The sequence below is a fragment of the Agreia bicolorata genome (genome assembly GCF_000938265.1).
Taxonomy (GTDB): Bacteria; Actinomycetota; Actinomycetes; order Actinomycetales; family Microbacteriaceae; genus Agreia; species Agreia bicolorata.
Map to the genome: position 1 here is coordinate 167,807 of NZ_JYFC01000006.1, position 55,908 is coordinate 223,714.

Genomic DNA, 55,908 nt, shown 5'->3' on the forward strand with positions numbered 1-55,908 from the left:
ACTTCACCGATCCGACGGCCGGGCTTCGCGATCATTCGGTCGACGCGGCTATCATCAGACCCCCAGTCGGACTCACCGGCCTCACGTCGCTCGAGTTGATCGCGGAGGCAAGAGTGGCCTGTCTCCCCGAAGGTCACCGCTTGGCGGCTGAAGAGACCGTTACGGTTGCAGACATCCTCGACGAGCCGATCATTGCTGCTCCGAACGCCCCTGGACCCTGGCGCGATTACTGGCTTCTGTCTGACTACCGGAGCGAACCCGCCAATGTCGTCGGCGAAGCGAGTACACGAGATGGCGAGCTTCACCTTGTCGCGCGGGGTGCAGGAATCAGCGTGACGTCCGCCGGGGCTGGTCGCTGGTACTCGCGACCGGGCGTGGTGTTTCGCCCGATCAGGGACATCCCGCCCTGCACAGTCGTCTTGGCCTGGTGGCCCGAATCCACGCCGAGGGTGTCGGATTTGATCGGTATCGCGAAGGACTTCGGCCGCACCGAATCGGTCGCCGGGTTCATCGATTCCTCGGTTCCTCCGACCTTCTGACCGGGCTGACCCCACATTATTCGGCAACACCGAACACCTATTCGTGAGTACGTCATTGTTCGGCAACACTCGTCATGGCTAGGGTCGACCACGACAACACTCGCTGGTTCCTCCCTCCACGACTGATCCCGAAGGATGCTCCCATGAAGCACGACGCACCCTCGCGACTGGGTCGCACGGACATCTCCGTCACCGCGCTGGGCTTTGGAGCAACCGCAATCGGGGGCATGTACAGCCCAGTGCCCGAAGAGCAGGCGATCGCTACGGTCGATGCTGCCTGGAACCACGGAATCCGGTTCTACGATGCCGCTCCGCAATACGGCCGCGGAAAGGGAGAACTCAGACTCGGCCAGGCTCTGGCATCGCGGCCTCGCGACAGCTATGTGCTCTCCAGCAAGGTGGGCCGCCTTCTTCGTCCGGTCGATCCCGAGGGCAACTCCAACAGCCTCGATGAGCCAGAGCTCGCGACGGTCTACGACTACTCCCGCGACGGCGTTCTCCGATCCATCGAGGAGAGCCTCGAGCGGCTCGGCACAGATCACTTGGATATCGTCCACGTGCACGATCCGGACGACTACCTCGACGAAGCCCTCGCGACAGCGTTTCCGACCCTGATCGAGCTCCGTGACCAAGGAGTGGTCAAGGCCATCGGAGCGGGAATGAACCAAACTCGTGCACTCGAGATCATTGCGCGGGAGTCGGACCCTGACGCTCTTCTTGTTGCCGGGCGGTACACGCTCCTCGAGCAGACCGCCCTCGATTCTCTTCTCCCGCTCTGCGAAGAACGAGGCATCGCAGTTATTGCCGGAGGCGTGTTCAATAGCGGACTCCTTGCGAATCCGCACGTGGATGCCCGATACGACTACAATCGCGCACCTGAAAGCATCGTCAGCCGTGCCCTGGAGTTGGCTGCCGTTTGCGAGAGGCATGGCGTACCGCTGAAGGCCGCGGCCCTCCAATTCCCGAAGGCCCACCCAAGCGTCGCCGCTGTTCTCACGGGATCCCGCTCGCCCGAAGAGATGACCGAAAACATCGAGCTCTTCGATCTGGTCATTCCCTCCGACCTCTGGGCGGAACTCAAGGATGCGGGCCTGCTCAGGCAGACGGCCCCCGTTCCCGCAACGGGCCAAGCCAACCCGTGAAGATCGACGCTCACCAGCACTTCCTCGACTCCACTCGCTTTCAGTACCCGTGGATCACTGAGCAGATGGGTACGCTGCTCGGGGCACACGGCATCGAACAGCTCGTGCCAGAACTCCAGTCCAATGGAGTCGCGGCCACTGTCGTCGTTCAAACGCTCAGCAGCACCGAGGAGACAATCGAGCTTCTTCGTCTGGCCGAAGAACACGATGTCGTGGCCGGAGTTGTGGGCTGGGTCGATTTGACGGCAAGGGACGTCGGCGCAGCCCTGGATCGACTGCTCGACAGTCCCGGCGGCGAGTTTCTCAAGGGGATTCGCCATGGCGTCGCCGACGAAGCGGATCCGAATTGGATCGCACGGTCCGATGTCTCCAGCGGGTTGGCCGAGGTGAGTCGCCGAGGGCTGACCTTTGACTTGGAGATAGGCGTACGAGAGGCCCATGCTGCAGCCCACGTGGTCGCGAAGCACGCTGATCTCCCCTTCGTAATCGACCATCTAGGCAAGCCGCTTATTGCTCCTGAGGTCGACCCTCGGTGGCTCGACTCGATGCGAGAACTTGCGGCCCTTCCCAACACCACAGCCAAAATATCGGGCCTGGTCACCGAAGCTGACTGGAACAACTGGAAAGCCTCGGACTTCGTGCCCTTCGTTGAGGTGGCCTTCGACCTGTTCGGTGCGCGCCGTCTTATGTTCGGGTCCGACTGGCCTGTCTGCCTCCTGGCCGCGACCTACAGCCAAGTCGCGAGCACGGCGACTCACCTTGTGCAGTCTCTGTCTCGTTTCGAAGAGCAGCAAGTCTTCGAGCGCACTGCCGCGAATTTCTACAAGTTGACACCATCCGACATCGACCAAAAGGACTAGGCAATGACTGATACCAAGACTGTTCAGCAGGACTTCCAAGAACGCGCCAATCGCGTCCTCGCCGGCGGAGTCACAAGCAACACCCGCCTGCTCAACCCGCATCTGATCGTTGAGCGTGGTTCGGGCAGCCGGCTGTTCGACGTCGACGGTCGCGAATACATCGACTTCTTGCTCGGGCAGGGCCCGAACTTCCTTGGCTATGCACCGCCGCGTGTTGTGGCGAAGCTCGCTGAGGCCCAGAAGGACGGCGTCATCTTCGCCGCAACACACCGTCGCGAGGTCGAAGCTGCCGAACGCATTCTGGCCATCTTCCCCTGGGCGGAGACACTTCGCTTCGGCAGCTCGAGCAGCGAGATGGTTCAAGCAGCCCTGCGCATCGCTCGGCAGAACACGGGTCGAAAGTACATCCTTCGATTCCACGGTCACTACCACGGCTGGTTCGACAACATCCAGATCAGGTCGGAGGACGGTAAGGCTGGCGTTGGCAGTCTGGGGCAGGTCCCTGAGGCTCTCGAGCAAGTGATCACCATCAACTGGAACGACACGGAAGAGTTCCTGCGGACTCTGCGCGAACGCGGTCACGAGATCGCGGGAGTGATCATGGAGCCGATAATGCTGAACAGCGGCGCGATCGAGCCTCGCCCCGGGTACCTCGAAGCCGTGCGGCAGGCCTGTTCCGATAACGGCAGCGTTCTCATTTTCGATGAGACCATCAGCGGCTTTCGTCTTGGTCTGAGCGGCGCATCCGGCCGGTTCGGAGTGTCGCCGGACCTTGCCGTGTATGGCAAGGCCATGGCTGCCGGTTGGCCGTGCGCCGCTCTCATTGGCAAGCGTGAGCTTTTCGCCGAGGTGGCAACCGGTCGGCTGACACACGCCGGAACATTCAACGGAAATGTCGTCGCTACTGCCGCCGTCCTCGCCGCTCTCGACGAGCTCGAGAGCGGAGAAGTGTACAAAAAGGTCGAGGCTGTTGGCGGCGAACTGATCGACGGCATCCGTGCGCTCATCGCCAAGTACGACCTGCCCATGCGAGTGCAAGGGCTTCCCATGGCGTTCCACCTGCGTTTTGACAGCTCCGACGATGAGATCACGAGCTATGAACAGATCCAGGCCCTCGAATCCGGCAGATACAGCGACTTCGCTCAGCACCTGATCGAGCTGGGAGTCTGGGTCGCATACCGAGGCATCTGGTACGTTTCCGCAGCCCACACAAGCGAAGACGTGGCGGAGACGCTCGCCCGAATCGAACCGGCGTTCAAGGCTCTGGCAGACAGCTGACACGACCCGACGCGGCGGCTGGAGCCACTTCCTGACTGCAGCCGCCAGGTAGGCGCTTTCTTCCTTCGCGGAATTATTACGGTTACGAAATATTCAAACGTTCCTGTTGGATTCCGTGAGCGAGGCGCTAGCATTACTGCAAACGATTGTTATCCCAAGGAGGCAAAGATGTCAGACACACTCTCGATCGGTTGGATCGGTACAGGTCGAATGGGCTCGCAGCTCGTCTATCGACTGCTGGAAGCCGGCTATGACGTGACCGTGTACAACCGCACGGCGGCCAAAGCGCAGCCTTTGATCGATGCCGGTGCGCGGTTCGCTGCTCGACCCGTGGATCTCGCAGACCGCGACGTGGTGTTCACCATGGTCTCGACGTCAGTCGATCTCGCCGCCGTGACAACCGGGCCTGACGGACTGCTCACCGATCCCGACAAGGCGCCGCGTATTATCGCCGATTCTTCGACGGTTTCCACGACCGCCAGCGAGGTGCTGCGCGCAGCGGCGAGCGAGCGCGGTACGGCTCTGCTGGCCACACCGGTCAGTGGCAACCCGGCTGTGATAGCGGCGGGCAAGTTGACCGTGGCGGCGTCTGGGCCCCGGTGGGTGTTCGATGAGGTCGCCCCTCTTCTTCGTACCTTCGGCCGCGGCGTGACCTACGTCGGCGAGGGCGAGGTCGCCCGACTCGTCAAGATCGCCCATAACGTCTTTCTCGGCGTTGTGACGCAATCGCTTGCAGAGATCACGGTCTTGGCGGAGAAGGGCGGCGTGTCGCGCGAAGCCTTCCTCGAGTTCTTGAACGACTCGGTCATGGGTTCCACTTTCACCCGCTACAAGACTCCGGCGCTCGTGAACCTCGACTTCACGCCGACGTTCACCAACGTCCTTCTCCAGAAGGACTTCGATCTCGGACTCGACGCGGGCCGTGAACTGGGAGTCCCGCTTCCGGTGGCCAGCATCACCCGTGACATCGTGGCCGACGAGGTGGACCGAGGAAATATCGAGCTCGACTTCGCCACACTCCTGCTGACGGTAGCGCGCGGCGCCGGGCTGGAACTCGTCTCAGAGAACGCGAACGTGACCGACGGCCTTACGCCGCAGAACTGAGCGACGGCAGCCCGGAGCAGAGGGATCCACAGTGACTCACACGCACAACCACAACACACGACGATTCGAACGGCCTAGCCAACGGCCCGCAGGGGTGCGGCCGCTGGATGCTCCAGGGCACTCGGGCGTGGACTATGAAAATCGCGTAGATTTCGACCGCCTGCGGGACTACCGTTTGAGCCGGGCGAAGGCGGCCCTCGACGCTAGCGAGTGCGGCGCATTTCTCCTTTTCGACTTCTACAACATCCGTTATACGACTCAGACGTGGATCGGCGGCGCGCTGGGCGACAAGATGATCCGCTACGCGCTGCTCGTGCGCGGACAGGACCCCATTCTGTGGGACTTCGGCTCCGCCGTTAAGCACCACAAGCTGTACTCCGGGTTCGTTCCCGATGATTCCTACCGTCCAGGATTCTTGGGGTTTCGAGGAGCGGTGGCGCCGGAAGGCGGGGCCGGCCTGATGCGTGACGCGGTGTCGGAGATCAAGTCGATCCTGACGTCTCACGGGGTGGCGGGGATGCCCGTTGGTCTCGACATCGTCGAACCGCCATTCCTCTTCGAGCTGGAGCGTCAGGGCATCCGGGTAGCCGATGCCCAGCAGGCCATGCTGGACGCCCGCGTCATCAAGAACATCGATGAGATCACTCTCCTCAACCAGGCCGCCGCGATGGTGGACGGCGTGTACCAGGACATCGTGGACGCGCTCAAGCCAGGGGTCCGGGAGAACGAGATCGTTGCGCTGGCCAACAAGCGGCTCTACGAAAGCGGCAGCGATCAGGTGGAAGCCATCAATGCCATCTCGGGAGAGCGGTGCAACCCGCATCCGCACAATTTCACCGATCGCATTATCCGACCGGGCGACCAGGCCTTTTTCGACATCATCCACTCGTACAACGGTTACCGGACGTGTTACTACCGGACCTTCGGGGTGGGCTGGGCGACGCCCTCTCAGCACGATGCCTACAAGCGCGCGCGGGAGTGGATGGACACCGCTCTGGATGCGATCGCTCCCGGAGTGGGCAGCGATCAGGTCGCGCGGACCCTGCCGAAGGCCCAGGACTTCGGATTCGACAACGAGCTCGCTGCCTTCGGGCTGCAGTTCGCGCACGGGCTGGGGCTGGGGCTGCACGAGCGGCCGATCATCTCGCGACTCAATTCGATGAAGGATCCTGTCGAGATCCGGCCCGGCATGGTGTTCGCGATGGAGACCTACTGTCCTGCGGACGACGGGTCCTCTGCCGCGCGCATCGAGGAGGAGGTCGTGGTGACCGAGTACGGCATCGAGATCCTGACGAAGTTCCCGGCTCAGGACCTCTTCATCGCCAACCCATACTGAGCCGCTCGCGCTGAGCCGCGTGCGGGAGCGCCTACAGAACGCCCTTCATGAGCAGGATGTTCCCCCACGGTCGCGATTCGTCCGTGGCGATCACAACGGTCGCTGTCCGAACCTCTTCGTAGAACGCGTGGCGCTCCCTCCACGCGCAGGCAATGGGGCGCCCCTCGGCATCCGCAGCGGCGGACAGCGCGGCCTGGTGGACCGGCAACGGTCCACCAGCGTCGGCTGGCTGCATGAAGATCATGGGTGTCTCCTCGAAGCGGTCGAGCGGCATGACGGAGAGGACCACGTGAAGCGCCTGGGTCGAATCGAGGCTCCCTAGGTGGTTCACTTCAACTCCGCTGGCATACGCGGGATAATTGCGGTCGACGATCGCTACTCTGTCGCCGTGGCCCATCGTCGCCAGGAGATACAGCAGGCGAGGGTTCAGTTGCGGATCGATGTTTTTCAGCATGGTATTTTTCTTTCTTCGGTTCGGTGGAGCGCCGAGGGCATGGTGGCCTGCCGACCTTCTCCCCATAGGATCGTGACGTGAAACCTGCAACACTGCGCGATGTCGCTGCCGCTGCCGGGGTGCATCCGGGTACCGCGTCTCGCGCGCTCAATTCGGCCACGCAGAACTTGGTCAATCGTGGAACCGTCGCACGCGTCATCAAGGTTGCTGCTGAGCTCGGGTACCAACCCAATCCGATTGCGCGAAGTCTCAAGACGTCGAAGACCGGCACGATCGGCATTGTCATCCCCGACCTCACGAACCCGTTCTTCCCCCCGATCGTCAGGGGTATCGAGAGCATCCTCGAGCCGGCCGGCTATAGCGGGCTCCTCGTCAGTACCGACGGCGATTTGAGCCGTGAGCGCACTCAAGTCGCTGCTCTTCGCGCGCGCCAGGTGGAAGGCTTGATTATCGCCACGGCGTTGCTCGATCACCCGTTGCTGGAGGAGCTGGGCGACATGGGCGTTCTCACGGTCATGGTGAACCGACGTCCACACCTGACCAACGCCCCTTCGGTCATCCCTGATGATGCCGCCGGGATCCGGCTGGCCGTCGAGCACCTGGCGTCGTTGGGGCATCGCCGCATCGCGCATCTCGCTGGACCAGCGAACACCTCCACGGGCGTTGCGCGCGCGCGAGCCTTTCAGGACGCTGTCGCCGATCTCGATCTGGTGAGCGATCCGCGACTGATCGTCACCTGCAAGGCATGGAACGAGGATGCAGGTGCACACGGTCTGCGCGAGCTTCTCGCGACGAGCTCCGACTTCACCGCCGTGGTCGCGGGCAATGACCTGATCGCACTCGGATGCTACGACGTGTTCGCTGAACGAGGGATCGACTGCCCCCGCGAGATCAGCGTCGTCGGAATGAACGACATGCCCTTTCTGGATAAGCTCCGGCCGCCGTTGACCACGGTCGCGGTGCCGCATCGGCAACTGGGCGAGGAGTCGGCACGTCTTATGCTCGATCTTCTGCGAGAGCCGGACCGACCCATCCGCTCGGTGACGCTGCCCGTCTCCTTGGTTGTGCGGGCATCGACCGCAGTGGTGTCCGACATGAACATCGCTGCCCGCGACCGGCATCGCTGAACTCGTTCCTCGGCTACTGCTCTCGGGGCGGCCGCTGCTCACCGTGACGAAGTGTCCGCGCGGGACAGCACGCCGGCGGCCGCCTGTTCGGCAAGGGCGACGGCTCGGGCGACGTCGGCGACGAGAGCGAAGTCACGCTTTTTGAAGGATCCGTTCACGAGGACGTGCTCCACGTTGGAGACATCGGCAGAAAGCACGACCGCTCCGATGGGATCGTTCACGGGTGCGATGTTCACGCCGCGGCCATCGATCACGACGATGTCGGCACGCTTGCCGACAGCGAGTGTACCGATGCGATCCTCCAGACCCACGGTATGTGCTCCGTTGCTCGTCGCCATGGTGAGTACCTCTGCCGCCGTGAGCATGTCCGGGGGAGTGGGGGTGTCTTCTTCCCAGCAGATCGCATTCACCCGGGCACGTTCCGCCGCGAACAGCGCGCGCATCTGCGTGAACATATCGCCCGGCACCGATGTGACGACGTCGACGGACAGGCTCGGACGCAGCCCGAACTCGCGTGCTTTGTGCACGGGCGGCCATCCATGATTCATTTGCATCTCCACCTGCGGGGAGAGCGATAGCGTGCCGCCGGAGTCAGCGACAAGCTTCCACTCTCGGTCAGCGAAGTGGTTCGCGTGGATGTAGGTGATATCCGGGCCGAGAAGCTGGAGCCGCTCGAGGTGTTCGACCATCGCCATGCGTCCGGCCACCCGAGACATGCCGGCATGGAAGGTGATCGGGATTCCCAGGTCTCGCGCGGCGGCCCATTCGGTGCGAACGATCTCGTCTGACGTGAAGCCGGGGCCCCGCGCTGCCAGAGCCATCGTCAGGAGCGCGTCGTTCGACGAGAAATGAGCGTTGTGCAGGCGTCTGATTTCAGCGACGGGCATGGCTGTCGGCTCCGGCGCGAGAGCGCCGGGCAATACATCGTTCGCGGGCCCGTAGGCATACTGTGCCCGGATGCCCGAATCACGCAGGGCCTGGATGGCCGCTTCGGGATGATCGGGGGAGTTGTTGATGTGGGACCAGTCCACCAGCGTCGTGATCCCGGCGTTCAGACACTCGAGTGCCCCAAGTAGGTTTCCGGCGTAGACATCGTCCGCAGTGAAATATGGGGCGTAGTGGTCGAGGACGCGCGCGAAGTATTCGTCGAGCGTGGCATCCGGAGCGCAGTTGCGCAGAAGTGTCTCCCATGTGTGCCTGTGCGTGTCGACAAAGCCCGGCAGTACCAATCGCCCGCTGCAGTCGACGGTCTCCGCGTCGGCGTCGATGGCGGGTGCAATCGCGACGACGATGCCGTCGTCGATGAGCACATCCGAGCGCGTGGAGACGGGGTCGGTCTTGCTCATCGGCAGGACTGTCCCGCCTTTCAGAAGTACTTTCGACACAGTGGTCGTCCCTTCATTCGGAACTTCTCTAGGGCGAGCGCTCGGGTAGAGCGTACGCGTCGTTGGTTCGACGCCCTGAATTGCGCGCGCGTAACGGGCGAAATGCAATCGAGTGCAGTCTCCTGGATCGAGAGCGGGCATGTCAATGGCAGCGCACAATCTGCTTGGCCTCGTTACGTCTATGTAACATCCAGAAAATGGCAATTGACGATAACGGCCAGCGCGGGTAGTTTACGAAAACCACAATCGTTTGTTGTGGTGGTGGAAGGCCTTACAACACCCAGGACGGTTGGCGCCGGAATGGTGACCTCTGGGTTTACTCCACGAGCCTTATGGCGACGTATCCGACGTCGCCTTCGAGCAGAAAAGGACAGGCAATGCCAAGAGATTTTTTACCTCGACGCGTCACTCTGGGGGCGATAGCCGTAGTGGCCGTGGCCGCCCTCCTCGCGGGGTGCTCCAACGGAGCAAAACCTGATCCGAGCTCAACGGCGGGCGGCGCGGGTGGAACGCTGCGCGTGGCTATCAATCAGTCGTTGAGCGACTGGGAGCCGCTGAACACTCCGAACTCTGCGTACACCTCTTTGGTCTACGAAGGACTCATGGGACTCGAGCCCGACGGCGCGACGATCACGCCGGCGCTGGCAACCGAGTGGGTCAACAACCCTCTGGACATCGAGTTCACGTTGCGGGAGGGAGTGCTGTTCCAGGACGGCACCAAGTTCGACGCCGCAGCCGTCGTGAAGAACCTCGAACGGATGCGGGACACCCCCAGCCAATGGCAGAACGCGATGGATTCCGTCAGCGCCATCGAAGCGGTCGATGACACGCACGTCAAGATCACCCTCGATGCACCGTCGCCGAACTTCTTCCCCTCCCTCGCACAGCGCGGCGCGATGATGATCGCCCCGTCGGTCCTCGATGACGGGACGTTCAAAGAGAACCCGGTAGGCACGGGCCCCTGGAAGTACGACAAGGCCGACTCGACGTCGGGCTCGAAGATCGTCGCAACGGCGTTCGACCAATACTGGGATGCCGCCAACCGAGGACCGAACAAGGTGGAGATCACCTACATCGGCGACCCGAATTCACTTCTGAACGCGCTCCGCACCGGAGAGCAGGATGTCGTCTGGACAAACGCCGCGACAACGAAGCAGGCCGATGCTGCCGGCTTCACGACCGAGAACTATCCCGCGTTGACCTTCCAGCTGCTGATGATGGACACCGCGGACACGTTCGCCAACGCCGACGTGCGCAAAGCGATCTGCTACGCGATGAATCCGCAGGACTACATCGACACGCTCTTCGGGGGTGAGGGCGACGTGCTCTCGCAGCACCTGCGACCCAATCAGCCCGGCTACGTCGATTCGCTGAAGGGCTACTCGCACGACGTCGACAAGGCGAAGAAGATCATGAACTCGATCGGCAACCCCAAGGTCGGCTTCACGCTGATCGTGTACTCGGACCTGCTCCCTGTCGCCAACCTGTTCCAGAGCGAGATGGCCGAGATCGGCATCGACGTCAAGGTCGAAGCACCCACCTTCAACCAGTACTTCAGCACGTATCGCAACGGCCAGTACCCGGCCACTATCCTCGCAGAAGGCGCCGACACCGGTCCCTACGACTGGTACCTGTACCACTTCGCAGAGAACGGCGGCGGCAACCCCTACAAGGTGAAGTATCCGGAGATCGACGCGATCGCGCAGAAGGCTCTTAATGCCGCGACCGACGACGAAGCGGACAAAGCCTGGCAGGACATGACTCAGACGGTCAACGATGAGGCGCTCGAGTGCGGATTCTTCACGTACACCGGATTCTGGGCGTACGACAAGAAGACGGTCGACAACATCGTTTCCACTCAGGGCGACGTCGCCGTGTTCCGATACAAGGAGGCGAAGCTCAGGTGACTGACGGCTCGACACGGAAGCGGGGCGGTGCTGATCTCATAGTGGTCAACGCACTGATCACGACACTGGCTGACGACGCGACAACAGCTCCGGAGGTCGAAGCGATCGTCGTTCGTGGGGATCGGATCGTTTTCGCCGGAACCAGCGAAGAAGCCGAGGCCTTCCGGGGCCCGGACACCCGCTGGATCGACGCGGACGGTGCGCGGGTTGTACCCGGGCTCATCGACAGCCACATCCACATGGTGCGCTCCGGCCACTCGTGGAATGGCGAGATCCGGTGGGGTACCCAGTCAAGCCTCAAAGACGCCCTCGCTTCCGTGTCGAGCCGTGCACAGGAACTCCCACCTGGCACTTGGATACAAATTCTGGGGGGATGGCACCCCGATCAGTTCGTGGAAGGGCGCGGACCCTCAGCCGCCGAATTGGATGAGGCGGCGCCCGACCACCCTGTCTTCGTGCAGTGTCTGTACGACTGGGGACTGCTGAATAGTGTCGGTGCGCAGCACGTCGGTCTCACTCCGGATGCGATTGCCGACCTCGATCCCGCCGGTTTCGAATATGACGAGCAAGGAAACTTGACGGGTCGCCTGTGGGGGATGCCCATGCTGAAATGGGCATTCCAGCGCATCCCCAAGCTGTCGATCGAGGAGCAGGTTGCCGGCACGGCCCGCGTCAGCCGGGAGCTGGCACGCGCCGGCCTGACCGGTGTGATCGACGGCGGTGGGGTGACCATGGGGCCGGATGCCTACGAGGCTGTGTACGAGACGTGGCGCCGGGGTGAATTGTCAGTGCGAACGCGTCTGATGCTGCACTCGAGTGGGCCGGGCGCGGAGTTCGACGAGATTGGCAACTTTCTGCGCTACGTGCGCATCGATGCCGGCGACGGCATGCTGCGGGTCAACGGTGGCGGCGAGATCGTGTTGTACCGCTCTCACGACGGCATGACCGAGAGCGCCGACGTCGGTGAGGATGCGGCTGAAGAGCTGTACCGGATCTTCCGGATGTTTGCCCAGAAGCGGTGGACAGTGCACATGCATGCCATCCAGGCCGACACCGCCGACGCCGTGCTCACAGCCTGGGAGCGGGTGTCGGAGGAGTTCCCGGTCCGGGACCTGCGCTGGGCCATCGTGCACGGGGACAACATGGACACCGCTGCAGTGGAGCGACTCGGTCGACTGGGCGCTGGCCTGCTGACCCAAGCGCTCTACTGGTTCCAAGCAGATACGGCGGTGGAGCACTGGAGCGACCCCGCGTCGGAGACGAGCCCTTTCCTCGCGGCGATGAAGCGAGACATCCGAGTCGGCCTCGGGTCTGACGGTCTACGGGCCAACACGTTCGATCCGTTCTCGATCATGTCGTGGTTCGTCACGGGTGTCTCGATCAACGGCTCACGCACACTGTCGCCCGCCCATCGGCTCACTCGCGAAGAGGCCCTGCGCGCCTACACGGTGGATGCCGCGTGGTTCTCCTTCGAAGAAGAGCAGCGAGGACGCCTCCAACCGGGCACGCTGGCGGATTTTGTGGTTCTCAGCGACGACTATTTCACGGTCGCCGAGGACGATATTCGAAAGATCCGGTCTGTCTTGACGGTGCTGGGTGGCCGTGCCACGCACAGCGATCTGGATGGGATCCGCGTCGATCCGCAGCCAAGAGAGGTGACCGTCGACCGTGTATAGCCGAGAGGACTGTCGCCCACTTCACTCCCTTCGAGGCCCCTCGACGGTCTGTCACGATCTGGGAAGGTCAACGTAATGCCTCTAGTCAAACTTGCTCGGGACAGACTGCTTGCCAGTATTCCGACGCTGATCGCGGTATCGCTCATCGTGTTCTTTCTCGCGCGGGCCACATCGATCGACCCCGTCGTGCAGATCCTTGGACAGACGGCGAGCAGTGCCGACCGAGCGCAATTGGCACAGCAGCTCGGGCTCAACGACTCGCTGATCGCGCAGTACTGGCGATGGCTCACCGACGCGGTCCGTGGTGACCTCGGAGAGTCCTTCTTCACTCACCTGAGCGTCAGCACGACCATTATGGAGCGGTTGAGCGTAACGCTGTCCATTGTGGCCGTCGCCACCCTCCTTGCTGTGGTTGTCGGAGTCGGACTGGGAATCGTCGGTGCTACCCGACCCGGCTCGTTCGTCGACAATGTGCTGTCGACGGGCATCATTTCGGGGCTCGCTCTACCCAGCTTCTGGCTGGCTATGCTCTTGGCGCTGTTTTTCGGCGTACAGCTCGGGTGGTTCCCAGCAGTAGGGTTCGTGCCCATAGGGGAGGATTTCGTCGGGTGGCTGCGAACAGTAACGCTCCCCGCGGTTGCGCTTGCGGTCCCGGCCGGGGCCGTGTTCGCCCGTCAGATGAGGTCGTCGCTTATCGAGACCCTCGATAAGGATTACGTCGTCACGCTGCTCGCGCGGGGGGTGAACCCGCGGCGGATACTTTTCTCCTACGCGGTCAAGAACGCGTTGGTGCCGCTGCTGTCGGTTGTCAGCATTCAAGTCGCGATCATGATCGGTGCGAGCTTCGTCGTCGAGACCGTGTTCGGCATCCAAGGTCTCGGAACCTACCTGATAGACGCGATCGTCAAGGGCGACTATCCAGCACTCGAGGGTGCCGCGCTCGCGGTCGGTCTCGTCGTAATCATCGTGAACTTCGTCGTCGACATCGCGTACGGTGTGGCCAATCCGAAAGTGCGTCCTCAATGAGCAATCCAGTACGTCCAACGACACAGGCTGTAGACATCTCGGCAACGAGGGCGAGCGCCGCGCCGCGCCGAACGGTCCACAGAATTCTCTCTAGCCGCAAGGCCGTGATCTCTGGCGCAATCATTCTCGGGCTGATCGTGATCGCGATCGCGGCTCCGTTGATCGCGCCGTATGACCCCTTGGCTCCCGATCCCAGCAATGCGCTTTCCGGGCCGACCGCGGCGCACTGGTTGGGTACTGACGATATCGGTCGCGACACGTTGTCACGACTGATCTACGGCATCCGTACATCCCTCATCGCATCGTTCGAGGCGGTCATCATCGCCGTCGTGCTGGGTGTGGGTCTGGGGCTGCTGATCGGCTACGCGTCCGGCCTGGCGGACCGCATCGGCATGCGTGTTGCCGACGCCTTCCAGGCGCTCCCCCCGATTCTCCTAGCCCTCGTGCTGGCTTCCGTCATCGGCACAGGCCTGGTCAATGCCATGGTGGGAGTCGGAATCATCTTCGCTGTGAGCTTCTTTCGGATCACCCGTGGTGAGGTCCTAGTACAGCGAGAATTGCTCTACGTGAAAGCCGCCCGCGTCGGCGGATTCCGATTGCGCGCGATCCTATTCCGCGAAATCCTCCCCAACATCGCGCCCACGCTGGTTGTTCAGGGCGCAATCGCGCTCGGCATGGCCCTTCTCGTCGAAGCGATGCTGGGATTCTTGGGGGTTGGTCAGGAGACGACGCAGGTGAGCTGGGGCACGATGCTCAACGCCGCCCAGCAATACCAGCTTCTGCAGCCGGTGATGACGATCGCCCCCGGGTTGGCGATCACCGCGGTGGTCCTGCTGTTCAATCTCCTCGGCGACGGAATCAATGAGAGCATCGGCAATGACCGGAACCGGAGCGGACGGGCGAAGGCTTGGTTCGTGCGTTCGGGCGCGCCCTCAACAAGCCGTCCGCCCGCGGTCGTCGAGACGACCGCGGCATCCGATCCGGCGACGCTGGCCGTCAGCAACTTGTCGGTCGTCACGGGCGGAGAAGGTGGTACGGAGCTGGTCAGTGCGGTGTCGTTCGAGGTTCGCCGGGGCGAGACGGTTGCGCTCGTCGGCGAGTCGGGGTGTGGTAAGTCGATGACCGCCAAGGCGCTCATGGGACTTCTTCCTCCCGGTGTAGCGGTGAGCGAAGGCTCCGTGCGCGTCGGCGGCGTCGAATTGGTCGGAGCGGATAGCCGTACCCTCCGCGACGTCCGTGGCAATCGGATCGGGATGATCTTCCAAGACTCGATTTCGTCCCTCTCTCCCGTTCACACGATCGGCCGGCAGCTGTCTGATGCGGTGCGGGCGCACAAGCGGGTCAGCCGCAAGGAGGCGCGTCGGTCGGCCGCCGAGCTGCTCACCCTCGTCGGTGTGCCAAACGCAGAGGCGCGATTGAGCGACTATCCGCACCAATTCTCGGGCGGAATGGCTCAGCGTGTTGGCATCGCCGCGGCGCTGGCGGGCGACCCCGACGTGCTCATTGCCGATGAGCCGACCACGGCCCTGGACGTCACTATTCAGGCGCGTGTACTCGACCTCCTCATGGAATTGCGCGACCGGCTCGGTCTCGCAGTCGTTTTGATCACTCATGATCTGGGTGTGGTCGCCGATTCGGCGGACCGTGTTGCGGTGATGTACGCGGGACAGGTCGTGGAGTACGGCGAGGTCGGCTCTGTCTTCGCACGACCCCAACACCCCTACACCCAAGCCTTGCTGGATGCATCGCCGGGAGTGGGATCCCGCGTCGAAGAGATGGCGACAATCCCCGGGAGCGTCCCGCCCCCTTGGGAGTGGTCAAGCGGCTGTCGCTTCGCCGACCGCTGCGCTTTCGCAAGCCGCGCCTGTTCTACCGCGGTTCCGCTCGTGAACGGTGTGCGCTGCGTGCGCGCCGACGAGCTTCAGCTACGAGGATTGAGAAGGGAAGGGGCAAGCAGTGACAGCACTACTTGAGGTCAATGAACTCACGGTGTCGTACTCGTCTGGGTCGGCGCTGCTGGGGCGGGGGAGGTCGTCGCGTGTGGTCGATGGCGTGTCTTTCGAGGTCGGTGAGTCGACGACGTTCGGCCTGGTTGGCGAGTCTGGGGCTGGCAAATCGACGGTCGGCAATGCGATTCTCGGTCTAGCCCCCATCAGTGCAGGATCGGTGGTCTTCGACGGCGTCGACATCAGTTCGTTCGGTCGCCGGATGCCGCTGTGGTACCGAAAGGCCGTGCAGGTCGTCTTCCAGGACCCGCTCGCCAGTCTCAACCCCCGGATGACCGTCCGTACGAGCCTGCGTCACGTGCTGACGCGTCATTGGCCGAGCCTCAAGCGGGCCGCTGTGGATGCTCGCATAGACGATCTTCTGGACAGGGTGGGACTGCAGCCGCACCACGCAGACCGCTTTCCGCGCCAGCTGTCCGGCGGACAATGCCAGCGGGTGGCCATTGCGCGAGCCATCGCTGTGGAGCCTCGTCTGATCGTCTGCGACGAAGCTGTCAGTGCGCTTGATGTCAGCACACAGGCGCAGGTGATGAATCTTCTCGCCAAGCTCCAACGCGATATGGGAATCAGCTATCTCTTCGTCGCACATGATTTGGAGGTCGTGCGGCACATCAGCAACCACGTCGGCGTTATGTACAAGGGATCGATGGTCGAGTCCGGCCCGGTCGACGAGGTCTACGAGAATCCCTCGCAGGACTACACACGTACGCTCTTGTCGGCGACACTCGTCCCGGACCCTGCCGTGCAGCGGCTGCGCAGGGAGGCGCGCACGGGGCGAGTACACGCGCTCTCGGGTACCGGTGCGGAGCTCACCCCAGAGTTGTGAGACTGGGAGGGCAGGGGTCGGCTACGTCGCCGCGAAGATCTCGGGATGCCGCGACAACTCAAGGCGGCTGCGTCGGATGTGTCGTCGCAGCACATGCTCCGCTTCTTCCTCGTCGCGATGCCGTAGCGCGTTCACGATGAGGTGATGGTCGTGGTGCACGCTCCGGTCGTGTCCGGTGAAGAACTGTCGCGTCGCCTCGCGTCGATAGTGCTGCGTGCGGTTCCACAGTCCCAGCACGGTATTGCTCAGCATGCTCGTGTGGGCGTGCCGCAGCGCCGAGAGGTGAAACTCGCGGTCGAGTCGAAGGAATCGTTCCACGTCGTCCGACAGCTCCATGGCGTCGGCGAGCTGTTGGAGCTCGTCGATGTTGTCGTCGGACATCAGGGGCACGTTCATGCGAAGGAGCAGCGGCTCGAGGTGTTCGCGCACGAGGTAGAGCTCGGTGAGGTCGTCGACGCTGAGTGTTGCCACCCAGGCGCCCGTGTTGGCGACGGATGTGACGAGCCCCTCGGACTCGAGCAGACGCAACGCGTCACGTACCGGTATCCGACTGGCCCGGTACTGTTCCGTCAGTTCGGCGGGTTTGATCCGCTCGCCCGGCTTGTACCTTCCCGCGAGGATGGACTCGCGCAGTGAGGCTGCGATGTTTGCGCCCATCTCGCCGTGGCTCAGCTCCGTCGTCATCATCGTCTCCTCTTAGACCGCCGGATTGGCCGGATGCCAGAGCAGCCGCGGCGCTCCATTCTCGTACGCTTTGCCGCCAGGGAAGCTGACAAGCTCGAACTGCAGCCCCCAGGGAGCGCGAAAGTAGATCCAACGCTGGCCCTCGGCTGCCTGTTTGCTCGCGACGGGCTGCTCGCCCATCACCTCTACCCCTTTACCACGGAGGTAGTCGACGGCCACGTCGAGGTCGTCGACGTAGAAGGCGATGTGGTAGCCGCCGATGTCGCTGTTGCGCGGCTGCTGCTGCTGACCGTCGGCGGCCTCGTAGAGAAACACTTCGAAGTTCGCGCCGTAACCGAGCCGGTAGAAACGTACTGTGCGGACCACCGTTTCGGGGTGCACGCCGAGGTGGCGAAGCATCCAGTCGTCGTCGGCCTGCTTGGCGCCGAGTTCGTAAACCGGCTCGCAGCCGAGTACGTCCACGAGAAATTCGTGCGCCTCGTCGATGTCGGGCACGGTGAAGCCGATGTGGTCGGTGCCGTGATTGCCAGGGATGCCTCGTTGCGTCATGTTGTATATAGTAGCCGCGTACATCGGTCGAATAATGGGTGTTTAGGTGACTAATTTGCTCTGATTGTATGTAATCTGCCCTAGAGTGGGACGGACAGCAGCGGCAGGCGCCGCCAAACGATGGGAAGTGGCGACGATGCCGAAGCGGACCAAGCTCGAGACCGGGGTGGATTGGATCGAGCTCTCAACCACCGACTCCGATTGGCAGGCCGCCGACCCCGACCTGCTCGGCACGATGCTTGCCGAGTTGCATCTCATTCGAGCTTTCGAGGAGACGGTGCTCGAGCTTGCGGGTGAGGGCCTCGTGCACGGGCCGGCGCATTCGAGCATTGGTCAGGAGGGTGGCGCGGTCGGATCGATCGTGGGCCTGCGCTCGAGCGACGGCGTGAACGGCTCGCACCGGGGCCACCATCAGTTCCTCGCGAAGGCACTCACCCATGTCTCGGGCGGTGTGATCGATCCCGCGAACGCGGTCGACGCAGCCACTCAGGAGGTCCTGCAGCGTACCCTCGCCGAGATCCTCGGTCTGGCCCAAGGCTATTGCCGCGGACGGGGAGGTTCGATGCACCTGCAGTGGTTCGAGGCAGGGGCGCTCGGCACGAACGCCATCGTGGGCGGCGGTGCACCGCTGGCCGCGGGCAATGCCTGGGCTCAGAAGCACAGCGCGAGTTCGTCGCGACATGACGAGAGCAGCGATCTCACCATCAACTACTTCGGTGACGGCGCAGCGCAGATCGGCTCGGTGCTCGAGTCGCTCAACCTCGCCGCAGCCTGGAAGCTGCCGGTCGCCTATTTCATCGAAAACAACCTGTACGCCGTGTCGACGCGCGCCGATGAGGTTACGGCTGACACTCGATTCTCGGTGCGCGGCCAGGGCTTCGGAGTGCCCTCCTGGCGTGTTGATGGAATGGACCCCCTTGCCGTGCACCTCGCAACGGAGGAGGCCGCGGCTCTTATGCGCGCGGGCGGGGGGCCCACAGTGATCGAGGCCGAGGTGTATCGGTTCTTTCATCAGAATGGGTCATTCCCTGGCAGCGCATTCGGCTACCGAACGAAGGACGAGGAGGCGGAATGGGGCGCCCGCGACCCGTTGCAGCTCGTCGCCCGCAAGATGGTCGAGCGTGGTCTGATCGACGACGCGGGTGTGGCCGCGCTGCGGGAGGAGGCCCAGCGGGCGATGAAGGATGCCTCGGCCGAGCTCGTTGAGGTCGATCCGGACCGCCCCGGCAAGCGACGCATCAAACCCGGCCTCTGGCCCTCGCCTGACTTCGTCAACGTGGGCGTGCGCGGCGACGCGTCCGAACTGGAGGGACTGCCCAGTGCGCCCGACGCCGACGTAGCGACCCGCCCGATCAAGTTTGTCGACGCCATCGCCCAGCTGATGGACAGGCGCATGGAGCTCGACCCCCGCATCGTGGTGATGGGTGAAGACGTGCACCGCCTCAACGGGGGCACGAACGGAGCCACCAAGGGCCTGGTTCAGAAGTACGGCGAGGGGCGCGTGCTCGGCACGCCGATCAGCGAGAACGCGTTCATGGGTCTTGCCGGGGGGCTCGCGCTCGACGGCCGATACCGGCCCGTGGTCGAGTTCATGTACCCCGACTTCATGTGGGTGGCCGCTGATCAGGTGTTCAACCAGGTGGGCAAGGCGCGACACATGTTCGGGGGCGACAACCCTGTGCCGCTGGTGCTGCGCACCAAAGTCGCGATCGGATCAGGCTACGGCTCGCAGCACCTGATGGACCCGGCCGGCATCTTCGCCACCAGCCCCGGGTGGCGCATAGTCGCCCCGTCGAACGCCGCCGACTACGTGGGTCTGATGAACGCGGCGCTCGCACTCGAGGATCCGGTGCTCGTTATCGAGCACGTCGACCTCTACGGCGTGGCCGATGAGGTTCCCGAAGGTGACCTCGATTACGTCATTCCGCCGGGCAGCGCTGCCGTGCGCCGCGAGGGGTCGGAGGTCACGGTGATCAGTTATCTCTCAATGGTCAAGCACGCGCTGGAAGCGATCGACCTGACCGGCGTCGATGGCGAGCTGATCGATCTGCGCTGGCTCGACCGGGCGTCAATCGACTGGGACACCATCGGTGCGAGCATTCAGAAGACCAACGCGGTGCTGATCGTGGAGCAGGGCGCGCAGGGAACCTCGTACGGGGCCTGGCTGGCCGATGAGATCCAGCGCCGATACTTCGACTGGCTCGATCAGCCGGTCGCGCGGGTCACGGGCGAGGAGGCCTCGCCGAGCATATCGAAGGTGCTCGAGCGGGCGGCGATTGCCCGCACAGAAGAAGTTGTCGCCGGCCTCGAGGCCGTGCGCGCTGGATTCGGAGGCTGAGCCATGGCTGAGATCATCCGAATGCCTGAGGTGCTCGCGGGCACGGCTGAGGCGGCCGTCCAGACGTGGAATGTAGGGATGGGCGACGTTCTTGCGCAGGGAGCGAAGCTCGCCGAGATCGAGACCGAGAAGGCGGTCGTGGAGTACATTGCCGAGACCTCGGGCACGGTGGGGCGCCTCCTCGTGGCCGAGGGGCAGAACGTGGCGGTCGGCGAACCGATCGTGGTGCTGGTCGCGGAAGGCGAGGGGGATGCCGAGATCGACGCGGCCCTTGCTGCGGCTGGGGTGACGGTTTCGCCGGCGCCGGGTGCCGCCGCGACCGCTTCGCCGACTGCGCCAGAAGTGCCGGTGCCAGCGCCCGTCTCGGTGGTGGCCCCTGTCCGGCGATTCGTCAGCCCGCTTGTTCGCCGGCTAGCTCAAGAGAGCGACGTCGATCTCGGCTCGCTCACCGGCTCAGGCCCCCACGGCCGCATCGTGCGCCGCGACCTCGAGAAGTACCTCGAACTGCGCGCCGCCGAACTGTCGCGTTCCGCTCAGGAGGCGGCGATGCCGTCCCCCGCAGCACCACTCGACCCAGTGGTGTCCGCCTCCGGCGACAACGTCGGGTATGTCGACGTGCCGCTCGATCGCATGCGCAAGGCGATCGCGAACCGCCTCACGCTGAGTAAATCGACGGTGCCGCACTTCTACCTCACCGCCGACTGCCGCGTCGACGAGCTACTCGCCCTGCGAGCCCGCGTCAATGAGACGGCTGTGCGTCGGGTATCGGTGAACGATTTTGTGCTGAAGGCCGCCGCCGCCGCCCTCGTCGAGGTGCCGGAAGCGAACTCGATCTGGAACACCGACTCAATTCGCCGCTTCGACCGCGTCGACATCGCCGTGGCCGTCGCCGTCGACGGCGGACTGACGACTCCGGTGCTGCGGGATGTCGCGCGCACCCCGCTCAGCGAAGTGAGCGCCTCGGTCGCCGACCTCGCCGAGCGCGCCCGGGCTGGAAAGCTACGTCAGCACGAGCTTGAGGGCGGCAGCTTTGCGGTGTCGAATCTGGGCATGTACGGAACGGCGTCGTTCAGCGCGATTCTCAACCCGCCGCAGGCTGGCATCCTCGCCGTGGGCGCGGCACAAAAGCGGCCGGTGGTCGATGCAGAGGACGTGCTCTCTGTGGCGACCGTGATGACCGTGACGCTCTCCGCCGATCACCGGGTGCTCGATGGCGCCGTGGCCGCGCAGTGGCTCGCGGCCTTCCAGCGCCGTATCGAGAACCCCCTCTCGATCCTGATATGAGCAGTATCCCCGAGCGAAAGAAGACACACATGGCCACCATCACCAGCATCGACCCCACCACCGAAGAGGTGCTCGCGCGCTTCGAGGAAGACGACGAGAAGCTCGTTGAGCAGAGGATTGCCGCTGCTCGCGCCGCCGTCGGAGTCCTGCGCGAAGCGGGCTTCGCCAAACGTGCCGAATGGATGCGCGCCGCCGCAGAGCTGCTCGACGCCGATGCAGACGTGCTGGCCGAACTTATCACCGCCGAGATGGGTAAGCCCCATGCCCAGGCTCGCGCCGAGGTGCACAAGTCGGCGAATGCGATGCGTTACTACGCCGAACACGCCGAGGAATTCCTTACCGGCCGCAGCCTCGACGACCCCTCGGTCGTGGGAGCGAGCCGCGCGGGCGCCCGCTACGACCCGCTCGGCGTGGTGCTCGCAGTGATGCCGTGGAATTACCCCATTTGGCAGGTTATCCGCTTCGCCGCCCCGGCTCTTATGGCCGGAAACACTGGTCTGCTCAAGCACGCCTCGAACGTGCCGCAGGCGGCCCTCTATCTCAGCACCCTGTTCGAACGCGGTGGCTTCCCCGAGGGTGCGTTCGCAACACTCCTCATCTCCTCGTCGCGCGTGGCCGATGTGATCCGCGACCCGCGCGTCGCCGCCGTCACCCTGACCGGATCCGAGGGCGCGGGCCGCTCGGTCGGCGAGGCCGCTGGCAGTGTGCTGAAGAAGGCCGTGCTCGAGCTGGGCGGCTCCGACCCGTTCGTGGTGATGCCCTCCGCAGACATCGCGGCCGCCGCCGAGACCGCGGTGCGGGCTCGCACGAGCAACAACGGACAGGCCTGCATCAACGCCAAGCGCTTCATCGTTCACAACGATGTCTACCAGGAATTCACCGACGCCTTCGTGGCGCGTATGGCAGCCCTCGTCGTGGGAAATCCGATGGATCCCGCGACGGAGATCGGCCCCCTCGCCACCGCCTCAGGCCGATCCGACGTGGAGGAGCTCGTTGACGACGCCCGGGCGAAAGGCGCCGATGTTCTCACCGGCGGCATTCGCCCCGCGGGCCCCGGCTTTTTCTATCCGCCTACGGTGATCGCCAACATCGACCGTGACATGCGTCTGTTCGAGGAGGAGGCGTTCGGCCCCGTGGCATCCGTCTATCGCGTGTCATCGCTCGAGGAGGCTTTTGAGGTCGCGAACGCGCTCGACTTCGGACTCGGCTCCGCTTTCTGGAGCACCGACCCGGCCGAGATCACTGCGGCCATCACCGGCATCGAGTCGGGCGCCGTTTTCATCAACGGCATGACTCTCTCCTATCCCGAGCTTCCCTTCGGAGGCATCAAGCGCTCCGGCCACGGCCGGGAACTCTCCATCGAAGGAATTCGCGAATTCTGCAACCTCAAAACCGTGTGGGTCGCCTAGTCATCCGTTAGTTCACGCCGCCGGCAGCCTCAGGAGATCGTGAGCCGCGATGGTCACGGTGTCGCCACCGAACCACACGGGCGCGTTGTTGCCGATCATCCGCTCAGGGTATGCGTCGTTCAGGCCGTGGCACTGTCGAGGCCAAGTCTGTGGGCGAGGTCGGATGCTTCTGTGCGGTCGTTCACACCGAGCTTGCGATAGAGGTTGCGAACGGTCGACTTGAGGGTGTTGGCGGTGATGAACAACGTCTCAGCGATCTTGTTGTTCGACAGCCCTGAGGCGAGCAGTGCCAGCACCTGCCGTTCACGCCGTGACAGCGAAGGAATTGCGGCACGCGGATCGTCACTGCTGTTGTGCAAGAACTGAAGTACGGCGGAATCCACGGGGAGCCCGCTCGCTTCGCTCAGCTCACGAAGGGTCTGGGTGTCGATGGTGGCGTAGAGCATCGATAGTCCTTCGCGCTCAATCAGATCGTGAGCGCGCCGAAACGCATCGAGGGCCGGCTCTCGGCGATCGAGTCGCAGCTCGCTTGCCGCGGCGACGAGCAGCACCGCGCCCTGAAGGCGAGGAGGCATATCGTCGCTCGGCAGCCGCGAGACGGTGGCATGGGCCTCGGAGAATCTGCCCTGTCGGTATGCATTCTCCGCGGCGATTGCCGCCGGGATCCGGTCGTCGGGGCCGCCCGGGCCCCTCAGCGTTCCGCGCCTCGCTCGCAGTGTCCAGCGGGCCAGAGCGACCAGCCTTCTGTGCGCGCCCGGTTCGACGGCCCGTGAGACGTGTCGTCGTGTCTCGCGTGTTACGAGGGTCTCCGTGATGATGATGTCCTCGGGCGATGTGCTCAGCAGGGAGTGCAGCCACAACGACGCGGCCCAGTACTCGCCGGCGACGAACTGGTCGGCCTGAGTGAGCTGCTGCCGAGCTCGCTCGGTGTCGAGCCCGTCAAGAGCGATCAAGGCCTCGGCCAGGAGCAGCGGAACGTCGTAGCGGTCGACCGCGACGTCGAATCCGGTCGCATGGTCGAGCCATTTTCGTGCGGTGTGGATGCGCCCCTGCTCGGCGTGCATCCACGCGAGCGAGGCGGCTGCCCGACGTGAGACTCGGGGTTGCCCGGTCGCCACCGCGGCTGCCCAGGTCTGCTCGTATTCGAGGGCAGCGAGAGGGCTGTCGCCTACATCGAGGGCCTGGGCCCAGTGGATGGTGAGATGAGGCAGGGCTACGCGCAGATCGGCGATGTCGTCTGCGTCGGCAGCGTCGAGAACGCGACGAGCCTCGGTGGCGTTGGCCACGGCATCCGCGATTCTGCCGGCCGAGCGATGCGCGGCCACCCTGCTTGTGACGCCGAAGAGCGTGTCACGCAGGGTCAGATGGGGAGAGGGCGTGTCTGCTGCAGGGTTGAATCGACGACGAAATGCGTGTGGTGCGGCTCCGGACGCGATGTAGCGAAGATAGTCGACTTCGATGAGCAAGGAGGGTGTCTCGATGAACGCTTCGGAGGGCAGGGTGGTGAAGGCGTCGAGAAGAATCTGCGGCTCGGTCAGAACGAATCGATCCCAATGGTCTTCGATGACGCGCGCCGCTGCACGCCAGCCGTGCGAGTCGAGCTCTGCGCGAAAACGCACAAGAAAAGCGGCTGCGGTCTCACTGAGGGGCTGGGCCCTGCCTATCGTCATCGTCAACATTCCCCGGTCGAGTCACGAACTGTGCGGGTGGCGACGACGGTCGGAGCCCCCCGTGAAATGGCGAGGAGGATCGGGCGTTGGGGCCCGAAGCACTCACCACTTGGAGAGACACGCGACCTGGGTATTTATTACGCGGATTTCTTGACTCGGTGACTCATTCGTCGCCGCGGTCGATTCCCATCAGCCGCGCGAGTTCAGAGGCGCTCTGCCGATCGTGAACTTCGAGCTTGCGGTAGACGTTCCGAAGGGTCGATTTGAGGGTGTTCGAGGTCACGAAAAGATGCTCGGCGATCTCGGCGTTCGAGAGTTCCGTGGAGAGAAGCCCGAGCACCTGACGTTCTCGCCGGCTGAGAGAAGGGATGCGCTGACGCGGCGTATTGAGCGGGTAGATGAAGTCCCTGACGACCGGCCGCAGTTCGCGCGAGCTCAGGCGCGCGAGTTCGTGAAGGTCTGAGCTGTCGATGAGTGAGAAGGTGAGGAGCAGACTCTCGTGCTCAGCCAGCGCCTGCGCCTGGCGAAACGCGTCGACTCCGGAGTTGATTCGGCCGAGGCGAAAGCGGCTCGCGGCAGTGACAAGCAGCGCCCCGGCCCTGATCCGGGGCGCGGTGGTCTCTGCCAGAACCGGCGCGCACCGGCGCAGCGCATCGGAGAACGAACCCTGACGGTAGGCCGTCTCCGCGGCGATCAGATCGCGAGCCGCATTGTGTTCGAGGGCCGCCGCCTCGGCGCCGTGTGTCGTCGGCGGCATGTTCAGTGCCCACCGGGTGAGCTCGAGGTACCGCGCGTTGGCGCCGCTGTTCGTGAGCTCGTCTGGATGGCTGAGAACCTCGCCGACCAGGTCGAGCTCGACGTGGGCGAGGTCTTCGGCCGAGTCGCACAGCAGCGACCTGACCCAGAGGGTAGCGGCCCAGTACTCGTCGACAGGCAGGTGCAGGGCGGACGCCACCTGTGCTCGAGCCTCATCGCGCTGAAGCGAATCGATCGCCAGCAGGGCGGCGGCGAGATGCATGGGTACGTCGTATCTGTCTGCCGATACGTCGATAGCCCTGCCTCGATCGAGCCAGCTGCGCGCCTCGTGCGTGTGGCCCTGCTCGGCGTACATCCAAGCGAGGGAGGACGCCGCGCGGCGCGCCAGCTCCGACTGGTCGAAGAGAAGAGCGGTTTCATATGTGTCTTCGTAGAGTTCGATGGCGGCGGGATGGTCTCCGGCATCCATCGCCCTCGACCACTGGATCGTGAGATGGGGCAATGTCGATTTCAGTCGGGCGAGATCGTTGCTCTCTGCGGAGCGCAGCGCGCGATGCGCTTCGACTGCAACAGCGACCGCCCCGGGCAGCCGTCCCGCGGCGCGCGATGACACGATGCGTCTGGTCGCGGCGATCAGGTACTCCATCAGGCCGGGGTCGCTGCGTGGCGGCGCCGTTCCTACGACCGCGCGCCGGAGCTGGTCGACCCCGATGAGCCAGGTGGGATTCTCTATCAACGCCTCTGACGGCAACATCTTTATGGCATCGAGCAAGACCTCGGGCTCGGTGAGGGCGAACTCGTGCCAGTGCTTTTCGATCAGTGGCTGGGCCTCGCGCCATCCGCGTGTGTGGAAGGTGGACGCGTACAGACTCGTGAAGCGAGTGGCGCGCTCGGAGTCTCCTCCTCCGACTGATCCGACGATCGGAGTCATCTTCACCTTCCAGCGTGAATGTATGTCACCTGATATGCACTTTCCACCAGATGTTGGCTATACGCGGCACTGACGCTTAAAGTGTGTCGATCCTAACCGGCCTTGCCGCTCGACGAATGGTTGGGGCGCTGTGTCAGGCTGGGCACATGACGATCGCTGCCAACAATGACCTGCTCGACATCGCCCGCCGGATCGGCCTCGAAGCGGGCGCGCTCGCGGCTCGTCGTCGCGCCGAGGGCGTCGAGGTCGCGGCCACGAAATCCTCGATCGTCGATGTGGTCACCCTCGCCGACCGTGAGGTCGAAAGCTACATACGCAGCGCGATCTCTGACGTGCGGCCGGCCGACGGATTCCTCGGCGAAGAGTCCACGGGATCGACCGGCGACTCTGGGCTCACCTGGATCGTCGATCCCATCGATGGCACGGTCAACTACCTCTACGGCATCCCGCAGTACGCCGTGAGCATCGCCGTCGTCGAGGGCGGCGCCGATCCCCGAGAGTGGAACACGCTCGCGGGCTGCGTGGTGAACCCGGCGACGGGCGAGGTCTTCACAGCGGCGCAGGGTGGCGGCGCCTATCTGGGTATCCAGCAGCTTCAGGTCAACTCCGACGTCTCGCTCGAGCAGACGCTTCTCAGCACGGGTTTCTCGTACAGTTCCGAGACGCGCGTGCGCCAAGCGCAGGTGCTGGCCGGCATCCTCGGCCGCGTCCGCGACATCCGCAGGGCAGGATCCGCGGCTCTCGACCTCTGCTGGGTCGCCGCGGGGCGTCTCGACGCTTACGCCGAGCGAGGCCTGAACCCCTGGGATCACGCTGCCGGGGCGCTCGTCGTTCGAGAGGCGGGCGGCCGGGTCAGCGGCTTCGACGGCGACGCCGAGAGCGTCCGATTCCTGCTGGCGGCCGACGAATCGCTGGCCGTCGAGCTCGAGCCGATCCTGCGCGATCTCTACGCATCCGCTGGTCTTATCTAGAGGGCGCGCATGATCGGCGGTTGCCGAATCGGTTCGCTTTGCGGAAATTTTCAGACTCGGCGGTTAGCCTCGACAGTCGCGTCTTCGACTTGCCTGAGTTTCACGAGACGCGCTTCGATCTACACCCGAACTGATATTGGAACTTCTGCGCTTTGGCTCGTCATAACCCCCGTCCAGATGACTTCTCGTCTGCGACTGACGGTTCGACGCCCAAGAGCGAAGCTGCTCCGCAGTCTCGTCGGTCGAGGCGGCAAGCGGCCACCGATTCCACGGCCGTGATTCCGGATGCGCGGCCCGCCGCGGCTCCCCAGACCCGCAGGGCGGCTCGGGCCGCCGGCGTGGCCGCTCCGGTCATCCTCACCGAGGCGCAGGAGCGCGAGGCAGAACGGGCTGCATTCGAGAACACCGTCCGCCCGCGTGGGCGTCGTGCAGCCGCGTCGACCGACGAGCTCGCCTCCACCGTTGCGTTCGCCGCGACCGAGCCTGAATATGTGGCGGCCGGCGTAGCCGAATCGGTCACTCCGGTATCGGCTGTTGGCGTCACCGTCGAAGAGTCCGACGTCTCCGCGACCGGCTCTCCCGCCGATGTCACTGTTCCTGTTGTGGCTGCATCGTCATCCGCCTCCCTCCCCGTCGCCGCCGATATCGACCCGGCCGACGTGCTGGGCGAGGTCGCACCCGCCCCCGCAGGTCGAGTTCCGGGCCGACGCGCGGTCTCCGATGCGTCAGACGACGAGAATGCCCCGCCTCGGGTGAAGGCCGGTCGCCGAGCGGCCAGCGCGCCCGCCGAGCGCTCGAGGGTGAGCTCGCCGAAGTCGGCGGCCGACGCATCCGGCAACGGATCCGGCGAGGCAGTGATACCGCAGCGACGCCGTCGACCGTCGACCAAGACGATCGCCAAGAAGAGCTTCGGCATGTTCGCGTTCCTCGTGGCCGGGGGAATCGCCGTCGCTACATCGCTTCCTGCCGAGGCGTACTTCGCCGCGACGCCCAATGCATCGATCTCGCAGAGTGTGCAGGTTCAGGCTCAGCGGAACACCGGTGGCGAAACCGAGAAGCAGCAGATAGAACCGGCGACCGAGGCGTCTGCGGCGCAGGTCGACCGCGACTCCTACACGGTCACGAGTGTGCCCAAGGTGTCGATGTCCGGGTTCAACACGGCCGACACCTTCTCGAACGACACCAGCGGCAGCATCCAGTGGCCATTCCCGACCGGCGTGCCGATCAGCGACGGCTTCGGATACCGATCATCGCCCGGCGGAATCGGAAGTACGAACCACCAGGGCATCGACTTCAATCCGGGAATGGGCGCGCCCATCCAGGTAGTCGCCGACGGCACGGTGCGTCTCGCGCAGAAGAGCGATGCGGGTGGCTACGGCTGCTACGTGATCGTCGACCACAACGTCAACGGCATGAAGTTCGCGAGCCTCTACGGGCACATGCAGTGCAACTCGGTCGCCATGAGCAAGGGTGAAGACGTGAAGGTCGGCCAGCAGGTCGGCAACGTCGGCAGCACCGGAACCTCCACGGGTGCGCACCTGCACTTCGAGATCCACAACGCGAGCGACACCCCGATCGACCCGATGCCCTGGCTCAACCAGTACGCCAACTAGGTGCCGGATGCGCCGACTCGGCGGAAAATCACCAGTAGCCGAGGCGGAGAGTGCATCTCCGCCGGATGGATCGGTCCCCTCGAACTCACTCGTCGAAAATGCACCCAAGAGCGGATTCTTGGGTGCTTTTTCGACGTGTCGATGTGCGTTGGGGCCGCGGTCGACCCCCGAGGGCTAGTTCGCGAGCCAGACTGTCGTGTCGACCGCGAGTACGCGTTCGGTGACGGCCTCCGACGCGAGGAGCACCTCGGCGGCGGGCAGCTCGACCGGCACCGAGCCGATGTTCGAGATCACCGTGACTGCGCCGTTCGAGAATGCGATCACATCGTCGCCGTACCCTGGCAGCCACTCGATCGCGCCCATTCCGAGCCTGTGTTCCGCGCGCAGTGACAGGGCGAGCTTGTAGAGCTCCAGCGTCGATCCGGGCACGCCCGTCTGGCTGTCGCGCGAGTATTCATCCCAGTCACCCGGCTGCGGCAACCAGCTGGCGGTCGTGGGGCCGAAGCCGTAGCTCGGCTTGCCTGCCTCCCAGGGAATCGGCACGCGGCATCCATCGCGCCCGTAGCGCTTGCCGTTGGTGCGGAACCAGGTCGGGTCTTGACGCGCCTCGTCGGGCAGGTGGATGGCCTCCGGCAGCCCGAGCTCCTCGCCCTGATAGACGTATGAGCTGCCGGGGAGGGCGAGCATCAGGGCGGTGGCGGCGCGTGCGCGGCGCAGCCCGAGAGCGGTGTCGGGGAGTCCGGGGGACTTCGGCCCGATGCCGTCACCCTGCAGGTTGTCTGCGCCGAGCGCCAGTCGGCTCGCGTGCCGCACGACGTCGTGGTTCGACAGAACCCAGGTCGAGGGTGCACCGACGGTGCCGAAGGCGTAGATCGAGGTGTCGATCACCTTGCGCAGCTCGGGGGCATTCCACGACGCCGAGAGGTACGTGAAGTTGAAGGCCTGCTGCATCTCGTCGGGGCGCACCCACCGGGCGAGCTTGGTGAGCGGCTCGACCCAGGCCTCGGCGCAGAGCACGCGATCGCCCTCGTATTCGTCGAGCACCTCGTGCCATGAGCGGTAGATCTCGTGCACGCCGTCCTGCGCCCAGTAGGGAGGGGTAGGCGGATCGTCGGAATCGATTCCGGGTTCGAGGGGCGAGACGCCGCCGCCCATGCTGCCGGCATCCGCGGGAGGCGTGTAGTCGGGGAGCCCGGCCTCTTTGATCAAGCCGTGCGCGACATCCACCCGGAAGCCGTCGACACCGCGGTCGAGCCAGAAACGCAGAACGCCGAGCATCTGCTCGCGCACCCAGGGGTTCTCCCAGTTGAGGTCGGGCTGGCTCACGTCGAAGATGTGCAGATACCACTGGCCGGGGGTGCCGTCGGCGTTGGTCGTGCGCTCCCACATGGGGCCGCCGAACACCGACTGCCAGTTATTGGGGGCGATCTCACCGTTCTCGCCGAGGCCGTCGCGGAACATGTAGCGGTCGCGCTCGGGGCTGCCTTCGGGTGCGGCGAGTGCGGCCTTGAACCACTCGTGATCCCACGAGGTGTGATTGGGAACGAGGTCGACGATCACCTTGAGGCCGAGTTCGTGTGCGCGAGCGAGCATGGCGTCGAAATCAGCGAGGGTGCCGAACAGGGGGTCGACGTCGACGTAGTTTGCGACGTCGTAGCCCGCGTCGTGCTGGGGTGAGGTGAAGAAGGGCGAGAGCCAGATGGCGTCGACGCCGAGGTCGGCGAGCGAGTCGAGGCGGCTCGTGATTCCGGGAAGGTCGCCGATGCCGTCGCCGTCGCTGTCGGCGAACGATCGAGGGTAGATCTGATAGATCACGGCGGAGCGCCACCACTCGGTGCCGCTGCCGATCGCGATCAGGGACGACTGCGGGGCGGATTCGGGCGCGCCTGAAGTCTCGGTGAGTTCGACTGTCATGCGCAATACTCTAGCCTCGAATCGTTTCGACTCCCGACAGCGGTTCGAAGCGGCTGTGTTGTGATGCTATTCTCTACAGGTGCCAAATCGCACGGCTCATCAGTCGTGCGCAGGCTACGCCCCCTTAGCTCATTGGTAGAGCACTTCCTTGGTAAGGAAGAGGTAGTGGGTCCGATTCCCACAGGGGGCTCCGTCCTCCACAGGCCACAGCGAAAGTTGTCGGCCGACCGGACGGCGCCCGGCGGGGTAGCTCAGGTGGTTAGAGCACACGGCTCATAATCGTGGTGTCGCGGGTTCGAGTCCCGCTCCCGCTACGAAAACCCCCAAGATCTCGCCATCTTGGGGGTTTTTTCGTGCCCGCGGCCTGCAATGCTCAGCGCCGCTCACCGGCTACCCTCAGAGAGTGGAGACCCCGACGAAACCGCGTCAGCGCGAGCGCATACTGAACGTGCCGAATACCATCACGTTCGCCCGTCTCATCCTGTTCATGCCCCTGTTCGTTTTGCTCGTTCTGGTGTGGCACGAGAACTTCTGGGCGTTCATCGTGCTGGTGGCTCTGGGCGCCACCGACTGGATCGACGGCTTCGCCGCCCGCAGGCTCAACCAGGTGACGCACTTCGGTGCGGTGCTCGACCCTGTCGCCGACAGGGCCAGCCAGGTGGTCGTGTGCGTGACCCTCGTCATCAGCGGAATCCTGCCGCTCTGGATCCTCATCGCCATCGCTGCAACGGACCTCATTCTGGGCCTGATCATCCTCGCCTACAAGCGCCAGGGGTCGATGACGATCACCTACATCTCGAAGATCCGCACGACATTCCTCATGCTCGGCCTGCCGCTGCTTCTGCTCGCACACTCCGACTTCGCCGGCCATGAGGTGCTGGCCGTTGTCGCGTTCTACGGTGTGGTCATCGGATGCGTGCTGCACGTCTTCGTGGGCGCCCAGTATGCGGCGATCGTCATCCGCGAGGGCCGCGCACATTCGCGCCCACTCGGCGCATCCGCTGCCGGCCGTCCAGACGCGGATGCGCCGAATCGGCGCGGATAGCGGCAGCTCGATGCCCGTCCTGCGCATCGAGAGCCTCGGTGATGCGAGGCTCAGCGACTACGCCCACCTCACCGACGTCGCCCTCAAGAAGGCGCGCGGCACAGAGCACGGCCTCTACCTCGCCGAATCGCTGCTCGTCTTCGAGCGTGCGTTGCGTGCAGGGCATACTCCCCGGTCGGTTCTGGCCCTCGGAACCTCCACCGACGAAGCCGAGGCGGTGCTCGCCGAGCACGGATTCTCCGACATCCCGATCTTCACGGGGCCGGGCGAGCTGCTCGCCGAGCTCACCGGCTACATCCTGCACCGCGGACTCATCGCCTCGATGAATCGCCCGGCGCTCGCGAACCCGGCGGAGCTCATCCGGAACGCGCGCCGAATCGTGGTTCTCGAGAACGTGGTCGACCCCACGAATGTGGGCGCGATCTTCCGTTCCGCGGGCGCGATCGGCGCCGATGCGATTCTCGTCACGCCGCGGTGCTCCGACCCGTTCTACCGCCGCGCCATCCGGGTGAGCATGGGCACCGTGCTGCAGGTGCCCTGGACTCGCGTGGGGGAGTGGCCCGAGACCCGTGAGCTGCTCGTCGAGGCCGGCTTTCATGTTGCCGCGCTCGCACTGACTCCGGATGCCGTCAGCCTGCGCGACTTTCAGGCTCGGCTTCCCGAGAAGCTGGCCCTGGTGCTCGGCGCGGAGGGCGAAGGCCTGACGTCCGAGGCGATCGCGGCATCGGACACGGTGGTGCAGATTCCGATGAAGCACGGAATCGACTCGCTGAACGTCGCGGCCGCCAGCGCGGTGGCCATGTGGGCGGTCTCCGGTTGATGTAATCAGCGCCCGGGAGATCATTCCGAGAGGGTGACGACTCCGAGCCCTGCGTCGGCCTGCTTGACCGCGTCCCACGCGCTCGATTGCGTGCACGCCACCCCGACCGACACGAATACACCCGCGTCGCCGAATGCCCGCACAGCCAGGTAATTGCTGTTCGATGCACCCCAGAGAAGATCGACGAACTCGACCTTGGCCGACGAGAAGCCCCCGGTGAAGGTGTGCTTTGCGAAGGCGTCGTCGGGGACCTGATCCTTGCGCAACGCCGAGGCCACGTCGCGAGAGGTCGTCTCGTCGTCGCCGGCGGTGACATCGACGGCGTCGAGCGACGACTGCCAGATGCGTAGCTGGCATCCCGTGGACTCGCTGACGTAACTCATCGTGTCTGGGTCGTTCCTGGCATCCGGATCGACGACCCAGTCGGTGCCCTCGGGCGGGCTGAAGGTGAGGGCGGCGAGGCTACCGGCGGGCAGCGTGTAGTCCGAGTCGAAGGTGAGGTCGCTGTAGTCGACGTCGCCGGGCGACTCGCTGGATGGCGACGGCTCGGGCGTGGGCCCGGCCGTATCGGCGCCCCGCATGAAACCGATGACCAGCGTGAAGACCACCGCGGCGGCCGCGAGCGACAGCACGAGCCCGAGCGCGCCGCCGATTCCGAGCACGATGAAGAGGGTGCGGTTCGACGTGGATTGCGGTTTCGGGGCCGGGGGAGTGCTCATCGTTCATCAGTCTAGGCAGGCAGAGCAGAGCAGGCGCCGCCGGGGCGTTCGTAGAATGGAGGGGTGCCTGTGAACCCTGAACTCGTTGGACGCGTCTTCGCCCCGACCTCTCCCTATCTTGTCGGCCGCGAGAAGGTGCGCGAATTCGCCGCGTCCGTCTTCGCCACGAGTCCGCTCAACACCGACGTCGAGGCGGCCCGCGCTGCCGGCTACGCCGACGTCGTCGCCCCGCCCACGTTTGCGGTGGTGGTGCAGGAGCACACGCTGAAGCAACTGTTGAGCGAGCCGGATGCCGGCATCGACTTCTCGCGCGTCGTTCACGGCGATCAGCGCTTCACTTTCAGCCGTCCGATCGTGGCGGGTGATGAGCTCACCGCCACGCTCAGCGTGGCGAGCATCAAGTCGCTCGGAGGTCACTCCATGGTCACCGCCGAGTCGACGATCGTCGACGTGACGGGCGCGCACGTCGTGACCGCAACATCCACCCTCGTCGTCAGGGGAGACGAATGACCGCCGGAATCACCATTGCAGCCGATGAACTGACCGCGGGCGATGTCGTCGCGGGCGGCCACTTCGCGCTGAGCCGCGACTCGCTCGTGCGCTACGCCGGAGCCTCCGGAGACTTCAACGCGATCCACTACCGCGACGACGTCGCGGCATCCGTGGGCCTGCCCGGCGTTCTCGCGCACGGCATGCTCACCATGGGACTCGCCGTGCAGCCCGTCGTCGACTGGATCGGCGACCCCGGGCGTGTGCTCGACTACCAGGTGCGCTTCACCCGGCCCGTGCTGGTTGACCCCGTCGACGGAGCAGAGTTGATCGTCAGCGCGAAGGTCGGCAAGGTCGACGCCGAGGCGGGCACCGCGCGCATCGACCTGACGGTCACTTTCAACGGCGACACCGTTCTCGGCAAGGCGCAGGCCGTCGTCTCTCTGGCGCCCACCGCATCCGTATGAGCGGGCGGCACGGGCGATCCGAACCGCATGCCGATGAGCAGGCGGTCGGCTCGGTCGAGGCTGTGGATGTCGCGCTCGGCCCCCTGACGACCCTCAAGGTGGGCGGCCCGGCTGCTCGCATCATTGAACCCGTGGGGGAGCCCGAGCTGCTGCAGGCCGTGCTCGGTGTGTGGGACTCGGGCGACGACTGGTTCGTGCTCGGTGGCGGCTCGAACGTCGTCATCTCCGACGACGGCTTCGATGGCACCGTCATCCGCGTCGCGACACGTGGAGTCGCCCGCATCGTGGCGCCCAGCGGCACCGTTCGGCTGCGCGTGCAGGCCGGCGAGCCATGGGACGAGCTCGTGGCCTACACGGTCGACCAGGGGTGGTCGGGCCTCGAGGCGCTCTCCGGTATCCCCGGGTCGACAGGCGCGTCGCCCATTCAGAACATCGGCGCTTACGGGCAGGAGGCCGGCGACTCGATCGTCTCGGTCGACTTCCTCGACTACGGCACAGGGCGCGTGGAGCGCATCGCGCGCGACGACCTCGAGCTCGGCTACCGCACGAGCGTGTTCAAGCGGGGCAAGCGCGGAGTCGTGCTCTCGGTCACGTTCTCGCTGACAGAGTCGGATGCGTCGGATTCCTCCACAGGCCCGCTCGGCCCGCTCGCGCTCGGCGACCCGATCGCGTATCCGCAGTTGGCCGCCGCTCTCGGCGTCGCCGTGGGCGACCGGGTCGCGCTGGGCGCCGTGCGTTCGGCGGTTCTTTCGCTGCGGGCGTCGAAGGGCATGGTTCTGGATGCGACGGATCCCGATTCCGTCAGCGCCGGATCGTTCTTCACCAACCCGATCGTCTCCGAGAATTTCGCCCGCGGACTGCCGTCGGATGCGCCGCGGTGGCTCGTCGAGCCCGAGGAGGAACCGATCGTGGTGCCACTACCCGACCCAGCGTCCGGCCTGGTGGTCGATCTGTCCGGGCCGCTCGGCGGAGCCGCATCCGGGCCCGCACCGACATCGGCGGCTCCGCAGGTCAAGCTGAGCGCCGCGTGGCTGATCGAGCGCGCCGGAATCGGCAAGGGCTTCTCGTTGCCCGGCTCGCGCGCCGCGATCTCGTCGAAGCACACGCTCGCGATCGTGAACGCGGGCGACGCCACGGCGGCCGACATCTCGGAACTGTCGCGGTACATCCAGAATCGCGTGTCGGCGGAGTTCGGCGTGGTACTTCAGCCGGAACCCGTCTTCGTCTAGCGCACCCTGACTCTATTGCTGCGAAGCATGCGCTAGCCTCGGCGGGTGATTCGAATTAGTCGAGGGTTGCGCCCTCTCGTGGTGATGGTCGTTCTGGGCGGTGTTCTGGGCGTGTCCGGCTGCGCGCCCTCAGATGCTCCGGATGCTCCGGGGTCGAGTCAGGCTGCTGGTTCGGCGCTGTCGACAGAGCAGGCGCAGAGGCTTGCAATCTTTCGTTTCAACAACTTCGACAGTGGTGTGCGCGCCGTCACGTTCAGTATTCCCGGGGCGCAGCCGGTGCAGTTCTCTGGCTGGATCGACTACGCGGCGGGGGCGGGCTACGGCTTCGCGTCGACCACCGTCGACGGTGCGCCCGATGCCGGTCTGCTGCGCTTCACGCCGCACACGCTCGGATATCAGCCGACGACGCTTGGCGCGGCGCCACTGCCCGTGCCGGCCGACGGCTGGCAGGACAGTGCTCTCAACCCGTCTGCGACGAGTCTGTCGAACGTGGTCGCCGTGCTGCTGAGCCTCGGCAATGACCGGCCCGACAACCCCCAGCTTCTGCAGCAGACCGACGCGCTCTGGCTGCGCTCAGACGAGGTCGACGGGACTCCGGTCGATGTCTTCGCCGGCCCCACATCCGACGCTCCCGCGACGGCCGCGCCGACCAACGCGGCGCCGACCCTTCGGTATTGGATCGACGAGACCGGTCATCTACTGAAGGCGGAGATCCCCGTGGCCGGCCAGGCCGATACGTGGACCACGGTGAACTTCACCGACGCGGACGCGGGCGTCAGCCTGGATGTGCCAACGCAGTAGTGCGCGTGGTGGCTACGCGGAGCGGCGGCGCGTTACAACGAGCGAGGCGGCGCCGACCAGAAGCAGCATCCCAGAGACCGTTCCGAGAACGAGACCGTCGGAGCTTCCCGTAGCGGCGAGCGTCTTGGCGGGTGCGGATGCAGCCTCGGCCGGGGCAGCAGTGTCGGCGACGATGGTCGTGGTGCACACGTCTTCGTAGACGACGAACTGTGCCGCACCATCGAGCAGTATGGTCTGGAACTTGCTGACGATCAGGTCGATACCGGACACGTACGTCGTGACGTTTTCTTCGAAGTCCTCTGGCAGCACCGGGCTGGTGTAAGGCCCGCCGACGGGCAGATCTGCATCGAGAGTGGCCTGCGCTTGGTTGAGGAAGTCTGTACGAGCAGACTCGAGCGCGTTGGAAGCGGCCTGGAACGGCTGCAGGTCGGGGTCGGACAAGAGCGAGTTGAAGAGGGCCGGGAGATTCTGCTGCCAGCCAGTCGTATTGTCCGGGTCGACGGTGTTGAGCTGCTCAGCTAGCTCTTGGAGTGATGCGAACACATTAGTTTCGGCCTGAACCGCATTGCGAGCGTCCTCCGCTTCGGTCACCCCGGTCTTATAGGCAGCGAGGTCGTCGGAGGTGAAGAGGGCAGGAAAATCGAGTGTGAGGTCTGACGTGGTCGTGATGAACTGTTTCTCGGCGACTCCGAGGGGCTCGTAAAAGTTCTCGCTCTGCGAGAAAGCAAGCCATGGCTGCGTCTGAGCGGTGGCCTGCTTGGTGCAGGTGACGACCTCGGCCGCGTGGGCAGCGGAGGGCAGCGCGAGAAGTGCGAGTGCGCTCGCCGCCGCGACGGTGATGACTGCGGCACGCGCGGTGCCGATAGACAGAACTGACATAAGTGATCGACTCCCCCGTTGCCACTGCAGGCGCAGCGGGCCTCATAACACTACAGAGTGTGGTGAATCGGCAGCAAGTGCACAGGCCAAATTCAGCTTGAGGTGTGCAGCGGGTGGAGGGCTGGGCCGATTCTGTCGACTTCAGGCGTGTCAATGGTGAGTACTGCCCATGCCTCGAACTCGGTCTGTATACCGCTGACTGCTAGGGTTTTCACACCACGCACCCCCTAAAAGGAGTACATACAATGCGAATCTCGCGCACCAAGACCACATCGCTGATTGGCGCGCTCGCCATCACCGGACTTCTGCTGACCGGTTGCGCCGGCGGGCAGAGCAAGGCCGACGCCTGCAAGGTCCTCGAGTCAGGTCTGACCGACCTGCAGAGCGAACTGACCAGCAGCCTCTCCGACGCCGCCACCGACCCTGAGGGCGCTTCCAAGGCTCTGCAGACGGTCTCTGACAAGTTCTCCGAGAATGTCTCGAAGGTGTCGAATGACGACGTCAAGAAGGTCGCTGACGACGCCGACAAGGCTCTGAGCACCCTGGTCAGCGAGTTCAAGACCTACGCCGCCGACCCGGCCTCTGCCGACACAACGGCTCTGACCGGCGCTTCGAGCGACGTTCAGAACACCTTCACCGAGCTCTCGAAGGTCTGCAGCTAGTAGCAACGACGAAGCGGGCCCGGGGTACAGCACCCTGGGCCCGCTTCTTTTTAACGACATCGGATGCCCGTCGCCGGGCTCGTAAAACGACACGATACGTAACGTGATGGGTCGTCACGTTGCAATCTTTCTCAAACTTCTTTAGCTTGAGGTAATAGGTAGGGGCCGACGGGGATGTGGGGATCTGGTCCCGGGGGGACCGGTCGGCCTCTACCACGAACTCTCGTGATGAGAGTGCGCGCAGAAGTTAGACGACGACCGCGTTCAAGACCTCGTCGAGCAGCAGTGAGGCGTCTTCGTCGCTGACGCGGCGCGCCAATGCGAGCTCAGAGATGAGCACCTGTCGGGCCTTGAGCAGCAGTCGCTTCTCGCCGGCCGACACGCCCTGCGCCTGCTCGCGACGCCACAGGTCGCGCACGACCTCGGCGACACGGTGCACGCTGCCCGAGGCCATCTTCTCCTGGTTCGCCTTGTAGCGACGCGACCAGTTGCCCGGCTCTTCGACGAAGTCGTTCTGCAGAACGGCGAAGACCTCGTCGACGCCCGCGGCGTCGATGACGTCGCGCACGCCCACGAGTTCGACGTTGTCGATCGGAAGCTTGATGATGAGATCGCTCGTGTGTACCCGCAGCGTCATGTAGCGCTTGTCTTCGCCCTTGACCTTCTTGGTCTCGAGCTCAGTGATGGTGACCGCTCCGTGGTGCGGGTATACGAGGGTCTCTCCAATATCGAATTTCACGACTGGGCTTCTCTTTTCTTTGTGACGTGGTGTGCGGAGGTGAGATCTGAGGTGAGCGCTGACCCTGCGGGCCAGGCTGTGGGGGTCAGCTGAGCCACGGGGGCAGCAGAGCGATGAGTTCGTCGACGAGTTCGTTCTCGCTGATGTCGTGATGGTCGGCGACCCAGGCGCTGAGCAGGCTGATGGTGCCGCCGGCGACATAGGTCGCGGCGAGACGAGCCCGGATGGCGCCGGCTCCCGAGGTGGGCGCGCCGAGCGTCGCCAGTACCTGATCGGCATAAGCGGCGATCACCTCGTCGAACGCACGTCGAGACAGTGGGAGGCCGAGTGCGTGGGAGTAGAGAGACTGCCGCTGGGCGAAGTGCTGCACGAGACGCGTGTAGCTCTCGCGGAGGCTGGACGCCGGGTCTGTGTCGCCCCGGTTCGGCGCGGCGACACTGGCGAACTCCTGGCGGAGCAGGGCGACTGCCAGGTCGTCGAGACTCGAGAAGTGCGCGTAGAACGAGCTGCGACTGATCTTCGCCTCGCGCACGATGTCGCTGACAGAGATGTCATCGGCGTCTGCGGCGTGAAGACGTGAGACCGCGGCCAGGATTCCCTGACGCGTGCGAGCCGCTCTCGGATCAGCCGGGGCGTCTGCGGAGGATCGAAAACTGTCGGGCAGAACAGCACTCCGCACAGTTGACATCACGGCAGTCTATCACGATTTCTCGGACACCTGTCCGAGAACAGTGAGAGATGCTTAGTTGGACTAGTGACCGCGCCATAGAATCGAGCTATGGAATCGGCGGAGGTGCGCGCTTCGGGCTACTGGTATGGCGACGATGCCGAGCTGAAGACGGGCGTCGACGCTCTCAATGCTCTTCGTCGCTACCGCGTGGCGGAGATGGCAATGCGTCGTCGAACGCGCGCCGCCCTGCGCCTCAACGAGACCGACATCACGGCGCTGCGCTTCGTTGTGAATGCCGAGCGCGATGCGCGCGTCGTTAGCCCGAAAGACTTGGCCGGGCATCTCGGCATCTCGTCGGCATCCACGACCGTGCTTGTCGACCGGCTCGTTGCCAGCGGGCACCTGAGTCGAGCAAAGCATCCGAGCGACGGGCGGGCTGTGGTGTTGGCTACGACGCCCACGACTCATGCCGACATGAGCGAGGTGTTCGGCGACATGCATCAGCGCATGATGGCGGTAGCGCGCGGCCTCGACGCGCGCGACGCCACGGTTATTACCGCATTTCTGGAGCGAATGAGCGAAGCTGTGTCGCAGTCGGATAAATAGCTAGATAAACTAACTAGGTGGGAAAACTCATCTATGGCCCGACCGGCCTTGAAATCGATATAGACGACCGTCTGCTCGCTCACCTGCGTGTGGTCGTGAACGCGAAGTTCCGACGGGGAGAGTCTTTTCTCTTCAACTGGGAGCACAACTCCGACGAAGGCAACGGGCGCAGCTCCATTTGGATGCATCCGACGATTCCCCTGCATATCCGCTTCTACGGCAACCGCCAGCCGCCGGTGAACCGCGCGTGGATCGAGGCTCTGATGGTCACGGCGAACAGCGCGAACGGCATGGTGCTGATCGCGGAGCCGGGAGGAACGGGCCCGCAGACCTAACCCGCGCTAGGCCGAGGGGTCGTCCGTTTCCGTCGGGCGCCGCGCTGCAATTCAGGAGAAACGTGCCGAACGCGACGTTTTCGTACGCGGCGCCCCCGATTCTCCTGACAACGAGCCGCGCCCACCCGACGCCCTCTCGGTACTGGCTCTCTAGCGGCGGCGCCTACGCGCAGAAATCGTCGATCGTGCGCTCGAGCACGCGGGCGACCGTGTCGACCGAGGCGAGATCTACCCATTCGCTGGCCGCGTGCGCTCCGCCGCCGGTGACTCCGAAGAGCACAGCGGGGATGCCTGCGGCGGCCAGCAGGGCGCAGTCGGTCCAGAACGGTTCGCCCCGCAGAACGGGCGCCTTGCCCGTGACGGCCTCGACGTTCGCGAGCACACTCTGCACGACGGCCGACGAGCGGTCCGCCTCGAAGGGTGGCTCGGTGAGGCCCGGCACGATGCGGTATGAGAATCCCGGATGCTCGGCCGACACCGCGACCAGAAGTGCGTCGATCTCGCCGACGACCGTGTCGACATCCTGCCCGGGAAGCGTGCGCCACTCGACGCCGACCGTGCACTCGGCCGGATAGCTCGACATCTCGACGCCGCCGCGTACGAGAGACGCGTGCACGTTGGCCGAGCCGAGAAACGGATGCTCGGGCCGGCTCGCGAGATCGTGCGCCAGGTCGCCGAGACGCGCGAGAAAGCGGCCCGCCTGCACGATCGCGTCGCGACCGAGGTCGGGACGCGAGCCGTGAGCGGCGCGACCCTCGATGACGACGTCGAGCCAGACGAGTCCGCGGTGTGCGAGGGTGACCTCGCCGTCGCTCGGCTCGACGACGATGGCGCCATCGGCGGAGAAGCGTTGCAGCACCTCGATGGTGCCGGCGCTCTCGAATTCTTCGTCGGCGACGAGCGCGAGCACGATGTCGCCGCGGTGGGGCCGTTCTGCGGAGGCCGCGGCGGTCACCAGCATGGCGGCGATGCCCGACTTCATGTCGTAGCTGCCCCGCCCGAACATCGCGCCGTCGCGAATCACCGGAGCGAGGCCGTCGCCGTCGTAGCTGTCGAGCGAGACGGTATCGATGTGTCCGTTGAGCATCAACGACCGGCCTCCACCCGTGCCGCGCCAGGTTGCGACGATCGACGGGCGGCCGGGCGTGGCCTCGAGTCGTTCGATGTCGCATCCATAAGGCGTCAGCCAGTCGGTGATGAAGTCGGCGAGGGCCGCCTCGCCACGTCCCGTGCTGCCGAGGTCGGGGTTCGATGAATCGATCTCGACGAGTCGCCGCAGAAGGGAGACGAGTTCGGACTCGCCGGTGGCGGCAGTGCTCTGCCTTGGGCTGTCGACGATCTCGCTCATGACTCCATTGTCTCGTGAGGATCGCCGTGCCGGGGAGCCGGGTTGCATTGACGGCGTAAATGCCTGTCCTGGAAGCGACTCACACCGCATCGATTGCTAATAACGCGACGAAAAGTCGCGAAACGGGCTCGTGTGTCGATTAATCCTCAGCTATCGGATGTATTCTCATCGTATGTCCGCCGTCTCGACCACTGATGAGCGCGCCCTCGTGCGCAACCTTCTCGCCGATCATGCAGTCGCCGGCGCGGAGGATTTCGGTCGTTTTGTGAACGACAGTCGCTACTTCGACACCTCCTCCTTCGACTCCAAAGCGGCCACGCCCGTGCTGATCGAGGTGCTTCCCCGTCTCACCGATCCTGGTGTGATCGAGACCGTTGCCCTGCACCTCAAGAACCCGGCGGCACGGCCCGCAGCCTTCGGTGCGCTCCATACCTCGTTCCTCACCTGGGGTGTGGCGCGGCGCGGACGCGTCGGGTGGCAGCTCGGCGAGGCGCTCGTGAATGCGGCACCGCTTCGCGAGACGCCCCTGATTCTCGAGATTGCTACCGACAGGGCATACGGCATGAATCGCCAGCAGGTCGTGCTCGGTCTGCCACGCTTTCGGCGCGCCCCCGAGACGGAGCGCGCGTTGCGCGAACTCATCCACGACACCGACGTCGCGCAGCAGGCAATGTACGCCCTGCGTCGCGTGATCGGTCCGCAGCTCACGGTCGAGGAGCTCGAGGGGGTTCGCCGCGCACATCCCGATACAACGCTGGCGAGGCTCGCCCGTCACGAGATCCGCAAGATCAGTCGCACTCTGCGGCGGCAAGATGCGGCCGCCTCCGCTTCGCCGCTCGACGACGACACTCTCTCACTCGACTCCGTCTCGGCATAACACGCCGAGGTAGCCCGAGTTGGAGCGCTCCCACGCGCATCCATCTGGCGCGAATCGACCCAAGATCTCACGCGAGGGTCGATTTGCGCCAAGTTGCGGGCCAAGCCGCAGGGGAGTGAAGGGGCTACGGGGCCAGAGACGGCGTCGATCTGATTCCGAAGCTGTGCTTCAGCGCGCTCTTCGCCGCGTACCAACCCGCGAGGCCATGCACGCCCGGGCCCGGCGGGGTCGACGACGAGCAGAGATAGATGCCGGATGCCGGTGTGCGCCAGGGCTCGAGTGAGAGCACGGGCCTGCGCACCAGCTGGGTGAGCGTGGCCGCACCCGCAGCGATGTCACCCCCGATGTAGTTCGGGTTGTAGTTCTCCATGTCGCGCGCGGTCATGCTCGCCGAAGCGAGGATCAGGTCGCGGAACCCCGGGGCAAAGCGCTCGATCTGAGTGATGATGGCCTCGGTCTGATCGATCGACGAGTCCTTCGGAACGTGCGTGTACGCCCAGAGCACGTGCTTGCCCTCGGGCGCGCGCGACGGGTCGAAGCTCGACGGCTGCGCGACGAGCACATAGGGGTTCGAGGTGTGCCGGCCAGACGCCACTTCGGCCTCGGATGCCGCGATCTCGGCGCGGGTTCCGCCCACGTGCACGGTGCCCGCTTTGTGCAGCTCGACATTCGTCCACGGCACGGGCCCCGACAGGGCGAAGTCGACCTTGGCAACCCCGTTGCCGTAGCTGAACTTTCGCAGCGCGTTCGTGTAGACCGTGGGCAGGCGTCGCCCCGCGATGTCCGCCAGAGCGCGCGGGGTCGTGTCGAAGAGCACGGCCGTCGACGACGGCAGCTGATCGAGCGACCGGATGCCGGCATCCGTCTCGATCTGCCCGCCGTGCGCCACGAGATCGGCGGCCATAGCATCCACGATCGCCTGGCTGCCGCCGACCGGCACGGGCCAGCCGCGGCCGTGCGCGTAGCTGCCGAGGCTGAGCGCGACCGCCGCCGTCGCGAGGCTGGGCATGGGTCGGATGGCGTGGGCCGCGATGCCGGCCAGCATCGCGGGCGCCGCATCGCCTTGGAAGCGCGCGTTCCAGGTTGGCAGACCTTGTTCGAGCAAGCGCAGGCCGAACAGCGCGGCCGTGACGGGCTGGCGCGGAGCCATGAGCAGATTCGAGCCCGCGAGGCGCGCCACCTGGTCGGCGCGCTCGACAAGCGGGGCCATCAGAGAGTGGAACGCGGCGCCGTCGCGGCCGAGCGCCCCGACCGTGCGGGCGAGGTCGTGATAGGCGATTCCGGCGCGACCGCCATCGAGCGGATGCCCGTACGACACCTCGGGAAGGGCCAACTCGATGCGGTTCTGCAGCCGGAAGCGCTGAAAGAACCCGGAGGCCAGGGCCATGGGGTGAACGGCCGAGCAGACGTCGTGCAGAAAGCCCGGGAGCGTCAGTTCTTTCGTGCGGGCGCCTCCGCCGATTGTCGAGTTCTTCTCGTAGACGCGCACCGATAGCCCGGCACGGGCCAGGGTCACAGCCGCGGCAAGACCGTTGGGCCCTGCGCCGACGACGACCGCATCCACTTCGCTCATACGATCCAGCCTACGGGCGAGGCAGTCGCGAGAGCCCGGAATGGCGTGCGGGCGGCTGCTCAGTAGGCGAGCTCGGCGCTCGCTAGCTGCCCTGTCACGTCGCCGATCAGGGCTTCGCCGAGCGGATTCAGGGCGAGCAGCTCGGTTCCGTCGGCGAGCGCGGCCAGGTCGACCCAGATCGCCGAGGGGCTGTGCGTCGACCAGAAGTAGTACATGCGATTGGTCACGTCGCTGGCCGCGTGCCACCAGGTGGGGTACACGCCTCCGTCGTCGTAGGGAGCTCCCGGAGGAACCGCCGCGTTCTGTGTGATGCGGAACACTCCCGCGACCGTCTCGTTGATGTTCGCGGGCTCGGGCAGATAGTGCCTGAAGTAGCTCGCGCGCACGAAGCGATCGAGAGAGGTGATGTCGCCGGGCGGGGGGAGCTCGCCGCCGAACGGGGCGTAACGGGCCCGGTTGGCGAGCTGCTGGTCGTAGTCGGGGGAGTTCGCCATGACGGTGAATTCCTTGCCGTGGTGCACCACCAGCTTGCCGTCGATGGGCTCGATGATCGCCGAATCGCCCGACGAGTCTTCGAGGGCGAGGTGCGCGCCGATGTACTGGCCTCTGATGGGAGGCGCGATGAGCTGAACGTCGTCGAGATGCTCGAGAACCTCGGCGACAGTCGCGAAGTGATCGAGCACGTACTGCACCCACAACGCGATGGTGATCGTGGGAGCGCCATCAATCGTCGGCGGCTCGATGTCGTAGAGAAACAGAGCGTGGGCCGCGAGTCCCTTCTCATTCATGCCGTCCGAGGTGCCGACGTTCCACATGCTGAGCCCGACGCTCGAGTACGCCGATCGCCATGTGGCGGCATCCGGCTGCGACCCGCCCGAGCGCTCGAGGCCGCGCGGGTAGAACCACAACTCGGGCTCGTCGCTGACCTCCCAGTCCATGCAGCGCGAGGTGACTTTCGCGATCGGGTTGTCATTCCAGAAGACACGGGTGCACATAGGCCAGAGACTACTGGGCGCGGCCCGCAACCCCTAGACCCCCGTTCGTGGATGCTCGATGCTGGTGTGTCATGTCGACAAACGTCAGAGTCATGGCCTGTTCCCCCGAAGACGTCTTCGCCGTGCTCGCCGACGGATGGCTTTTTCCCTCGTGGGTCGTCGGGTCGTCTCGCATGCGCGATGTTGAGAAGGCGTGGCCTGCAGAAGGCTCGCATCTGCATCACTCGTTCGGGTCGTGGCCGGCCGTCATCGACGACGAGACCACGATGCACGAGTGGGATCCGCCCCGGCACATGCTGATCGTCGCCAAGGGCTGGCCCATCGGTGAGGCGTCGGTTCAGATCGACGTGAAGCCGAGGGGCAATGGATGCGTCGTGCGCATCATCGAGAAGGCCGTCGCGGGCCCGGGAAAATACGTGCCTCCGGCACTGCTCGACATCGGACTCTACGTGCGCAACGTCGAGACGCTGCGCCGCCTGGCGTACATTGCCGAAGGGAAGGCCGACGGCAAGTAGCCGCCTTCTCAGTAGTTACCTTTGTGGACTGTAGATACCGGCGCACCGGCAACTACAGTCCGTTGTGGGCACTGTCGCCGGTTCGATGCGCCGCGTGGCTAGCCGGCCTGGACGCCCGCCGAGAACGTAATCGTCGAGAGGGTGACTCCGTCGCAGCCGTCGTTCTGCGGGATGTTCACAACCGCGCTGACACTGGTGAGGCCGACGCTCTCGTCTGGGAATTTCGCGTTCATTGCATCGAGGATGGGCTGGAACTTTATGTAGACGAACGCGGGCACATTGGTGCTGACCAGCACGGACGGGTCGATACCGCCCTGCGAGAGGGGAACCGTGTAACTCACCTGGTCGGCAACCGACTCACCGCCTCGGAACAACGACACGTCTGCCGTGACCGTCACCTGGGCGGGCTGCGTGGTGGACGCATCGATGAGGGCTTGAACGGCTGCCGCGTCGTTCTGCGGGAACTCGTGGTAGAAGCCGAGGAAGCCGTCGTCGGTGCGGAAGTCCCAGAAGCCGAGTGTCTCGCTCACGCTCGGCAGGGCCGTGGTCGGTGTACACGAAGGCGTCGGTGCCGGCGTCGGAGTCCATACCACCGGCGGGGGTGTCGAAGTCGAGCACGGGACGCCAGACGCGGCCTGCGCGCTCGGGGCCGCCGACCCGAGAAGTGTCAGGCCCAGAAGCAGCGGGATGACGAGGAAGGCCGACCAGCCCGCGCGCTTCTTCGCCGCGAATACGGCGACGATGCCCGCGGCGAAAAGAACGGTGGCAATAATGAGGAACGGCAGCAGTGTGTCGGTTCCTGTGGTGGCCAGGCAGTCGGTCATAAGTGTGAATCCCCCGTGATGGATGCGCCGCTCGGCGCGATCGGTCGGCCCGCCACATCACAGAGGCGAGAGATCGTAGTGATCCGATCATAGGGGGTAGTGCCGACGGATGAAAAGCAGATTGTTCCCCTCGTTGGCTCGGTGAGCCGCGCGGTCTTACTTGGGGGCTGATCGCGATCGCCCGCGGTGTGCAAGGGCGATCCGATCGGACCGCGATAGTAGGGTGCCGATCGAGACGACCCGGAAGTGTGGGTGTCGAAGGAGGCGCCATGATCGCGGAACTGAACAAGCTGGTCGAGCTGGTCGAGCAACGTCTGACCGACGACCTCGATGTGGCATCGCTGGCGACAGAACTCGGCACGACGGAGTACCACCTGCGGCGGATGTTCTCGTCGCTGGCTGGCATGCCGCTCTCGGAGTACATCCGGCGCCGCCGAATGACCCTCGCTGCGGCAGAGGTCACCGGTGACGGCGACCTGCTGGGCATTGCGGTGCGCTACGGCTACGGCTCAACCGAAGCCTTCGCTCGAGCGTTCCGCTCTGTGCACGGAGTCGGCCCAGGTGACGTCAGGCGAGAAGGCGGCCCCCTTCACACACAATCGCAGATCAGGTTCCGCCTGACCGTTGAAGGGAGCATCACCATGGACACCCGCATCATAGACAAGCAGGCCTTCCGCCTCATTGGTCACGCTGCTCGCGTGCCCCTCATCCACGAGGGGATAAACCCGCACATTCAGACGCACATCGCATCTTTGCCCATCGCAGAGCACGCGCGCCTCAAGGAACTCAGCGACACCGAGCCGATCGGGTTGCTGCAGGTGAGTGCAGACGTAAACCCTGACTACACCGAAGGAAGCGACCTGGCCTATCTGCACGGCGTCGCCGTGACGGACTCGATCGAGGTTCCGGAGGACCTCGACATCATCGAGGTTGCCGCGGGAACCTGGGCGGTGTTTCGCACACAGGGCGACTACCCCGCATCTCTGCAGGCGACCTGGGCAGCGACCGCGACCGATTGGTTCCCGTCGAATCCGTGGCTGTTGCGTGCCGGGCCGTCGATAGTCGCGGTGCTCGATCGCGCCGACGATTTCAGCACGGCGACCTGTGAACTCTGGCTGCCCGTAGAACGCGCGTGACCGCGCGCCCCGTCGGCCGTAGCATCGAACGCACGAGATAAAGGGGGCTCGGATGCGCCGCGTGACCTATTCGATGAGCGTGTCGCTCGACGGCTACGTACATGGGCCGGATGGCGATTTCGACTGGCCGGGTCTGAGCGACGAGGTGTTCGACATTGCCCTCGCCGAGATTCGCGCGGTCGGGGTGCATCTCATGGGTAGGCGCCTTTACGAGGCGATGCTCTATTGGGAGACGGTCGATGAAGAGGCGCTCGCGGTTCCGGTGCGAGAGTGGCTCGGCATGTGGAATGCACTGCCCAAGGTGGTCTTCTCCACGACGCTCTCGACGGTTCAGGGCAATGCCCGCCTGGCCGAGGCGAATCTTGCCGATGAGATCGAGCGGCTGCGTGCAGAGTCGGCCGAGGGTGACATCGCCATCGGCGGTGCCACCCTCGCCGCCGAGGCCGCTACTCTCGGGCTGATCGACGAGTACTACATCAGGACCTACCCCGTGCTGGTCGGGGGAGGGCTGCCGTTCTTTGCGCGTGATGAGCGACGCGTCGACCTCGAGCTGCTCGGGGCCCGAGCGTTCGACTCGGGCGTCGTGTACCTGCGCTACCGAGTGCGCAGGTGAGTAAGCGATTCGTGTACCGCGTATGGTACGACCAGCCAAAGACAACCCAGTGGCCGGCCCGAGTGTGCTGTGGGTGGATGACGTCGAACGCGCCGCGAGCCTTCTTTCGGAGACGCACAAGCGCGTGACGGCTTCAGCGAATGCGCACGTCATCATCGCTGAGGCGAACCCCAGTACCTATTATCGGCGCATACGCCGTTGGAGCTCTGCGGTACGTTGCCCCGCTCCAGATGCTTCTGGACTGTGTGGGGCTTGGCGGCCGGCAGGAAGAGATCGCGACGAGCATTGCAAAGGAGTGGTCGAGGTGAGCGAGCAGCGCCACAACTGGAGCGCCGGAGCCGAGAAGTACGTGAAACGAGCCATCGGGGAGTCGGGCGAGCGGCTACTGGTTGCGGGAGCGCCCCTGGTCGCTCGCCACGAGGCGATCGAGTCCGGCCACTTCCGTGGCGAAGGCAGCACCGGCGGTGGCGGCAGCGTGCAGTTGTCGAACGGCGGCTCTGTCGAAGGAGTTCCCCAGGAGGAACTTCCCGCTCGATGGGGCAACCTCATGGAGCACCTGTCCGAGGTTGAAGACGCGCGCCTTCGCGCTCTCGTCTACAACGACGCGGTGACTCGCAGGCAGTTCTATGTCGATGGCAACAAACGAACCGCGCGACGTATGATGACGGGCGAGCTCATGGCCCACGGACACGACCCGGTGAACGTTCCTCACGCTCGGAGGCTCGAGTACAACGTTGCGCTGGATCACTTGTTCGGCACAGACGACGCCACACCCCTGATGCGATTCACGGCGTCGTGCGCGCTGCCATCGTAGGCAGTCGCGCCTCAGCCCGCAGGTAACGGCGTGCCCTGGTGAAAGAAGCACCTCACGCGGTCGCCATCCTGTCGCCAGAGTGATGACCGACGACTGCGTCGTGCGGCGAACTCGAGACGATACGACAGCAGCACCGTGTCGTCATTAATGAGCCGCGCCTCTCGTTCGGTCAGCGCGGCATCCGGATGCTCGTCGCCGTCGCCGACCAGAGCGTCGATGATCTCGTCGCGGCTCCAGCGCCGCCCCGACTGCCCGATCTCGTAAAAACCGGATGCGAGCAGTTCGGCGAGTCGATCGGCATCGCTTCGCACGCCCATCGTCAACAGGGCTTCCTCGGCTTGCCACGCGGCTTCGATGAGGTCGTCCATGACCCAAGACTACGGATGGTGGGAGCGTGCCGAGGCCTCGGGTGATTATCGGCTCAGCGCGAGCCGATAGGACCTCATCGGGAGACCGGTCACGGCATGCGGGATTTCTTCGCCGAACGGTGCAAAGCCCTTGCGCGTGTACAGCGCAAGGGCGCGGGCATTCGTTGTGCGTACTTCGAGAGTGACCCTCTCAAAACCTCTGAGCCTCGCCTGCTCCACCGCGTCGTCGAGCAAGGCCGTGCCGACGCCGCTACCGACCCCGTCGGGATCGACGGCGAGATAATGCAGCAGGGCCTCCGCCGGATCCGACCGGCCCGCATCGACCAAGGCGAATCCGCTTCGTGGCGCCGTGGCGACAGCGAACCGAACGATCGGGTTGTCGAACGCGGATCGAACCCTCTGTGCCATCTCCTGAGCATCAACTGTGCCATCCCTAAACTCGATCGCGCGCACCCAAATGTCGGCGCACAGTTCGATGTCATCGGGCGTCACTCCGTCGCGTATGGAGATCGAATTCGGGTTGCCGGTCAATGTCACCCTTCTATTTGAGCGCAGCCACGACATGGCTCGCAATCGGTTCGAGCAGAAGACTGGAATGTAGCTTGGTGGCATGAATGACCACATCGAGGTGCAGCAGATTGCTAAGAAAGCGATGGAAGCCGCACGCGCTGCGCTGCATCCTGGTCAGACGTTGGCGGAAGTGCGCAAGGACTGCGAGGCAAGTCTCCTTGAGTTGGGAGCGGATTCCTTCTGGTACTGGGGAATTGGCGCATTCGTGTTCGCGGGTTCAGGAACTATCAGATCTGATTCCGGTCGCCACTACGAGACGCCCGACTATGTTCTCGGTGAGCAAGAACTACTTACGCTCGACCTCAGCCCCCAAAGACGAGGGATCTGGGGAGACTTCGCTCGGACACTTGTCATTCAGGATGGGGTTCCCCTTCAGGATCCCCTGGACTCCTCGAACGCGGAGTGGCGTTCGGGAATCTTGATGGAACGGCATCTCCATGCCCAACTCTGTGAGCTCGTTGTGCCATCAATGACTTTCGAAGAACTAGCCCGGACCATGAACGAACGCATTCTCGATCTCGGTTACGAGAATCTCGACTTCCTCGGGAACCTCGGTCATTCCATAGGAGCGCGGAGCTCAGACCGTGTGTACATTGAGCCGGGTAATCAGGCACGTCTAGACAGCGTCGAGTACTTCACTTTTGAGCCTCACATTCGCCGACCCAACGGATGCTTCGGATACAAGCACGAAGACATCTACTACTTCAATGGAGGTCGGCCCGTGGCCATCTGAACCCAGTTTCCTGCCGCAATGTGGAGGACACGGCCGCGATTCACAATCACGTATGTCTCGGATGGTTCGCCCTCGTTGTAGTCGACGCCCAACTGGTTCGGCGCCCCCCAGTCAATATGCGTTCAGTAGGTCGCTCAGCCAGCGTTCGATCTCACGCTGTGAGCGCAGGCGCACCACCGTGAGATGAGCGAACTCTGACTCCACCTCCGGGATCAGTTTGCGGTACTTGTTTCGGGTCGACCAGGCCCACCGCACGATGTGTTCGCGATCGGTGAAGAACCTATAGAGCGGCCCCTCGACGTTTCCGTTCCAGAGTTCCTCTCGGTTCAGTCGTCTCTTGAGTGTTCGCCGGATGACGCGCGGAAGGGTCGCCGTCAGAAATGGCAGATCCAGCCATAGGAGGAGGTCGGCCTTCTCGGCGAGCATGCGTCGCGCTGTCGAGTACTGCCACTCGGTAATCCACGCGTCTTGGCTCACCAATGAACCCACATCGTGCAGGAATGTATCGCGGGGAACCCAGTTGGGCCCGTGGAAAAGCGAGTCGATTTCCGTGTGCGGTACGTCAAGGATCTGCGATAGACGCGCGGCGAGAGTCGTCTTGCCGACTCCCGACACCCCAGCAATCAGGATGCGCTGAGGCTTCTTTGAAAGCGGATCCTCGGAACTCAACACGCGTCCAACGATATCGGCGGCGTAGTGGGGCTGACGGTGGCGCCTTGGCTGCGATCGCCGGCGATGCGCTCTCGCAACGACGGGTGTTACAGCGCGGAAACAAACGGGCGCACCCGCCGCAACACACGAACGCTACCGTGAGCCATTGAAGGAATCTTGGAGCAGGTCATGATCAACAGCGTCATACGTTCCGTGCCGAACACCATGACCGCTGCGCCCAGCATGGGTCTCGCAGCAGGGTTCGGTCAGCTGGCCCGTCTCATGCGCCCGGTTACCCACCATGACGCTTTTGCGGTCGTTGGATGGGACCCCCGCTCAGGGACGCATCACATCGTCACATCGAGTGGATACCCGGACTCCGTGGAAGGCCGCGCGGCCGTTCAGTCCTATGCCTTCGACGAGTCCAACTCGGCCGTGCTCTCGAACACCGTTCCGACCCGCATCGACGACCTGAACTTCGACTATCGAGAATCAGCGTTCTACCGTTCGGCCCTGAAACCGATCGGATTCACGGATGGAATGACGGCAACTCTCCACGGTCGGGGCGGGCAGTACGCGGGGCTCTTGCATTTCTCCGCCCGACGGCGCGCGACGTTCACCCAGGACGCAGTCGAGATGACGGCGGATGTCACGGAGGTGTTCGCGGAGGCCTGGTTGGGGTGGTGTGAACGAGCGCCGGCCCATCCCGAGCAGAAGAGTGTCCGGGGCGGGACGGCGCTCCTCTCGCCGAGGGAGCTCGACATCCTTCAGGGGATGAGCCTCGGCCATACGAATCAGAGAATTGCGAACGATCGCGGAATTTCGGTGCGAACCGTCACGACTCACGTGCAAGCGATTCTCCGCAAGACCGGTCAAGAATCACGCGCGGGTGCTGTGACCTTCGGTGTTCAGAACGACCTGATCGATCTGAGCAAGAAGGCCGTGCGGCCGGCGGGCCCGCGTCAGTTCTGACGGGCCAGCGCCCGCATAAATTCCAGGTTTTCTGGGGTGCCCTCGTCACCGATGAAGCCGGTGCGCCGATTTGCTGAGAGCTTCACGATGACGGTGGCGGTTATCGGGTCCACGTAGATGAATTGGTTGTACACCCCGATCGCCGTGAATTCTCCTCTGTCGCCAATGGGAAGCCACCACTGGTACCCGTAGCCGAGCGGGTAGTAGGTGATTCCCACAAGTGGCTTGCCGGGCTGCAGATGCGGGCCATCCGCGGTGAGAGATTCCCGAACCCACTCGGAGGGAACGATCTGCCGACCGTTGAACACGCCGTCGTTCCGGTACAGCTCTCCCAACCGAGCGAAGTCTCTCGCCGTCATATTGAGGCCGTAGTAGGTCGCTTCCACGCCGTCCGCGTCTGAGAGCCAGTAGCTCGGGGAGGTGACGCCGAGGGGTTCGCACAATTTCGTCTGCATGTAGCTCGCGACCGACTGGCCGGTTGCGCTTCGAATGAGAAGGCCGAGCGCCTGCGTATCGCCCGAGTTGTAGCGACTCAGCTCGCCGGGGTTCCGCTCGCGCACCATAGCCGCGACGACGTCTTCGAAGCTTCCATAACCCGTTTGTGCCGCTGAGAGCTGGAACACATCCGACGTCGGATCGTCGTACTCTTCGGTCCAGCGAGCGCCAGAAGACATCTGAAGTACGTTGCGGATGGAGACACCGTCGTATGCGGACCCCGGGTTGACGCGAATGTAATCACTGATCGGGTCGTCGACGCCGCCAATGTGCCCCTCAGAGATAGCAATGCCCACCATGGCCGAGACAAAGCTCTTTCCCGCCGACATCGAAATCCATCGGAGTCCCGGGTGGGCCCCTAGCGCGTACCGCTCGTAGACAACCTTCCCCTCCTTGAGCATCAGCAAGGCCGTGGTCTCCGTGAACTGAAAGAACTCCTCGAAACTACGCTGCTTACCGTCGAAGTCGTAGGTGTCGGGCGCCTCGACGGCCGGCCCTGCAGGCCACGGAATCGGTGTGCTGGAAGGCGGCATCTCGACGGACGGAACGATCTCGTTCATCCGTCCGAAGTTCTGAAACTGGGGCGCATCGGTGAACAATTGCAGGGCTTCGATCTCTGCTGTCATGTCATCGGGATTCATTGATCTCATCCTTCAATTTGTGGCGTCGAATTGGGTCGACGGAGAGACACTGACCAGCAGTGGCCGCCGAGTGACATCACAGTAGGTTGGTGCACCTCGCTCGGCCAATCCGCACTAATGCGTAGGTGCCGCGCTGGTGTCTCACCACTCCTGCAACCTTGTCGTGAGGGAGGAGCCGACTACGCAATTGTGCCGATGGGATGCGGACGTTCGCTTCTCTATTCTCAACACAAGTCGCCCAGGGGCGGATACCCGATGTCAGTACGAGGAAAGGATGCGCACATGAGCGAACAGCAATCACCGGAGAGCGTACAGGCTCTCGATCCGGCTGATCAGAAGCTCGCCGAACTCGGCTATAGCCAAGAGCTCAAGCGAACAATGAGCCTTCTCGATGTGGTGGTCTTCGGTCTCATCTTTATGGTCCCGATGGCGCCGGTTGCAGTTTTCGGGGTGATATTCAGCTACTCGGGTGGCATGGTCGCCCTGGTCTACCTGGTCGCTGGACTCGCAATGGTGTTCAGTGCCCTGAGCTATCAGACGATGGCCAAAGAATTCCCCGTGGCCGGATCCGTCTACTCGTATGTGCGTATGTCGACGTCGAAGTTCTTGGGTTTCATCGCCGGCTGGGCGATCCTCCTCGACTACCTCTTGCTGCCCGCCTTGCTCACGATCCTCGGAGCCTCAGCGCTCACGTCGATCGCTCCGGAGGTACCCGGCTGGGTGTGGGTCGTCGCTTTCGTCGTCGCTGCGTCGATCTTCAACTTGCGCGGACTCTCGATGACCAAGAAACTGACCCTGGTCTTCTTGGGTATCCAGCTGGTGGCACTGGTCGTGTTCGTCGTAGCGGCTCTCCTGGCGATCTCTCAAGGGCGCGCCACCTTCTCCCTCAGCCCTTTCTACAACCCCGAGTACTTCTCGTCGGCGATCGTGTTCGGCGCCATCCCACTCGCCGCACTGAGCTACGTCGGGTTCGATGCGATCGCGACCCTCAACGAAGAAGCGAAGGGCGGCGGGCGCACCGTTTCGCGGGCCACCATCATCGTGCTGGTGCTCGTCATCGTTATGTTCGTTGCACAGGTCTACCTGGCAGCTCTCTTCGTTCCCACCGAGGGTCTCCAGCCGGGAGTCGACACCAACAACGCCTTCTACGACATCGTCGGTGTCATCGTCTCACCGTGGTTCAAGGCATTGTTCGTCTTGCTCGGAGCGTTTGTGTCGATCTTCGCGAATCTCCTCGTCTCCCACGCCACGACATCCAAGCTCGTGTTCGCCATGGCGAGAGATCGCCAGCTTCCTCACGGTCTTGCGAAGATCAGCCCCCGAACGGGCGCACCGTCGCGGTCCATGCTGCTCATCTCGGCGATCACTCTGGTGATCAGCATTCTTGCTCTGGGTAACATCGAACTGCTGACGACGATGGTGACATTCGGCGCGTTGACCGCCTACATCCTCCTGCACGTAGCAGTTCTGATTCATTTCGGATTTCGCGGACGAAGCCGATCCATCTTTGTGCACTGGGTATCGCCGGTAGTCGGGATTCTTGTTCTCGGCTATGCGCTGTGGAGCACCAACGACATCGCCAAGATCGTCGGCGTGTCATGGCTCGTCGTCGGCACCATCGTGGGCTGGGTCGTCCTCAGTCGGGCGCGCCGGGAGTCGACGGAGAGTCGAGTGAGCAGCGACGCGCCCTCTGCGGTGTGATGCGGCGGGGCCCATTCGTCCCGAGTGAGCAGGTCTTGTCGGTGATGATGTCAATCACCGACAAGATCTGCGCACTCGATGGCCGCTACTTCAGTTCAGGCAGGATGTCTTTCACAATCGTCTCGAGCAGGTGCGCGTTGTAGTCGACGCCCAGCTGGTTCGGAATCGTGACAAGCACCGTGTCGGCGTCGCGCACCGCAGCGTCGTCGAGCAGCTCCTTCACGATCGCGTCGGGCTCGCCCACGTAGCTCTTGCCGAAGCGGGCGATGCCATTGTCGAGGTAGCCCACCTGGTCTTCGCGGTCGCGGGTCATGTCGCCGAAGTAGGCGCGGTCCTGGTCTGTGGTGATCGGCAGGATGCTGCGGCTCACAGATACGCGCGGCTCGCGTTCCCAGCCGGCGTCCTTCCAGGCGGCGCGGTAGAGGGCGATCTGCTCGGCCTGGAGGTCGCCGAACGGCACGCCGGTGTCCTCCGACAGAAGGGTCGAGCTCATCAGGTTCATGCCCTGCTCGGCCGTCGAGACGGCGGTCGCGCGAGTGCCCGAACCCCACCAGATGCGGTCGGCGAGACCGGGCGATTGGGGCAGGATGCCGAGGGGCTGGCTCACACCCGTCATCTGCGGGTTGCTCATGGCGACTCCCGCGCCCGTGATGGCCGCGCGGAACATCTCGGTGTGCGCCCGGGCGAGGTCGGCATCCGTTGTGCCGTCTTGCGGAACGAAGCCGAACGACTCGGAGCCGCGGAGCGCCGTCTCGGGTGATCCCCGGCTGACGCCGAGCTGCAGTCTGCCGCCCGAGATGAGGTCGGCGGTCGCCGCCTCTTCTGCCATATAGAGA

At 64.4% G+C, this 55,908-nt stretch carries 54 protein-coding genes and 2 tRNA genes (2 of these 56 only partly in view); 36 read left to right on the top strand and 20 right to left on the bottom strand.

The genetic code is table 11. The features are described from left to right. From TZ00_RS13985 to TZ00_RS14010, 6 genes are all read left to right on the top strand, one after another. Positions 1-539, top strand: the 3' portion of a protein-coding gene (locus TZ00_RS13985) for a LysR family transcriptional regulator (RefSeq protein ID WP_044442581.1). It extends 397 nt beyond the left edge of the window; 539 of the gene's 936 nt are visible here — the last part of the coding sequence; its start codon lies off the left edge, out of view; it ends in the stop codon at positions 537-539. Between the two features lie 143 nt (positions 540-682). Then, positions 683-1,681 carry an aldo/keto reductase gene (locus TZ00_RS13990; protein WP_044442582.1) on the top strand — a complete coding sequence of 333 codons (999 nt, stop codon included), beginning with the start codon at positions 683-685 and terminating at the stop codon, positions 1,679-1,681. Further along, positions 1,678-2,541, top strand: a complete 864-nt coding sequence (locus TZ00_RS13995; RefSeq protein WP_044442583.1) for an amidohydrolase family protein — start codon at positions 1,678-1,680, stop codon at positions 2,539-2,541. The genes TZ00_RS13990 and TZ00_RS13995 overlap by 4 nt, the downstream gene beginning before the upstream one ends. A 3-nt stretch (positions 2,542-2,544) precedes the next feature. Continuing rightward, positions 2,545-3,819, top strand: a complete 1,275-nt coding sequence (locus TZ00_RS14000; RefSeq protein WP_044442584.1) for an aspartate aminotransferase family protein — start codon at positions 2,545-2,547, stop codon at positions 3,817-3,819. Positions 3,820-3,987: 168 nt separating this feature from the next. Continuing rightward, entirely contained in the window at positions 3,988-4,923 is a 936-nt protein-coding gene (locus TZ00_RS14005; RefSeq protein WP_044442586.1) for an NAD(P)-dependent oxidoreductase, read from the top strand. 127 nt (positions 4,924-5,050) lie between these two features. Beyond that, complete coding sequence (locus tag TZ00_RS14010) at positions 5,051-6,259, top strand: M24 family metallopeptidase (protein WP_238579696.1); 1,209 nt, start codon at positions 5,051-5,053, stop codon at positions 6,257-6,259. 31 nt (positions 6,260-6,290) lie between these two features. Here the strand turns inward: TZ00_RS14010 and TZ00_RS14015 are convergent, their stop codons facing one another. After that, positions 6,291-6,713, bottom strand: coding sequence for an RbsD/FucU family protein (locus tag TZ00_RS14015; protein ID WP_044442588.1), 423 nt, complete (start codon positions 6,711-6,713; stop codon positions 6,291-6,293). Between the two features lie 77 nt (positions 6,714-6,790). Here TZ00_RS14015 and TZ00_RS14020 point away from each other — a divergent pair, with 77 nt between their 5' ends. Beyond that, positions 6,791-7,840, top strand: coding sequence for a LacI family DNA-binding transcriptional regulator (locus TZ00_RS14020; RefSeq protein ID WP_044442590.1), 1,050 nt, complete (start codon positions 6,791-6,793; stop codon positions 7,838-7,840). 38 nt (positions 7,841-7,878) lie between these two features. Here the strand turns inward: TZ00_RS14020 and TZ00_RS14025 are convergent, their stop codons facing one another. Beyond that, entirely contained in the window at positions 7,879-9,366 is a 1,488-nt protein-coding gene (locus TZ00_RS14025) for an amidohydrolase family protein (protein ID WP_084606118.1), read from the bottom strand. A 236-nt stretch (positions 9,367-9,602) separates the two neighbouring features. Between TZ00_RS14025 and TZ00_RS14030 the strand changes: the two genes are divergently transcribed. The 5 genes from TZ00_RS14030 (at position 9,603) to TZ00_RS14050 (ending at position 16,666) form a co-directional block, all read left to right on the top strand. Beyond that, complete coding sequence (locus TZ00_RS14030; RefSeq protein WP_161793777.1) at positions 9,603-11,132, top strand: ABC transporter substrate-binding protein; 1,530 nt, start codon at positions 9,603-9,605, stop codon at positions 11,130-11,132. Then, positions 11,129-12,808: an amidohydrolase gene (locus TZ00_RS14035; RefSeq protein WP_161793778.1), complete on the top strand. Its 1,680-nt coding sequence runs from the start codon at positions 11,129-11,131 to the stop codon at positions 12,806-12,808. The genes TZ00_RS14030 and TZ00_RS14035 overlap by 4 nt, the downstream gene beginning before the upstream one ends. A 75-nt stretch (positions 12,809-12,883) precedes the next feature. Further along, positions 12,884-13,834 (top strand): ABC transporter permease, encoded by a 951-nt coding sequence (locus TZ00_RS14040; protein WP_044442597.1) that lies wholly within the window; start codon positions 12,884-12,886, stop codon positions 13,832-13,834. Then, positions 13,831-15,807, top strand: coding sequence for a dipeptide/oligopeptide/nickel ABC transporter permease/ATP-binding protein (locus TZ00_RS20165; RefSeq protein WP_078713152.1), 1,977 nt, complete (start codon positions 13,831-13,833; stop codon positions 15,805-15,807). Before TZ00_RS14040 ends, TZ00_RS20165 begins: the two co-directional genes overlap by 4 nt. Next, positions 15,791-16,666: an ATP-binding cassette domain-containing protein gene (locus TZ00_RS14050; protein ID WP_044442598.1), complete on the top strand. Its 876-nt coding sequence runs from the start codon at positions 15,791-15,793 to the stop codon at positions 16,664-16,666. The genes TZ00_RS20165 and TZ00_RS14050 overlap by 17 nt, the downstream gene beginning before the upstream one ends. 21 nt (positions 16,667-16,687) lie before the next feature. On the opposite strand, the gene TZ00_RS14055 is transcribed toward TZ00_RS14050, so the two are convergent. After that, on the bottom strand, positions 16,688-17,350 hold the full coding sequence (locus TZ00_RS14055; protein WP_238579698.1) for a GntR family transcriptional regulator: 663 nt from the start codon (positions 17,348-17,350) through the stop codon (positions 16,688-16,690). A 12-nt stretch (positions 17,351-17,362) separates the two neighbouring features. Continuing rightward, positions 17,363-17,899 carry a VOC family protein gene (locus tag TZ00_RS14060; RefSeq protein ID WP_044442601.1) on the bottom strand — a complete coding sequence of 179 codons (537 nt, stop codon included), beginning with the start codon at positions 17,897-17,899 and terminating at the stop codon, positions 17,363-17,365. A gap of 136 nt (positions 17,900-18,035) precedes the next feature. Here TZ00_RS14060 and TZ00_RS14065 point away from each other — a divergent pair, with 136 nt between their 5' ends. Genes TZ00_RS14065 through TZ00_RS14075 form a run of 3 tightly spaced genes read left to right on the top strand, consistent with a single transcriptional unit; the run spans position 18,036 to position 22,930 of the window. After that, positions 18,036-20,237 carry an alpha-ketoacid dehydrogenase subunit alpha/beta gene (locus tag TZ00_RS14065; protein ID WP_044442773.1) on the top strand — a complete coding sequence of 734 codons (2,202 nt, stop codon included), beginning with the start codon at positions 18,036-18,038 and terminating at the stop codon, positions 20,235-20,237. 3 nt (positions 20,238-20,240) lie between these two features. Beyond that, entirely contained in the window at positions 20,241-21,521 is a 1,281-nt protein-coding gene (locus tag TZ00_RS14070; protein WP_044442603.1) for a dihydrolipoamide acetyltransferase family protein, read from the top strand. 29 nt (positions 21,522-21,550) lie between these two features. Next, positions 21,551-22,930: an aldehyde dehydrogenase family protein gene (locus TZ00_RS14075; protein ID WP_044442775.1), complete on the top strand. Its 1,380-nt coding sequence runs from the start codon at positions 21,551-21,553 to the stop codon at positions 22,928-22,930. Positions 22,931-23,049: 119 nt separating this feature from the next. Here the strand turns inward: TZ00_RS14075 and TZ00_RS14080 are convergent, their stop codons facing one another. Both TZ00_RS14080 and TZ00_RS14085 read right to left on the bottom strand, forming a co-directional pair. Further along, positions 23,050-24,600: a response regulator transcription factor gene (locus tag TZ00_RS14080; protein ID WP_161793779.1), complete on the bottom strand. Its 1,551-nt coding sequence runs from the start codon at positions 24,598-24,600 to the stop codon at positions 23,050-23,052. Positions 24,601-24,763: 163 nt separating this feature from the next. Beyond that, complete coding sequence (locus TZ00_RS14085) at positions 24,764-26,287, bottom strand: helix-turn-helix domain-containing protein (RefSeq protein WP_044442606.1); 1,524 nt, start codon at positions 26,285-26,287, stop codon at positions 24,764-24,766. A gap of 146 nt (positions 26,288-26,433) precedes the next feature. On the opposite strand from TZ00_RS14085, the gene TZ00_RS14090 reads away from it, so the two are divergent. Beyond that, a complete protein-coding gene (locus tag TZ00_RS14090; protein ID WP_044442607.1) occupies positions 26,434-27,258 on the top strand; it encodes an inositol monophosphatase family protein in 825 nt (274 codons plus the stop codon). A 152-nt stretch (positions 27,259-27,410) separates the two neighbouring features. Next, the gene (locus TZ00_RS19020; RefSeq protein WP_152631211.1) at positions 27,411-28,871 is read left to right on the top strand and encodes a peptidoglycan DD-metalloendopeptidase family protein; all 1,461 of its coding nucleotides are present in this window, start codon (positions 27,411-27,413) and stop codon (positions 28,869-28,871) included. Between the two features lie 174 nt (positions 28,872-29,045). On the opposite strand, the gene TZ00_RS14100 is transcribed toward TZ00_RS19020, so the two are convergent. After that, positions 29,046-30,785, bottom strand: coding sequence for a glycoside hydrolase family 13 protein (locus tag TZ00_RS14100; RefSeq protein ID WP_084606123.1), 1,740 nt, complete (start codon positions 30,783-30,785; stop codon positions 29,046-29,048). A 118-nt stretch (positions 30,786-30,903) separates the two neighbouring features. On the opposite strand from TZ00_RS14100, the gene TZ00_RS14105 reads away from it, so the two are divergent. The 4 genes from TZ00_RS14105 to TZ00_RS14120 all read left to right on the top strand — a co-directional run bounded on the left by TZ00_RS14105 (position 30,904) and on the right by TZ00_RS14120 (position 32,650). Next, positions 30,904-30,975: transfer RNA gene (locus TZ00_RS14105), tRNA-Thr, on the top strand. Positions 30,976-31,025: 50 nt separating this feature from the next. After that, a tRNA-Met gene (locus TZ00_RS14110) sits at positions 31,026-31,099 on the top strand. Positions 31,100-31,188: 89 nt separating this feature from the next. Then, positions 31,189-31,830, top strand: coding sequence for a CDP-alcohol phosphatidyltransferase family protein (locus TZ00_RS14115; protein WP_152631212.1), 642 nt, complete (start codon positions 31,189-31,191; stop codon positions 31,828-31,830). A gap of 10 nt (positions 31,831-31,840) precedes the next feature. Continuing rightward, positions 31,841-32,650, top strand: a complete 810-nt coding sequence (locus TZ00_RS14120; protein ID WP_044442608.1) for a TrmH family RNA methyltransferase — start codon at positions 31,841-31,843, stop codon at positions 32,648-32,650. A gap of 20 nt (positions 32,651-32,670) precedes the next feature. On the opposite strand, the gene TZ00_RS14125 is transcribed toward TZ00_RS14120, so the two are convergent. Further along, positions 32,671-33,369: a hypothetical protein gene (locus TZ00_RS14125; RefSeq protein WP_044442610.1), complete on the bottom strand. Its 699-nt coding sequence runs from the start codon at positions 33,367-33,369 to the stop codon at positions 32,671-32,673. Between the two features lie 63 nt (positions 33,370-33,432). On the opposite strand from TZ00_RS14125, the gene TZ00_RS14130 reads away from it, so the two are divergent. From TZ00_RS14130 to TZ00_RS14145, 4 genes are read left to right on the top strand one after another with little or no spacing between them, the layout of a single operon-like run. Further along, the gene (locus TZ00_RS14130; RefSeq protein ID WP_044442611.1) at positions 33,433-33,879 is read left to right on the top strand and encodes an FAS1-like dehydratase domain-containing protein; all 447 of its coding nucleotides are present in this window, start codon (positions 33,433-33,435) and stop codon (positions 33,877-33,879) included. Continuing rightward, positions 33,876-34,325, top strand: coding sequence for a MaoC/PaaZ C-terminal domain-containing protein (locus TZ00_RS14135; protein WP_044442612.1), 450 nt, complete (start codon positions 33,876-33,878; stop codon positions 34,323-34,325). The genes TZ00_RS14130 and TZ00_RS14135 overlap by 4 nt, the downstream gene beginning before the upstream one ends. Further along, positions 34,322-35,554: a UDP-N-acetylmuramate dehydrogenase gene (locus TZ00_RS14140; RefSeq protein ID WP_084606125.1), complete on the top strand. Its 1,233-nt coding sequence runs from the start codon at positions 34,322-34,324 to the stop codon at positions 35,552-35,554. The genes TZ00_RS14135 and TZ00_RS14140 overlap by 4 nt, the downstream gene beginning before the upstream one ends. 45 nt (positions 35,555-35,599) lie before the next feature. Next, on the top strand, positions 35,600-36,355 hold the full coding sequence (locus TZ00_RS14145; protein ID WP_152631213.1) for a hypothetical protein: 756 nt from the start codon (positions 35,600-35,602) through the stop codon (positions 36,353-36,355). Positions 36,356-36,367: 12 nt separating this feature from the next. Here the strand turns inward: TZ00_RS14145 and TZ00_RS14150 are convergent, their stop codons facing one another. Beyond that, on the bottom strand, positions 36,368-37,234 hold the full coding sequence (locus tag TZ00_RS14150) for an LPXTG cell wall anchor domain-containing protein (RefSeq protein ID WP_044442614.1): 867 nt from the start codon (positions 37,232-37,234) through the stop codon (positions 36,368-36,370). Between the two features lie 245 nt (positions 37,235-37,479). On the opposite strand from TZ00_RS14150, the gene TZ00_RS14155 reads away from it, so the two are divergent. Continuing rightward, a complete protein-coding gene (locus TZ00_RS14155) occupies positions 37,480-37,896 on the top strand; it encodes a hypothetical protein (RefSeq protein WP_044442616.1) in 417 nt (138 codons plus the stop codon). A 247-nt stretch (positions 37,897-38,143) separates the two neighbouring features. On the opposite strand, the gene TZ00_RS14160 is transcribed toward TZ00_RS14155, so the two are convergent. Further along, positions 38,144-38,635 (bottom strand): CarD family transcriptional regulator, encoded by a 492-nt coding sequence (locus TZ00_RS14160; protein WP_044442618.1) that lies wholly within the window; start codon positions 38,633-38,635, stop codon positions 38,144-38,146. An 85-nt stretch (positions 38,636-38,720) separates the two neighbouring features. Then, positions 38,721-39,323, bottom strand: a complete 603-nt coding sequence (locus tag TZ00_RS19025) for a TetR/AcrR family transcriptional regulator (RefSeq protein ID WP_052521596.1) — start codon at positions 39,321-39,323, stop codon at positions 38,721-38,723. A gap of 90 nt (positions 39,324-39,413) precedes the next feature. Between TZ00_RS19025 and TZ00_RS14170 the strand changes: the two genes are divergently transcribed. Continuing rightward, complete coding sequence (locus tag TZ00_RS14170; RefSeq protein WP_044442620.1) at positions 39,414-39,911, top strand: MarR family winged helix-turn-helix transcriptional regulator; 498 nt, start codon at positions 39,414-39,416, stop codon at positions 39,909-39,911. A 17-nt stretch (positions 39,912-39,928) separates the two neighbouring features. Continuing rightward, complete coding sequence (locus TZ00_RS14175; RefSeq protein ID WP_044442622.1) at positions 39,929-40,246, top strand: DUF7882 family protein; 318 nt, start codon at positions 39,929-39,931, stop codon at positions 40,244-40,246. 163 nt (positions 40,247-40,409) lie between these two features. Here TZ00_RS14175 and TZ00_RS14180 read toward each other — a convergent pair whose 3' ends face one another. Further along, positions 40,410-41,594 carry a M20/M25/M40 family metallo-hydrolase gene (locus TZ00_RS14180; protein WP_084606127.1) on the bottom strand — a complete coding sequence of 395 codons (1,185 nt, stop codon included), beginning with the start codon at positions 41,592-41,594 and terminating at the stop codon, positions 40,410-40,412. Between the two features lie 172 nt (positions 41,595-41,766). On the opposite strand from TZ00_RS14180, the gene TZ00_RS14185 reads away from it, so the two are divergent. Continuing rightward, positions 41,767-42,471, top strand: coding sequence for a hypothetical protein (locus TZ00_RS14185; protein ID WP_044442623.1), 705 nt, complete (start codon positions 41,767-41,769; stop codon positions 42,469-42,471). A 124-nt stretch (positions 42,472-42,595) separates the two neighbouring features. Here the strand turns inward: TZ00_RS14185 and TZ00_RS14190 are convergent, their stop codons facing one another. Continuing rightward, on the bottom strand, positions 42,596-44,044 hold the full coding sequence (locus TZ00_RS14190; protein ID WP_044442626.1) for a phytoene desaturase family protein: 1,449 nt from the start codon (positions 44,042-44,044) through the stop codon (positions 42,596-42,598). A gap of 59 nt (positions 44,045-44,103) precedes the next feature. Then, the gene (locus TZ00_RS14195; protein WP_044442627.1) at positions 44,104-45,039 is read right to left on the bottom strand and encodes a linear amide C-N hydrolase; all 936 of its coding nucleotides are present in this window, start codon (positions 45,037-45,039) and stop codon (positions 44,104-44,106) included. A gap of 71 nt (positions 45,040-45,110) precedes the next feature. Between TZ00_RS14195 and TZ00_RS14200 the strand changes: the two genes are divergently transcribed. Then, positions 45,111-45,554 (top strand): SRPBCC family protein, encoded by a 444-nt coding sequence (locus TZ00_RS14200; protein ID WP_044442628.1) that lies wholly within the window; start codon positions 45,111-45,113, stop codon positions 45,552-45,554. A 98-nt stretch (positions 45,555-45,652) separates the two neighbouring features. On the opposite strand, the gene TZ00_RS19990 is transcribed toward TZ00_RS14200, so the two are convergent. Continuing rightward, positions 45,653-46,378 carry a hypothetical protein gene (locus TZ00_RS19990; RefSeq protein ID WP_044442630.1) on the bottom strand — a complete coding sequence of 242 codons (726 nt, stop codon included), beginning with the start codon at positions 46,376-46,378 and terminating at the stop codon, positions 45,653-45,655. Positions 46,379-46,647: 269 nt separating this feature from the next. Here TZ00_RS19990 and TZ00_RS14210 point away from each other — a divergent pair, with 269 nt between their 5' ends. The 3 genes from TZ00_RS14210 (at position 46,648) to TZ00_RS14220 (ending at position 48,941) form a co-directional block, all read left to right on the top strand. Next, on the top strand, positions 46,648-47,514 hold the full coding sequence (locus TZ00_RS14210; protein WP_044442631.1) for an AraC family transcriptional regulator: 867 nt from the start codon (positions 46,648-46,650) through the stop codon (positions 47,512-47,514). Between the two features lie 61 nt (positions 47,515-47,575). Beyond that, positions 47,576-48,127 carry a dihydrofolate reductase family protein gene (locus TZ00_RS14215; RefSeq protein ID WP_202965862.1) on the top strand — a complete coding sequence of 184 codons (552 nt, stop codon included), beginning with the start codon at positions 47,576-47,578 and terminating at the stop codon, positions 48,125-48,127. A 304-nt stretch (positions 48,128-48,431) separates the two neighbouring features. Next, positions 48,432-48,941 (top strand): hypothetical protein, encoded by a 510-nt coding sequence (locus TZ00_RS14220; RefSeq protein ID WP_152631216.1) that lies wholly within the window; start codon positions 48,432-48,434, stop codon positions 48,939-48,941. 11 nt (positions 48,942-48,952) lie between these two features. On the opposite strand, the gene TZ00_RS14225 is transcribed toward TZ00_RS14220, so the two are convergent. Together TZ00_RS14225 and TZ00_RS19030 are read right to left on the bottom strand one after the other, a co-directional pair. After that, positions 48,953-49,309: a nuclear transport factor 2 family protein gene (locus TZ00_RS14225; RefSeq protein ID WP_044442633.1), complete on the bottom strand. Its 357-nt coding sequence runs from the start codon at positions 49,307-49,309 to the stop codon at positions 48,953-48,955. 45 nt (positions 49,310-49,354) lie between these two features. After that, the gene (locus tag TZ00_RS19030; protein WP_161793780.1) at positions 49,355-49,873 is read right to left on the bottom strand and encodes a GNAT family N-acetyltransferase; all 519 of its coding nucleotides are present in this window, start codon (positions 49,871-49,873) and stop codon (positions 49,355-49,357) included. Positions 49,874-49,919: 46 nt separating this feature from the next. Between TZ00_RS19030 and TZ00_RS19420 the strand changes: the two genes are divergently transcribed. Next, positions 49,920-50,612 (top strand): M24 family metallopeptidase, encoded by a 693-nt coding sequence (locus TZ00_RS19420; RefSeq protein ID WP_084606129.1) that lies wholly within the window; start codon positions 49,920-49,922, stop codon positions 50,610-50,612. 111 nt (positions 50,613-50,723) lie between these two features. Here the strand turns inward: TZ00_RS19420 and TZ00_RS14240 are convergent, their stop codons facing one another. Beyond that, positions 50,724-51,284, bottom strand: coding sequence for a P-loop NTPase family protein (locus TZ00_RS14240; protein WP_078713178.1), 561 nt, complete (start codon positions 51,282-51,284; stop codon positions 50,724-50,726). Between the two features lie 168 nt (positions 51,285-51,452). Here TZ00_RS14240 and TZ00_RS19035 point away from each other — a divergent pair, with 168 nt between their 5' ends. Next, positions 51,453-52,235 (top strand): response regulator transcription factor, encoded by a 783-nt coding sequence (locus tag TZ00_RS19035; protein ID WP_052521600.1) that lies wholly within the window; start codon positions 51,453-51,455, stop codon positions 52,233-52,235. Here the strand turns inward: TZ00_RS19035 and TZ00_RS14250 are convergent. Beyond that, positions 52,226-53,371: a serine hydrolase domain-containing protein gene (locus tag TZ00_RS14250; protein ID WP_052521601.1), complete on the bottom strand. Its 1,146-nt coding sequence runs from the start codon at positions 53,369-53,371 to the stop codon at positions 52,226-52,228. The genes TZ00_RS19035 and TZ00_RS14250 overlap by 10 nt on opposite strands. 282 nt (positions 53,372-53,653) lie before the next feature. Here TZ00_RS14250 and TZ00_RS14255 point away from each other — a divergent pair, with 282 nt between their 5' ends. Beyond that, the gene (locus tag TZ00_RS14255) at positions 53,654-55,072 is read left to right on the top strand and encodes an APC family permease (RefSeq protein ID WP_044442636.1); all 1,419 of its coding nucleotides are present in this window, start codon (positions 53,654-53,656) and stop codon (positions 55,070-55,072) included. An 85-nt stretch (positions 55,073-55,157) separates the two neighbouring features. Here TZ00_RS14255 and TZ00_RS14260 read toward each other — a convergent pair whose 3' ends face one another. Continuing rightward, positions 55,158-55,908, bottom strand: partial view of an LLM class flavin-dependent oxidoreductase gene (locus TZ00_RS14260; protein WP_174436076.1) — the 3' portion only. 260 nt of this gene lie beyond the right edge of the window; the window shows 751 of its 1,011 coding nt (coding positions 261-1,011); its start codon lies off the right edge, out of view; the stop codon is at positions 55,158-55,160.

Bases quoted from the DNA above. Each gene is read 5' to 3' on its own strand.
- TZ00_RS14005 (WP_044442586.1), top strand. From the start codon at position 3,988: ATGTCAGACACACTCTCGATCGGTTGGATCGGTACAGGTCGAATGGGC.
- TZ00_RS19025 (WP_052521596.1), bottom strand. From the start codon at position 39,323: ATGTCAACTGTGCGGAGTGCTGTTCTGCCCGACAGTTTTCGATCCTCC.
- TZ00_RS14015 (WP_044442588.1), bottom strand. From the start codon at position 6,713: ATGCTGAAAAACATCGATCCGCAACTGAACCCTCGCCTGCTGTATCTC.
- TZ00_RS20165 (WP_078713152.1), top strand. From the start codon at position 13,831: ATGAGCAATCCAGTACGTCCAACGACACAGGCTGTAGACATCTCGGCA.
- TZ00_RS14030 (WP_161793777.1), top strand. From the start codon at position 9,603: ATGCCAAGAGATTTTTTACCTCGACGCGTCACTCTGGGGGCGATAGCC.
- TZ00_RS14150 (WP_044442614.1), bottom strand. From the start codon at position 37,234: ATGTCAGTTCTGTCTATCGGCACCGCGCGTGCCGCAGTCATCACCGTC.
- TZ00_RS14065 (WP_044442773.1), top strand. From the start codon at position 18,036: ATGCCGAAGCGGACCAAGCTCGAGACCGGGGTGGATTGGATCGAGCTC.
- TZ00_RS14075 (WP_044442775.1), top strand. From the start codon at position 21,551: ATGGCCACCATCACCAGCATCGACCCCACCACCGAAGAGGTGCTCGCG.
- TZ00_RS14170 (WP_044442620.1), top strand. From the start codon at position 39,414: ATGGAATCGGCGGAGGTGCGCGCTTCGGGCTACTGGTATGGCGACGAT.
- TZ00_RS14140 (WP_084606125.1), top strand. From the start codon at position 34,322: ATGAGCGGGCGGCACGGGCGATCCGAACCGCATGCCGATGAGCAGGCG.
- TZ00_RS14190 (WP_044442626.1), bottom strand. From the start codon at position 44,044: ATGAGCGAAGTGGATGCGGTCGTCGTCGGCGCAGGGCCCAACGGTCTT.
- TZ00_RS14000 (WP_044442584.1), top strand. From the start codon at position 2,545: ATGACTGATACCAAGACTGTTCAGCAGGACTTCCAAGAACGCGCCAAT.
- TZ00_RS14250 (WP_052521601.1), bottom strand. From the start codon at position 53,371: ATGAATCCCGATGACATGACAGCAGAGATCGAAGCCCTGCAATTGTTC.
- TZ00_RS14225 (WP_044442633.1), bottom strand. From the start codon at position 49,309: ATGGACGACCTCATCGAAGCCGCGTGGCAAGCCGAGGAAGCCCTGTTG.
- TZ00_RS14090 (WP_044442607.1), top strand. From the start codon at position 26,434: ATGACGATCGCTGCCAACAATGACCTGCTCGACATCGCCCGCCGGATC.
- TZ00_RS14070 (WP_044442603.1), top strand. From the start codon at position 20,241: ATGGCTGAGATCATCCGAATGCCTGAGGTGCTCGCGGGCACGGCTGAG.
- TZ00_RS14055 (WP_238579698.1), bottom strand. From the start codon at position 17,350: ATGACGACGGAGCTGAGCCACGGCGAGATGGGCGCAAACATCGCAGCC.
- TZ00_RS14040 (WP_044442597.1), top strand. From the start codon at position 12,884: ATGCCTCTAGTCAAACTTGCTCGGGACAGACTGCTTGCCAGTATTCCG.
- TZ00_RS14210 (WP_044442631.1), top strand. From the start codon at position 46,648: ATGATCGCGGAACTGAACAAGCTGGTCGAGCTGGTCGAGCAACGTCTG.
- TZ00_RS14195 (WP_044442627.1), bottom strand. From the start codon at position 45,039: ATGTGCACCCGTGTCTTCTGGAATGACAACCCGATCGCGAAAGTCACC.
- TZ00_RS19990 (WP_044442630.1), bottom strand. From the start codon at position 46,378: ATGACCGACTGCCTGGCCACCACAGGAACCGACACACTGCTGCCGTTC.
- TZ00_RS14255 (WP_044442636.1), top strand. From the start codon at position 53,654: ATGAGCGAACAGCAATCACCGGAGAGCGTACAGGCTCTCGATCCGGCT.
- TZ00_RS13990 (WP_044442582.1), top strand. From the start codon at position 683: ATGAAGCACGACGCACCCTCGCGACTGGGTCGCACGGACATCTCCGTC.
- TZ00_RS19420 (WP_084606129.1), top strand. From the start codon at position 49,920: ATGAATGACCACATCGAGGTGCAGCAGATTGCTAAGAAAGCGATGGAA.
- TZ00_RS14080 (WP_161793779.1), bottom strand. From the start codon at position 24,600: ATGACGATAGGCAGGGCCCAGCCCCTCAGTGAGACCGCAGCCGCTTTT.
- TZ00_RS19030 (WP_161793780.1), bottom strand. From the start codon at position 49,873: ATGTCGTGGCTGCGCTCAAATAGAAGGGTGACATTGACCGGCAACCCG.
- TZ00_RS14125 (WP_044442610.1), bottom strand. From the start codon at position 33,369: ATGAGCACTCCCCCGGCCCCGAAACCGCAATCCACGTCGAACCGCACC.
- TZ00_RS14185 (WP_044442623.1), top strand. From the start codon at position 41,767: ATGTCCGCCGTCTCGACCACTGATGAGCGCGCCCTCGTGCGCAACCTT.
- TZ00_RS14135 (WP_044442612.1), top strand. From the start codon at position 33,876: ATGACCGCCGGAATCACCATTGCAGCCGATGAACTGACCGCGGGCGAT.
- TZ00_RS14100 (WP_084606123.1), bottom strand. From the start codon at position 30,785: ATGACAGTCGAACTCACCGAGACTTCAGGCGCGCCCGAATCCGCCCCG.
- TZ00_RS14155 (WP_044442616.1), top strand. From the start codon at position 37,480: ATGCGAATCTCGCGCACCAAGACCACATCGCTGATTGGCGCGCTCGCC.
- TZ00_RS14025 (WP_084606118.1), bottom strand. From the start codon at position 9,366: ATGCCCGCTCTCGATCCAGGAGACTGCACTCGATTGCATTTCGCCCGT.
- TZ00_RS14180 (WP_084606127.1), bottom strand. From the start codon at position 41,594: ATGAGCGAGATCGTCGACAGCCCAAGGCAGAGCACTGCCGCCACCGGC.
- TZ00_RS14200 (WP_044442628.1), top strand. From the start codon at position 45,111: ATGTCGACAAACGTCAGAGTCATGGCCTGTTCCCCCGAAGACGTCTTC.
- TZ00_RS14120 (WP_044442608.1), top strand. From the start codon at position 31,841: ATGCCCGTCCTGCGCATCGAGAGCCTCGGTGATGCGAGGCTCAGCGAC.
- TZ00_RS19035 (WP_052521600.1), top strand. From the start codon at position 51,453: ATGATCAACAGCGTCATACGTTCCGTGCCGAACACCATGACCGCTGCG.
- TZ00_RS14060 (WP_044442601.1), bottom strand. From the start codon at position 17,899: ATGACGCAACGAGGCATCCCTGGCAATCACGGCACCGACCACATCGGC.
- TZ00_RS14085 (WP_044442606.1), bottom strand. From the start codon at position 26,287: ATGACTCCGATCGTCGGATCAGTCGGAGGAGGAGACTCCGAGCGCGCC.